Here is a 52,466-nt window from a genome sequence, read left to right on the forward strand (position 1 = left end):
GTGTTGTGCGGGTGGTTATTCCGCTTGTGTTGCTGTGTTGACTATTCCAGTTTAGCGCAGTTATTCATTAAATACAAATTATTCAGTGTTTTTTGGTGCAGAAAACCCCGGCCGTTTGGCCGGGGTTCAGGTGCCTAGTCTTCAGCTAGGTGTGATGTCCAGGGACGTTGTTGAGTCGGTCGAAGGGTACGCCGCCAATCGCAGAGTGGTGTCGGTGGTGGTTGTAGAAGTGGAGCCAGCCGGGCAGCGCCAGGCGTCGTTCGGCCTCTGAACCGTAAAACCTGGCATAGGCCCAGCCGTCCCCGAGCGTGCGGTGGAATCGCTCGATCTTCCCGTTCGTCTGCGGCCGGTAGGGGCGTGTCCGCTTGTGTCGGATGCCGAGCCGAGCGCAGAAGTCCCTCCATGCGTGGGATCTGTATGCCGACCCGTTGTCGGATAGGACTCGCTCGACGGTCACGCCTCGTTCGGCGAACCAGGCCACGGCGCGTTCGAGAACTCCCACCGCTGTGCTCGCCTGCTCATCCGACCAGATTTCTGCGTATGCGACGCGGGAGTGGTCGTCGATGACTGTGTGAACGAACGCCGTCCCGGTGCGCGGCTTGTGATCTTTTCCTCGTGGTAATCCCGGAGTCGCGAGCTTGTTCCGTGCGCCTTGCTGCCGACCTACGTAACGATGTCCACCGCCGTCGGGGATGTTGCCGAACTTCGTGACATCGACATGAATCAACGATCCCGGATGAGGATGCTCATATCGCCGCAATGGCTCGCCAGTGACACGATCGATATGCGAGAGGCGGTTCACGCGGCAACGGACGAGGACCGCGTGAACAGTCGACGTCGAGAGACCAAGTCGCGCAGCGATCTGGGCTGGCCCCAGTCGAAGCCGCCAGCGCAGGTTGATGATCTTCTTCTTGACATGCTCGGGCGTCCTGCCTGGGATCCGGTGCGGCTTGCTGGAGCGATCCTGCATCCCAAACTCACCCTCTTCCCGGTAGCGGCCTGCCCATTTCCGGGCAGTGATCGGGGAGACCATGAACATCTTTGCGGCGATCGTGGCCGGATAGCCGTCTTCGACAATCAGCCGGGCTAACCGGAGACGGGCACGAGGAGTGAGAAGAGCGTTCGGATGGGTCATCAATTGGCCTCCGCCGCGGTCTTCGTAAGCGCGCGTCTGGTGAGAAGCATGATGACGAGAGCGATCGCTGTCAGCACCGAAGCGACCCAAACCGGCGCGAGCAGCCCCAGCCCGGTCGCGAGCCCGAGCGCACCAAGCACGGGCCCCGCTGCAGCTCCGATATTCAATGCTGCGGTTGCGTACGAACCGCCCATCGTTGGCGCACCCGATGCTGCATACAGCACACGCGTGATCAGAGTACTGCCGACGCCGAACGACAGGAATCCCTGAACGAGGACGAGGACGATAAGCGCAACGGGATGAGATGCGACCACTGCCAACACGATCCAGCCTGTCAGCAATAGCGGTCCGCCGACTGCGAGCACGAGGCCAGGTCGTTGATCTGATAGTCGTCCTGCGATCGTGACGCCAAGGAACGATCCGATGCCGAACATCACCAGCGCGACGGACACCCACGCTTCGGCCAAGCCCGCGGTCTCGGTCACGATGGGTGCCAGGAAGGTGAATGCCGCAAAGGTCCCTCCGTTGATCAGCGCTCCGAGTGCCATGGCCAGGATGAGCCGCGGCGTCGCCAACTGGCTGAGCTCGACACGGAGCCTTGGTGAGGTCGCGCTAGTCTCGCTCCGACCAACATTGTTCGTGACGCCACGAATGACTCCAACGGCCGCGGGAATACAGAGGATGGCGATCGCCCAGAACGTCGTTCGCCAGCCCAGCGCTGTGCCGAGCAGTGCCCCGGCGGGGACGCCCACGACGGTTGCGATCGTCGTGCCGGAGAGCAGGATCGACAGTGCACGCCCCTTCTGGTTCGCTGGCACGAGGGTAGTGGCCGTGCTCAGTGCTACGGCGAGGAATCCTGCGTTTGCGAGAGCGCTGAGCACCCGGGTGATGAGCAGGAGAGAGAACACTGGTGTCATCGCTCCGATGACGTGGCTTCCCGCGAACACGAGAAGGCAAACGATCAATGTGAGCCGCGGTGGCCAACGGCGAGCGAATGCCGCCATCACTGGCGCGCCGACGACCATACCGACTGCGAATGCGGAGGTCAGCAGGCCCGCAGTGCCGACCGAGACGTCAAGTTCGGTCGCGATCGCGGGGAGCAATCCCGCGAGCATGAATTCTGAAGTGCCCATGACGAAGACCGCCAGGGCAAGCATGTAGAGGGCAAAAGGCATCGAGTACTCCGAGGTGTGAGATCAAGAAATGGTTCTTCTTGTCACCACGGCCAGCGCCCCGGGTACGCCAGACATACGCCCACACAGATCGTGGGCGTCGTAACTAGTGGTTCAAGGGGCTGGCGGTGTGACCGACAACCCCTGACCTGTCTGATTCGGGACTCGACATGCCCCAAACTCTAACATGCCTTCAATGGCAAGCGGTCTGGACAGATACTTCTTGAATCGGCACGGTGTCATTACGGGCGGGGGCCAGAACAACGTCCCTGGACATCACAGCTAGGGCGTATCGCTTCTCGGTGGCGATGTTCTGCATGATCTCGATGATCCGGCCTGCATCTTCTTGGGCATCCACGATGTCGCGTTGATCTAGCTCAATCATCGTTTCTTCCAAGAGATCCGCGCGATGCTCCTTGCGGATTCCGTAGTAGGTCAGCTGGGCCACGTCCACAACTGCCGCTCTGGTGAGTAGCTTGATCGGCAGGTGGTGGGTGTCTGCGAGTGCGTAGATTGCATCAGCGATGTGGCTTTCGCAGATGTGCTCCAAGTCCAGCCCGAGATCACTGAGTTCTATCGTTTCGTATCGGCAGCTCATTTGTGCTCCTTGTGTTGCGCGGTTGGTTATTCCACTTTTGTTGCTGTGTTGACTATTTCAGTTTATCGCGTTTATTCATTAAATACAACTCAGATACCGCTAATTTGCTTGTATTTTCGCTAGTTGTGATTATTCTTTTTATGCTGAAAAGTTGCGTTAGTTGCTGAATGTTGGCGCGGGTTGGTGGCTCGTTCCTGATAAGCGGAGCAGTGCCGGTGAAGGTATGCAGCGTCAACCCGTAGGGCGGCGGTGGAGAAAAATTTTTGCCAGGAGCTTGCGACGCAGCCAAAAAATTTTCGGGGGAGCCGGGGCTTTAGCCCTTGCGCGGAGTACCGTTCCGGCAATGATGGAGCATCAGGGGCGTGGCACTAGTGGAGTAGGCCGGCCACGGCCGGCCCCGGTCTTGTCGGTGCCCACTGATAGTCTCAGCTGGTTATGTCCTCTGATCTTGTTGATGTCCTTTTCACGCCGGCCGGTACGCCGTGGAAGATTCGTCGCGGCGGCCGTGTCTGGCAAGTCGTAGTTGAGCCGACACGCCATTTTGAGCGGGTCAACTGGTGGGAAGATCTGACCTTCAAGGTCAGGAAGGGCGCTGCAGACAGAATTGACTATGCCGTATGGCTGGTACAGGTGAGGTTAGGGGCTAATCCGAGGTCGGATATTTTGACCTGGGAGCTGGTGGAGCATCCACGCACTGAGTCCTGGTCTATTCGAGATATCGCCTAGATACAGAAAAAGGCCGGCTATGTGGCCGGCCCTTTTGTGTGAGCTGTTTAGATGAAGATGTTGAGTACGAGCGCAATCAGCACTATAGGAACTGCGCTGTACGCCAGGATTGTGAGCGATCGGTTCTCGGTGGTGTTTTTGTAGTCCTGGAAGTGTGCTGTTTGCCAGATGATGCGCATCAAGCTGGCTACAGCCAAGGTCAGTGCTGCTAGTGCGATTCCGAAAAGTACTGTGAGCGATCCTGAGATGATCACGCCGAGGATCATCAGGACGGGAATAAGCGGCGCTGCGAAAAAGAGGGGGCGCTGCTCGCGCATTTTTAGCGCGGCTTCGTCTGCTGCGTAGGGTGTCATTGCTTCTCCTTCGGGCATACGGCAAGTCTAGGTGTATAGTCCGACAGTTTGGGCTTCGCTGTTTTTTGGTGAGTGGTGCCTGGTCAGAGATCCGTGCACAACCCAAGATCGCATCAGGTGAGAGAACTCAGGTACCGCAACTTTTGGGCTGTGTGCGGTCGGTCGATTGGTTCCTGCTGTCCACCATGTGTGCGAAAAAAGCAGCGGAGCGGGAGGGCTTTTTTCGTGCCCATGTGGGCAGGAGGCTAGGAACATGATCCGGCTCGGCGTGCAGCCGCTAGGGCGGCTCGCGCGGCCGCCGCACCTCGGGAAGCGGTGGTGCGCAGTTGTGGGCGCTGCGCGGCCTGCTGGGCGTGGCGTTCGGCTGCGGCTCGTGCTGCTGCGCGTGCCTGGTTGCTGGCTGCGGCCGCGCGCTGGGATCGGCTGAGCATGATTTCGCCGGTGGCGGTACGCCACTGGTTGAGCCGGTGCAGGATTGCTGCGCGCAGGATGCGGCAGTAGTCGATGTAGGACTGAGTGTCATGGTTGTGCTGGGGGAGTGCTCCCCAGGATTCCTTGCCGTGCAGGCCTGGTGTGGTTCGCCATTCCAAGGCGTGCTGGAAATCTGAGATTGTCCATCCGGCATCGAAGAATGGCTTGGCGATGTTCAGGATATTTTTCTTGGAAAAACGGGCAAAATCTGGCATCCGACGTAAGATTTCAGCGGCAGCCGATAGCCCCTGTCCTCTAGAGCCGATCGTTCTGTGAGCTGGCCACAGCTCAACTGGGCGATGACCAGCTTGGCGAGTTCGCACGGCGGAGCCGTGCCCAAAAAGTTTTTCAGTGCCGCGCAGCGGCTCATTTTGAGTGTTTTCTTCGCGCGTGCGCGTGTAGGAACTTACTTCGTAAGTGGTTAACCCCCCTACGGGGAGGGGTTCTAAGTTATTTCCACAGGCCGCGCGGTTGGGGGTTTGCTGGGTTGGGCGGGTGGTGGTATCTTCGGCGTCTTGGGGGCGCAGGCCTAGCCCGATGGGGCGGCACACGACGTATACCGGGGCTTCATTCTGTGCTTGCTGGCCAGCTTTGGCCGCGTATTCGGCGCTGCGGCCGGAGGCGACGATGCCGAGGATTCCGTGAGTGCGTAGGAAGCGCAGCGCGTTGCCTACGGTGGCGCGGGATACGCGTGCTTTGGTGGCCACGGTATCCCAGGTGATGCGCACGGTCATGCTGTCGTGCTCGGTGTAGCGGAGGAGGACCCAGAGCACGGCCAGGATGTTTCGTTTGCAGTCCGCGCGGCGGCATAGCAGTTCGTCCAGGGATCGGGCGGCACGCCAGGCTTGGGCGGTGTGGTCGATTTTCTTGCTGCCGTGGGGGATTGCCCAGGCAATGGCTCGGTCGGAGGTTTCCTGGGCACGTGAGACACGCCGGATATGTACCGGGGCGGGGGTGTGGGCGTGTTTGGTGGCGAGGGCTTCTTTGGCCGCGTTGAACTGTGTTTTGCCCTTGACGCTGAAGTTTTGGGGGGTTTGTGCCTTAGTGAAAGGGCGGTGCCCCTGGGCTGTATGGGCGAGGATTGCGGCTATGCGACCGTCGGTGGGGCGGGTGCACCAGCGTGGTTTTGTGGTGTGGATCGCGGTGTTTTGCGGCGTTTCTTTGGTGCTGGTGCTTGATTGGGCGCGCGAAGACGCTACTATAGACACATAAGTCCTTTTCTCTTTGGAGGGTAAAGGAAGGGGAGCGTCCGGCTTGGTAACCGGAAGCTTCGTGGTAAATCCCGATCTGCTGTACTCGGCAAAGTGTTCAGATCGGATTCAGAATTTCAGTCCCGCGCTTTGCGCGGGCTTTTCTGTTTAAGGCTTGTCGATAGGCAGGTGGCCTTCCGCATCTTCACGAAGCACCCAGTTAGGGAGACCTCGTTCGTCAAGTTCAAGAGTTTCGACCATCATGTCGAATAGGGCTGCGCCCGAGATACCAGCTTTTGCAGCTAGTTCGGTGAACTTATCCCTGTTTTCGCGCTCGACACGCCATCCCAATGGGATGGGATCTTTCATTGACCCCTTGGGGCGCCGTGGTGAACTCATATGACCACAATATTGGATAGCGCTGTTATTAAGAGGTTTACGACACGCCTTAATTTTTAAAGATTCTGCTTATTTCTTCTCAGCCCCTCTCGGTCAGGCTGTAAGTGAGTCAACCACGACCCACCACTGACCCTTGGGAGCATGTTTGGCAGGTGCGGCAGCAGGCATTGGAGGATTATTATCGGTTGCATCCGGCACGTTTTCATTACCGTCCGGTGACGCCTGCGCCTGCAGGGGTCGTGGGGAGTAATCTGCCGTCAGAAGAGGCGGGTGTTGCGTTGCAGGCAGCTTAGTGACTCCACACAGCTTGACATTTTTCGGTTCCTAAGAGGCTGACTCACGATGAGACGATTTTCGGCAATCTTCCCTGGCTCACTTGAAGATGGGCTCCTTTTAAAAACGACGTTGCCGTCCCATAAAGAGAGGAACGGCAACGGCTTGCATCAGCAATGACACCGATTACTTAGCAGAGGAGATAACTCCTAATGAATCAACCAATTCGGCCATTGAGGTTGCACTATAGACTGCTTGCCGAGCACGTACCAAAGCGCGCGGCCAGTTAACGATTACAGCTCCACTGACCGAACTTCCATCCGCAGAATAGATGACCGCAAACTTATCTGCGGTGATTTCTCCGACGAGTTGAAACTTCTCAGCACCGGTATTACCGACAACTTGGATCTTCCAGTCGAATTGATCACTCCATACATATTCCTTAGGAATGTATTCCTTAGGTTCCCGCGGGTTTACGATATTGTGAGCAACTACGAGGGCTTGTTCTGCGGCACTGGTCCAGTGCTCCAGCCGTGTGGTTTCGTTTTCTGCAGATTGGTATCGGCAAACATCGCCTAAAACATAGATGTCTTCCGCGGAAAGTGCGCGCAACGATTTATCACACACGATTCCGTTGTCGAGGTGTAAGGCCGATCCTTCAAGCCACTCAGTGTTAACTTGGGCGCCAATACCTACCAGAATTGCGTCCGCTTCCAATACCGTTCCATCGGATAATACGACGGATTTCTTCATATCATCCCGGCCGATGCCTTCAATGCTGTCTACACCGCACTCAAAGAACATTTCGATCCCCTCCGACGCGTGCTTGTCAAAGAAAATCTTGCCGACCTCCTCATTAAGTACACGTGACATCGGTGCTGGTAGTGGATCGACAATGCTTACACGCAAACCGGCTTTTTTGGCTGTAGAAGCAGTCTCTGCGCCTATGAAGCCGCCTCCAATTACCACCAAATGACTCCCGGGAATTAAGTCCTTCCGCAATCGCGTGGCATCATCCGCAGTACGTAGTACGTGTATGTTAGCGTCTTCACCCCATGGAGATCTGCGAGCACGGGCCCCGGTGGCGATGACCAAGGTATCGTATGAGACGGCTGAACCGTCTTCTAAAAGAAGTTTCTTTGTATCAATCTCGACACCTGATGCAGCAACGCCAAAACGCCATTCAGCTCGTAAGTCCCGAAACGAATCCTCATCCAGCAGCGGAATCGCTTCGACGCCCTGGTCTGTGGATAAATGCGCCTTTGAGAGTGGTGGTTTATCGTAGGGACGTTCTAACTTCTCCGCTTCAACATATATAAGTTGACCATCAAAGCCCTCATTCCGTAGTGCTTGGCCCGCCTTGACGCCACCGACAGAAGCACCGACTATGACTACTTTGCTCATGATCACTCGTCCACAACGGTCAGTGCAGATACTGGACAGCTTCGCGCGGCATCAACGATCCGTTTGCGGTCCGCCGCATCGACGGTTTCCTTAAGGATCACAACAAGTCCGTCATCATCCAGGTCGAAGTAGTCTTCAGTACCGACCATACAGTTGGCATAGCCTTGGCATGCTTTTAGGTCCGCTTTTACAATTGCCATTTTAGATTCTCCATTCTGTTGACTCTGGAGTGTCGGGATACATCGGTTCGTAGGGCCGAGCGATCATTTCGCTGAAAGTCTGCGTGGTCTGCCAAGTTAGTGCTTCCAGTTCCATTGGATCGAGGGCAATCCACTGTCCAGACTTGGGGGATTCGATTAGCAGACGAGCACCGTTACGAGTCTCGACGTGGGAAACTCGGATTTCGCTAAATTCATTGGCGATCGTTAGTGACTCACCGATTTTGCGTTCTCGGAGAGTGATCAACTCTTCAAGTGCGCGGCGGGCCGCGGCTCGGTCGATATCTTCGCCTTCCCACTCAAGACTAGTCATAGGAAGATCGCCAAGTTCTGCGTGCGAAGTACTGATTCATCGACCATGATCACCCGACGGGCAAGCTTGTACCCTTCGTCGGTCTTGCGCAGTACATCCTCACGCATTGCAGAGATGTATGCCGCAGGATTCGTGTCCCCTCTGCTGCGGAAAAGCAACACCGCAGATTCGACGATCAATTCATCCTCGACATCCGTCTCGAAAGTACGAACGTTGGTGATGTAGTGCCGCAGGCGTGATGGTGGGTCTTCCGTCCAAGCGTGCTCTGTCAGGAAGCGCGCCACACGCCGAGAAAGCGAATATTTATTTTCGTCCCAATGGGCCATGCCCGGACTGGTTGTGTAGCCTGCCCCAAGAGCCGTAGTAACACGCACGGGCATGATGTAGTGAACATCATCGGCAATAGTTTCCAGCCAGTCTTCGTAGCGCTGGTCATCAAGGGTGTAAGCCTCTTCTACCAACCAATGCCAAAGGTCCATGTGCCGTGGATCGTCGAATTTTAATGACGGGCCGATTTTGCGAGCCTTAGTTGAATCACGTACTAGTGGAGACTGCTGAGAAATAAGTGCACCTTGTTCGACACTCATATTTATGCATCCGCCTTTGCTGCAGTTTCTGAAGAAGTGCATGTTCCGTTCGTGCTGCAGTCCATACCTTCAACACCTCCTAGTGATATTGGGCGTGTTGCGACCGGTTCGTCATTTTCAACCATGTCAGCCCAACGTTCAAGCAGATGTCGCTGGTTATACTCGCCATAACCCACGAAAGCTTCCCCCGGGGCAGACCACTGCTCGTTGGTTAGAGCAGGCACGACATTCTGGCCGTTTTTCAACAAGCCCATCCGACCATTCAGTAGCAGACGCCGTGCCATCGATCCCTTAGCTGTATTGGTCAGCGAAACCCAGTTCTCGACATCATCTTGCTCGAACATACCGGTCGAACCAAAGCACATTAGGTAGGCTTTATAGGAAAGCTCTTTGAACTCGTCCGGAGCAGCGGCATCAACAGCAAACCACGAGTAGACTTCGGTCTCGTTTTCTGAAATTGGTACCCAGGTTCGCAATGAGATAAACGGGAGAACTTCCTCGCCGTCTTCAACCTTGGGCCAGTTATGAACCAGTGACATATTTGGGAAGACAGAGGCCGCGGAAATCATAAAGCCATTCTTTCCAACGACATCAAGCTGTGCCTGGGACCAAGTTTCTTTCATACGGTCAATCATCACGTCAGGGTAGCCCACATAGCGAAGGCGTTCTTCTAGGCTGCCTTCGGGCAATTTATAAGTGGTTCCACCCCCGTTTCCAGCCCAGTAAGTGTTCCCATCCTTACGTTTTTCAGCCTTAGGTTCACGGAATAACCCGATCTCGACGACGGAAGTGTGGGTCTGAGGAGTGTGGTACATGTCCCCAGCAAAGTTTTCTGCCCCAATCTTCCAGTTGGCATTGACACGCCACCGCTGCGGACCGCGAACTTCTAGACCCTCACTTGACTGCTTGGTGTAGAAATCAAGGAAGAATTTGAAATCTCCAAGAAACTCGTCGAGGGTCGGCGCGTCCGGATCCATTGAGATGAAGATCAGACCGTTGTAGGTATCCAAGTTTGGTGCTGGGAGCAATCGGGCGCCCTTTTTGCTGAATCCTTCTTCTCCTCCGTATGCCTCTTTATGGAAAGGGAGGCCAACAATACGGCCGTCATTTCGGTAGGACCAGCCATGGTAGGGGCATCGGAAATGCGATGCGTTGCCCATCTCGGCGCGGCACACTTGCATACCACGATGGAGACACATGTTGAAGTGGGCGTGGATTTCACCCTTTTCATCGCGTACAAGGATGAATGAATCATCAATGACCTTGCGCAGAACGTAATCACCTGGCTGAGGAATCTCTGATTCATGGCCAACAAATATCCAAGCGCGGCTAAAGAGGTTCTTTTTCTCCGCCTCGAATACATCGGCATCGTTATAGATGTGCGCCGGGAGCATACCGCTACGAACATCACTGAACACTGTTGGATCAACCATCACGCAAGCCTTCTTCTAGAAAGAAACTGATTCTGATGTACAGAATGCTAACCCAATTTCAGTCTCGGCGCTACCCGGTTAGTGATTTGAAACACCAAAAGGAACGCCCCCTTCCCTTCGAGGCAGAAATCTTCCCAGACGGCGTGTCAGGCGACAAGCGGCGATGCACCGCAAGAAATATGGTTGACATCACAATCTGTGATGCAGAATAATCTTCTGCATTACAGAAAATCACCACTCGTAGTTGGGTTATGCTCAGATCACCGTTGGAAAGGAGAAAACTCAATGTCAATCCACGTACTGGGCGTAATCGTCTTAGCGCTGGTATTCATTCTTGGAACACTGCGTCCAGTCAACATTGGGATCTACGCGCTCATTGGGGCGTTCGTCCTCGGCGTTGGATTCATGGGGGAGTCTTCCAAGGAACTTTTAACGGGATTCCCCGGGGACGTTTTCGTACTGCTTGTAGGGGTTACCTACTTATTTGGACTCGCAGCTACAAACGGGACACTAGAATGGATCGTCGATCGTGCCGCCGACCGCATCGGTGATCGACGTGCGCTAATCCCCTGGCTCTTATTCGTATTTTCCTCAATCCCCACGCTCGCGGGGGCATTGGGTCCAGCGGGTATCGCTATGCTTGCACCGCCGTGTCTTAAATTAGCGGAAAAATACAGAATCAATCGCAAATTGGCTGCCCTAGTAGTGATGCATGGCTCTTGCGCGGGTAATTTTTCCCCATTGAATGGCTTGGCCGTCGTGGCACAAGCGGCAGCCGAGCAAAATGACATCGTCATTTCTGGTATGGCACTATTCCTGGGAAACTACGGTTACAATCTTGCCCTCGCCGTCGTGATTTACATTATTTTCGGTGGCCTAACACTGCTCCGTGAAGGAGCCGAAACGCGTGCCGAGGTTCGCATGTCGGCTGGGACCAGGTCTTTAGCGCGCTCAAGTGTCATGGTTGGCGCTGGCGCTAGTGCTCCTGCAGTGCGAACTCCCATCTCCGTGCCGGACAGGACAGGGGAATTAGCCGATAATCTTCCTAAACGAATTCGGATGGACCAAGTTTTTACCATCCTCGCCATTGCCGGCGTGGTCATCGTTGCCCTCGGATTCAAGCAAGATCTAGGCTTTACCTCGTTGATCGCAGCAGCAACATTGCACAGCATCTTTGTAAATCGATTCAAGGGCGCTGATAAGAAGATCGTATGGTCTGTCGTCCTTTTGATCACTGGCATTATGACACTCGTGGCTGCAATGCAGCGTTTCGGTACCATCGACTGGGTGGGTTCAGGTATCGCAGGACTCAACGCCCCTCTTCTAACGGCCTACTTACTTTGCCTAGTTGGTGCTGTTACAAGTGCTTTCGGTTCCTCCGCTGGTTTGATCGGAGTATTGGTTCCTTTGGCGGTTCCGTTTATCGTACAAGGCGACATCGATCCAACATGGGTCATCGTTGCGCTTGCTGTCTCTGCGACAGTAGTTGACGCCATGCCTTTTTCCTCTGTAGGCGCCCTAACTCTTTCCAACACCCCCGAGACGGAACGACCCAAAATGCTCAAATTCATGTTGGTTTGGGGAACGGCCATGGTCATTACAGCCCCGGCCTTTACCTGGCTAGCGTTCGTTCTACCAACTTCTCTCTAGCTTAAAAAGACAGTCTCCTTTTAGACAAATGTTCTTCGGCGGCAAGGCCACGACACGCCTGCATGACCCATTATGTACGTCAACTTCGCTAGCAAAGAAGACATCACTGAACAGCTGACCCGTCGCGTATCTCACTCCCAATGAGTCGTTCTCCGGCTCATTGGGAGTGGGAAGAGATGGGCCCGTCTGTTCTAGGGGCCCATTCAAATACGTCAAATCATAGAAAAACTTCAAGATTACCGCCGTTCTCCCGATCGAAATTGATACTATGTTGAACACTTAGGAGTGTTAAGGAATACGATGCTAAAGAAAAGATGGTTAGAAGGAAAACGAGCACTGATCGTCGGTGCTGGTTCGGGTATAGGACGAGCTGTGCTCGATGCATTTCTAGCAGAAGGAGCTCAAGTTGCCGCACTGGAACGCGATACCAGCAAAGTCGCGTTACTGAAAGACCAGCTACCTGATATCCCGGTCATATTAGGTGATGCTTCCACCCGAGAATCGAACCAAAAGGCAGTTGATGCTACCCTAAAAGCCTTCGGAGGATTAGACACGCTCGTAAATTGTGTCGGAATATTTGATTTCTATCAGGGCATCGGCGAACTCAATCCGGATCAGATTGATTCGAGTTTTAACGAAATTTATAGTGTCAATGTGAAAAGTCACATACATTCAGTAAAGGCCGCGTTGCCTGCCCTTCGTATGTCCGGCGGTTCGGTGATCCTAACCGAATCCACCTCAGCGTATTATGCTGGCCGTGGGGGCATCATGTATGTTTCCAGCAAATTTGCAGTGCGTGGGCTCGTTACCGCACTCGCACACGAACTCGCCCCAGAGATCCGAGTGAATAGTGTGGCTCCTGGCGGAACAATCGGCACGGATCTCCGCGGAGCAGATTCGCTCGGGCTTAGAGACCGCAGCTTGGGTAATACTCCAAATCGTGAAGCCGACATAGCAGCGCGGGTCCCACTTCAAGTTGCCTTGTCCGGAGAAGACCATGCCTGGAGTTACGTATTTCTCGCTTCCGATAGGTCTCGCGGAATTTCGGGCGATGTGATCCATTCAGACGGGGGAATGGGGGTTAAAGGATGACTACTTATCCTTATGCTGAAGAAAGACAATTAATTTCGGATGCCTGTCGAGTGTTGGCTAGCCGCGGGTTAGCGGATGGGCTATTAGGGCACATTAGCCTTCGCGTATCGGACGAACACATCTTAGTACGCTGCCGAGGATCCAACGAGCGGGGTTTAGGCTACTCAGAGCCCAGCGATATTCGTCTGGTTCACTTTGATGGCAGCCCCGGTGCTCCGGGTGAACTTGACGGATGGAGTGTACCTAACGAACTTCCCTTGCACACCGAGGTCCTGCGCACAAACCATGGAGTAAACGCAGTAGTCCACGCGCATCCTCCGAAGGTCGTTGCTTGTGACTTAGCTGGAATTCCAATTCGCCCGATCATCGGAGCCTATGACATGCCGGGCTGCAAACTTGCTGCAGCAGGTGTTCCCGTGTATCCGCGCGCAGTTCTAGTAAGAAATCAAGAGCTAGCCGCAGAAATGGTTCAAGCAATGCAGCAACGACCGGTAGTGTTGCTACGGGGCCATGGCCTTACTAGCGCCGCTTCCTCAGTCGAGCAAGCGGTACTACAGGCTATCAGTGTGAATACGATTGCAGAGCTTTCGTTGCAAGTAGTTTCGGCTGGAGGCGTGTTAGTTGATCTTTCCGAAGAAGATTTCAATGAATTACCTGATTTGGGTTCAGAGTTTAACAATTCCATAGCGTGGCGCCATGAAGTATCACGACTTGGCGGTGTATTAAGCTCCACAAGTGATATTAAGCTTGCTTCACAATAGCGATACCGGCGAGTGAGCCAATTCGTGCCAAACGAAACTTAGATTACCCTTGAAATATATAGTTATCGAGGCCCAAGATACGGCTATATGTCGTTCTCAGGCTTCGATAGCTTTAAGTGCTACAAGGAGTGAGTCTGAGTTCATGGTTACAAAACGAGAAGATAGGCAGACTGTTCCCCCTCCCTCTGCGCACGTACGCGTCGTGGCCACATGGCTCGCGATCTTCCCCATGGTCTCTCTGGGACTCTATGCAGTTGCTCCATGGAGCAAAAACTGGCCCCCAATTCTCAGCGCTTTTTTGCTGACAATCGTAATTGTTCCATTATCTGTTTATTTTATCGTGCCGAAAATAATCCAGATTTATGGAATATTTTTCACCCGCCGAAAGAACGTTTCGAAACAGGGCGGAGGAAAGCTCGATAAAAATCCTTGAGCAACCCCGGGGGATGAATTTAAAATAGCAAAAAAGCGGGTCGAATATGTAGATTCTTAATTTGCTCCGGAGGATCCAACAGAGTAGCTTTTATCCCAGCTCCTGCAGTCCGTCTTCCGCATCAGCTACAAAACGTTTTCATCCCCAGATAATTCACTCATTTGCAAGTTCGTCACGACTTCCACCGTGAGCCGAATTGATTAAAATATTGATCTTTATGAACTATCGCCTTTAGATCTAATGTGCTCTTTCGTCTGAATGGTTATTTGACTAGAGCGCTAGCAACCATGGCATGAAGTTTACGCCCCATCTTCTCAATATCTTGTTTGCTGATTCGCCCCGATGGGAACGATAAGCTCACCGCTAAGTGCATTGGATTAGATGCTTGCGGCAGCACAGTTGCCACCGAAGTAACACCATCTTCGCTCTCTTCCAAACTTAATCCATATCCACATTTGCGGATCACCTCAAGTTCAGTTTCCAACTCTTTAAGAGTACTGATTGATCGCTCGTTTACAGTCTCCAGGGATGCACTTCGAAATAACCCATGCAACTCTGATATATCCAGCTCCGCAAGCAATGCTTTTCCTGATGAACTGCAGTTTGCTGGCAATAATTGTCCAACACGACTCACAACACGAACAGTTTGAGGGCTTTCCAATCCATCAATATAGCGAACGTTTGTTCCCTCGCGTACCGCGAGATGAACGGTCTCTCTGAACTCCCGCTGAATCTGTATCAATAGCGGACGGACCTCGGTACGAACATCGAAACGTTGAAGTATCGAATACGAGATTTGAGAAAGAGCAGGACCGGGCTTATAGGTCTTATTCAGAGGGTTCTGTATAGAAAAACCCCTGTACTGCAATGCAGCTAGGAGGCGATGCGCGGTTGATGACGCTACACCTAACAATTCGGCTACCTCAGATAGACGCACTTCATCGTGGTTGCCTAGTAGGTACACAACTTTGAGAGCGTTGTCCACGGACTCCAAAGGATACTGCGGGAGTGATCCAAAGGTTGGCGCGCCTCCTAGGTCTCTTTTTTCCATAAGCTTATTCTACTCTCCAGAACATCTTGGTTGGGTCCCTTTAAGCAGTCCAGCAGCTATGCGATAGCTAACTGATTCTCTCTAACCCACTCATCCCAAAACCGGGACGGCGTCAACCCATCCAAAGACCCATGGGGACGCTCATGATTGTAAATGTCTTTCCATTCATCAGCCAAATACTTCGCTTCCACCATAGTGTCCATAATTTCCCCGGAAAGCTGTTCACGCCGGAACTGCGCATTGAACGACTCGATAAAACCGTTCTGCCAAGGTGAGCCCGGATCGATAAACGCAGTGGACACCCCCACAGTGTTGCACCAATCCACCAGCGCGTCAGCAGTGAACTCAGGCCCGTTATCACACCGCACAAACGTTGGCTGGATCCCAGTTTCAGCAATGATGTCCTCCAAAACAGCCACCACATCAGCAGCTTTAAAAGACCTGCGGGGAATGATCGCCAAAGCGGTCCGCGTGTACTCATCAATGACATTGAAGAACCGGATATGACGGCCACAAGAAGTGACATCCGACTGGAAATCAAAGCTCAGTACATGCATCGGGTACTCGGCGGTCAACCGCTTCTGTTCCCCAGCGTCTGGGCCGGTGCGCCGCTTCTTTCGACGCTTGGGCTTACAGACCAAGCCTTCTTCTCGCCATAATCGTCGGATGCGCTTGCTGTTCAAGACAGTGTCATTCCATCGTTCGGTGGCCAGCAAGTGCCAGCGGGCTTTGCGCCACCCCCACGTTGGATGCTTAGACGCGACAGCCCTCAAGTCGGCTCGTAGCTGCGCTTCGTCAAAGCTCATCGGTGTTTTTTTCTTACGTAGTGCCGAGCGGTTCTGGCCCAGAACGTGGCAAGCGAAGCGTTCGGACGCCCCGAATTTTTCCATCGCCATCCGTACAGCACGGCGGCGTGGTTCGGGGCTTAGAATTTTCCCTTGGCAACCTCAGTAAGGATGTCGTTGGCGAGCATCTGATCAGCGAGCAGCTTCTTGAGGCGCGCGTTTTCCTTCTCTAGCTCCTTGGTACGTTTGCTGGCTTCAGCGTTTTTCTCGGACCCGTACTGGTTGATCCAGCGGTACCAAGTAGCTTCGGTGATCTGAAGTTCCTTGATGACCTCGATCATCGGGTGTCCGTCGTTGAGCATCTTTTGTCCTTGACGGACTTTAGCGATGACCTGGTCTGGTGTGTGTCTGCGTGCCATTGTTTCTGTGATTCCTCCTGTGTCCATTGTCGGACACGAGTACTCGCATAGTCACTGGACTACTTTCCGGGGACCCAACCAATCGGAGCCGTGGCCTTACTCCTCGTCTATGTGTCGGTGATGGACAGTCTCGGCTACATCACATCCACCGTGTTGTTCCTGGCACTGGCCCTCCTACTCATGGGTATCCGAAAAATCCCACTACTCGTGGTCATACCCGTGGGATTCAGCACGGTGCTGTTCCTGATGTTCTACAACGTTTTCGGAGTATCTCTCCCCCGTGGATTCCTGGAAAGGCTGATCTCATGAACGATCTGCTGATTGGACTCGAAGCAGTCCTATCATGGCAGCCCTTGCTGTTCATGCTCGTAGGGGTGGTCGGCGGCATTGCGGTAGGAGCCATCCCTGGTCTCACGGCAACGATGACCATCGCAGTCCTCCTGCCTTTCACCTTTGCGCTGGATCCGCTTCCCGGGGTGTGCTTCCTCTTGGGGATCTACTCAGGTGCTGTGTATGCCGGCTCCATTCCGGCGATTCTGCTGCGTATCCCCGGTACACCATCCTCAGCAGCGACCCTGCTGGACGGCTACCCAATGGCGCTTAAGGGAAAAGCCGGTCAAGCCTTGACGATATCCCTGCTGGCCTCCGGATTCGGCGGCCTCATCGGCGGAGTCCTGCTGCTGGCACTCGCCCCGGTGTTGGCAGGATTTGCTCTCAGCTTCGGGCCAGCCGAGGTTCTGCAAACGCACTCGCCTGTGAACATGCGCGTGCGCGCGGTTTCAGTCTACTCCCATCTGTGGACGGTGACCTTGCCGACTGTGCGGCCGTTCTCGACCAACTCGTGCGCCTCGCGGAGTGTGGTCGGTGAGATCGGCGCGAGTGTCGTTGTGGCCGTGGTGCGGATGCGGCCCTGATCTACAAGGTCAGCGACAGTGTTCAGGAGCTGGTGCTGTTCAATCATGTCCGGGGTCTGCCTGAGCGGGCGGGTGAACATCAGTTCCCAGTGCCAAGCGATGCTCTTGCCCTTGAGCGGGAACACGTCGCGCGGACCGTCGTCAATGGCGACAATATGCCCGAACGCTCGAACGATCCGCGCATAGGTTTCGATCTGCCCCGCGGAATGCGCGGTGAACAGCCAGTCCACGCCATCCTGCGCGACGGCGAGCACCTGCTCAGCCAGGTCGTCGCGGTGGTTCACCACATGCTCCGCGCCCAGGTTGCGCACCCAGGCGGAGCGTTCATCGTCGGAGGCGGTGGCGATCACGGTGACGTTCGGCAGGAGCGCGTCGGCCAGTGCCAGCATGATCGATCCGACTCCGCCGGTCGCGCCGATCACCAGCAGGGTGCCGGTCGAGTCCTCGGTAAGGGCGAGCCGCTCGAACAGGGTCTCCCAGGCGGTGATCGCCGTCAGCGGCAGCGCAGCAGCGTCGGCAAACGACAGCACCTGCGGCTTGCGCCCCGTAATCCGCTCATCCACAACATGCAGGCGCTGGTTCGTACCTGGCCGGTCGATGCTGCCCGCGTAGTACACCTCGTCACCCGGAGCGAACAGCGTCACCGCTGAGCCGACCTCGCGCACCGTACCGGCGGCGTCGAAGCCGAGCACCTTGAACCCGTTCGCAGGAGCGCCTTCCCGCAGTTTCACATCGACCGGGTTCACCGAGACCGCCTCGACCTCGACCAACAAGTCATGCGGTCCAAGTTCGGGCACCTCGACCTCGCGGGCGGTCAGCGCCTCGGGGTCGGTGGCGGGGAGGTTCTTCTCGTATCCGATCGCAGTCGTAGCCGTCATGCCAATTATGGTTCCCCAGACCTACTGGTTACCGTCAAGGCAACCTAGTACCCATCGGATACCATGAACGTATGAGTCAGACCGTGGATGAGTGCGACCGGAACGACGTGTACGCGGCCATGTGTCCGTGCCGCGACATGCTCGACCTGCTCGCCAACAAGTGGAGCGCCCTGGCCATCGGTGCGCTCGAAGACGGGCCGCAACGCAACGGGCAACTCAAACGACGCTTGGAAGGCGTCAGCCCCAAGGTGCTGTCCCAGACCCTCAAGCGTCTCGAAGACCACGGCCTGCTCACTCGCACCGTCTACCCCGAGGTTCCCGCTCGCGTGGAGTACGAACTTACTGACCTCGGACACAGCGCAGCCGCCCCGTTGAAGCATCTGCGCGACTGGGTTGAACACAACGTCGGAACCGACCAGTAGCGACCCCCTCGGCGCTACATCGAGCCAGGAGTCCCGGCCTCCGCGTAATACCGCGTCAACACAGACGAGGCGTCGCGGTCGCCGTCACCGGACACGACAGAGTTCAGCAGGTACCGGTACCCGTCACCGGTCGTCATCACCCTAATTGATAACGTCACACCTAGAAGGTGCGAAGTAACCGACGCGCGAGCACAGGAGCGCTTCTGTCATTTCGAAGGCGAGACTTCGCGCGATTGGGATTCGCCGGGCCATCCTTCTTCTCTTTCGTCGAACGTCACCGCAACACCGTGTCGCTGGGGTTCGTGAAATCTTCTTCCGGAAGCGAAACCCAGGTACTGCGCCATGAGGAACTCGCCGCAGCGATGCACAGGCGTTCGACAGTTCGGTCGCACGAACCGATCGTTTGTTAACGGACGGCACTGTACGTCGATCGAAAGTCGCGCCGACACCCCCTGCGAATTCGCGTCGCGGGATAGTTTGCCAGGATCCGGCGATCAGCGTGGTGCGCATCAAGGAGGTGCGCAGCGGCCTCAGCACGAGGAGCCTGCCCGCGAGGCCGACCACCCCGCCCCTAGGAACGGTAGGAGTGCGACGTCGGGGCGAGCTGGGGGCCACCCCCCGAGACCGAAAGTAGCACCGCAGCGACGATAAGCGCCACGCCAACCAGGGTGGTCGTCAGCTCCCCGACCAACGAACCGATCCATCCGCGTTCCTGGAGGTCTCGGAACATCCTTATGCTCAGCCCGAACGTTCCGTTCGAGCTGCGAACCGATCGTCTCGATGCGTCGTGGCAGACGCCTCAGCTGTCCACCGATGACCTGGAGTTGCACGCGGCCGTCGGCGAACATCTCCCTTGAGTCCATCGCCAGACGTATGAAATGAGGAGTTCGAGCAAGGGCCCGATCGACCAAGTCGTAGTCGGCAACGAGCTGGCACAGCGTTCCCTCGAGTGACACGAAGGAAACGACTGGCGTTCTCCTCCGCTGTTGGGGACGTCGGGTCGGCTGAAATAATGGCCGGGACGATACGGTGGCGAGTCAGAGCGCCGTGATCCACCGCGCGATCTCGTCAGCGATCTCGTCGCTATTGTCTTCGACCATCAGCGAGTGGCCGTTCCCAGCGAGAAGAGGCAGTTCGGACGACCAGAAGGTGACGGCGGCGCCCTGATCGGTGAGCCAGGCCACGATGTCCTGATCCAGCTGCGAGGGGTGGTCGGTATCGGCTCCACCCGTGAAGACGAGAATCGGCTTGTTCGTGAACGCGTCGGTCGGCCCGATCCTCATTTGGCTCCCACCGATGTTCTGACGCTGATAAAGCATCCGGGCCGGGATCGGCCGAAGGGTGCGGCGGAACACCTCGATGCACTCGCGGGGGAACCGCCGGCTGGGTCCGATGGCCTTGTCGTTCACGAAGGCGCTTGTGGGTTCCCAGAAACCCATCTTCGGGATGGTCCAGTCGATGGCCGCTCCACGGATGGAGACCTCCTGGTCGGACTCCCTCACGATCTCGGGCACCGCCTGTATATTTCCAGGCGGGCCCGGAGCGACGGCTACGAGCCCGTCGATGAGATCGCCATGCGTCTCTAGGAGGCGGAAGCCAATCGGACCTGCCATCGAGTGCACGACCAGCACGACGTTCCGGCCGAGACCAGAGAGGAACACGCCCATCCCTCGGCACACGCTCTCATAGTCCAGCCGCGCAGACGCCGCACGATCATCGACGTGTTGGGCCGCCTCATAGGACAACCCCAGCCAGTCCACCACCAGCACACCGTAGCCAAGCGATACCAATCGTGCCGCCCAGCCCTGTCGGCCGTCGGGCGTCTCGAGATAGTACTCGTTCGAGGCACCACCCCCGTGCACGAGGACGATCCACCGAGCAGGCGCACCCGACGGCGCCAGTTCGGTGTACGAGATCGGCGCGACGTCGTCTGGGCGTGAAATCGAATCCATAGCTTCCCCAGTCCTGTTAGGCAATGACGGCGTCGAGGGCCCGTGCGAGCCTCTCCGGATGCGTGAGCATCACCAAATGGCTTCCGTCGATCTCGATCGTGCGCGGACTATCAAGCCGCCCGGCCGCGGCCTGGTAGATCTCAGCGGGAACGGCCTGGTCCTGAGCGAGGAACACATAACTTGACGGGATGCTGCTCGCCCAGAACCGGTCGAGGCGGATCGGCTCATCGGACCAGCCTGCCGGCGATGGGACGAGCCTCGGCTCGAGCGCGGCGAGCTGCTGCTGCTCGAACGGGGACATGTCCTGCATAGACGCGGCCCAGAGCTCAGGCGGCATGACGATGGTGTTGTCGTCGGACTGACTCGCAAGCGCCTTCGTCGCTGCGACCAACGGATCGGGGAGCACGTCGTTAATGGTCTCGCCGTCGCGCAGCACCCAGGCGTCGACGAAGACGACCCGGCCGATGCGCTCGGGCATCGCCTCAGCGACGAGTTGGATGAGCGGACCTCCGCCGCTATGACCGACGAGCACGATGTCGAGCTGGGTGAGCTCTCTTACCTGATCGATCAGATCGCGCGCCATCATGCTCATCGTGACGCCGGAGCGGTCCACGTCACCGTCTTCGAGACCGCGCAGCGTCGGCGCGATCACCTCGTGCCCCATTCTGCGCAATTCGTCGGCGACGCCGTCCCACACCCAGCCGCCTACCCATCCGCCGTGCACCAGTACGATCTCCATTGATCATCCTCTTCGCATATTTATCTGCTGAGCAGAACTTGTTCCTAACTAGAAGAAACAATAGCATGCGCGGCGCCAACAGTCCAGCATGGCTCGAGCTCTCTTCAGAACGCGCCGAACGACCCCTGCACCAGGTCGCAGGGGAAAGAGACGACGAGCCTTCAGGAGGTCAGGTCGGCCAGACGTACGGCTGCCTCATCGAGGAGTGCGACGAGGGTCTTCACCTTGCGGGGAGGCAAGCGGAACACCGGGGCAGATGCGTTGATCGCCAACCGCAGCCCGCTCGCCGAGGGAACGGCCACGGCCACCGAGGCCACGCCCTCCTCGCTCTCCTCCCGGTTCGTTGCATAGCCCTGCTTCGCGACAAGATCCAGTTGTGCGAGGAGCTCGGTCTTGGTACGGATCGACTGCGGAGTCACCTGTGAGAGTTGCTCGTCGGGGTAGAGACGGTCCAATTGTTCTCGCGGGAGCTGCGCCAGGAGAACCTTTCCCGTGGAGGTGCAATGGGCCGGCATCTCCTTGCCCAACCGTGAAGCGACTCGCACCGCCGTCGTCGGTTCCGAGACTGCGAGAAAGCGAGTGGAGTTGCCGTCGAGCGTGCCGAGGTGAACCGTCTCGCCGGCTTGGTGGCTGAGTTCCTCGAGGATCGGTTGCACGATCTGCGGGATGTCCATCTTTCTCAGCACCGAGAAGGCGATCGTGGTCAACGACGGCCCTGGCCCGTATGTCTTCGTTCGCGGGTCTTGCCGCACGAATCCTCGCCATTGAAGCATCGCGAGGATGCGATGCGCCGTTGAGGTCGCGACACCCAGGTGCTTGCTGGCGTCCGTCAGTCGAAGTTCGTTCTTCTCACCGAGCAGGAGCAGGAGTTTCAGGGCATTGTCGACCGACTCGATCGGGTATTGCGGAGCCGCATCGACTCCGTCGGCTGCTCTATTTCTCTGCACAACAGAAACTGTATCATTCCTGCCGGCCCTCAGGGCCGCCATCAAGGGCAAGGCGATCCCGTCCAGGTCTATCCGGACGCCGATTCGAGCAGCCGGCCCAGTCGTACACGAACGTCGGAAAGCGACGATCCCGCTGCGATGGACCGGCGGACTTCGACGAGAGCGCGGGGCCAATTCAGTACCACTGCCCCGTCGAATGACAGACCATTCTGAGAGTACAGAGACGCGATCCGGTCGGGTGTTCGAGGGTCCGTCACCATCTCGGGGTTGACTGCCGTCGTGCGACCGACGATGTGCAGCTTCCAGTTGAACTGGTCACTCCAGACATACTCGACAGGCAGATATGAGCGTCGGTCGTCGGGATGAGCGATGTTGTGCGCGACACAGCGCGCCTGGTCGACCGCATTCGTCCAGTGCTCAAGACGGGTGAGATCGCCGCGAACCGGATGCCGCCACCGCGCAACATCGCCGATCGCATGGATTTCCGGGGCGCCGAGTGCCGTGAGGAATTCGTCGCAGACGAGACCGTCGTCGATCTCGAGCCCTGAGTCCTCGAGCCATTCGACGTTCGGCACTGCCCCGATGCCGATGACGACGACATCACCGTGGAGCTCGGAACCGTCATCCAGGAGCACGCGGAAGTCTCCCTTCGCACCGTCGATCTGCGCGACCGTCCGTCCGAGAACCGCATGTACGCCATGCCGGGAGTGCTTCTGCGAGAAGAGGGCGCCAATCTCGTCACCGAGCCGGCGTGACATCAGGTCGCGTGTCGCCGAGACCAGGGTGACATCGACTCCGAGCCCAAGAGCGGTCGCGGCGACCTCGGCGCCGATGAAGCCCGCTCCGATGACGATGATCCTGCGATCGGGAACTAGCTCGGCGCGCAGCCGGTCTGCGTCGTCGAGTGTCCGCAGCACATGGATTCCCTCGCCTTCACCCCACGGCGACGGCCGCGCGCGGACGCCGGTCGCCACCACGAGGTCATCGAAGCCGACCCGCCGTCCATTCGCCAGCCGGAGCTCCGACAACGCACGGTCCAGACCTACCGCCGGCACACCGAGACGAAGGTCGATGTTAAGCTCGAGCGCCTCCGCCGCCGTGAGGAGCGTGACCTCGGCTGCACCTGCACCGACGAGGTATCCCTTCGACAGCGGCGGCTTGTCGTAGGGCAGCACGGGCTCGGAGCCGATGAGCACAACGTCTCCGCGATACCCCTCTGCCCGAAGCGCCTGCGCGGCCCGTACCCCCGCGATCGACGCACCGACAATCGCTGTCGTCATTCGTCTTCCACCCGGAGCGCGGAAACCGGGCAGCTGTTCGCCGCCTCGGTGACCCGTTTCCGGTCGGCCTCGTCGACCTCTGTTCTGAGCAGGATCACGACGCCGTCGTCATCGAGATCGAAATAGTCTCCCGCGGCCATGATGCAGTTGGCGTAGCCCTGACAGAGCCCGAGATCCGCTTTCACGACAGGCATGTGTCACTCCTCTCCTGCTTCTTCAGGCGTTATCTCAGGGAACATCGGTGCGAACGGTTGGGCGATCATGGCGGAGAACGTCGCCGTAGTCTGCCAGGTCAGCGCCTCGAGCTCGAGCGGATCGAGAGCGACCCACTGCCCGGATCGCGGCGACTCGATCAGGAGCCGGGAGCCGTTGCGTGTCTCCACGCGAGATACCCGGATCTCCGAGAACTCATTGGCGATCGAGATCGGAGCCCCTACCCGCTGGTCTTCGAGCCGCTGACGTTCGTCTGCTGCTGCGATGGCCGCGATGCGGTCGTCCTCTTCGCCTTCCCATTCGAGTTTCATAGGAAGATCGCCAGATTCTGTGTGCGCAAGACCGACTCGTCGACCGTGATGGTTCGGCGTGCGAGCTGCAACCCGCCGCCGACACGTCGCAGAACGTCTTCGCGGCCGGCCGAGATCACCGCGGGCTCGTGCACGTCGCCGCGACTGCGGAAAAGAAGCACCGCAGAATCGACGACGACCTCGCCCGGGACGTCGCTCTCGAAGGTGCGCACGTTCGTGACGAAGTGACGGAGCCGGGAGGGCGGATCCTCTGTCCAGGCGTGTTCCGTGAGGAAGCGGGCGACCCGCCGGCTCAGGGAGTACTTGTTCTCGTCCCAATGCGCCATGCCCGGAGACGTCGAGTACCCGGCGCCGAGCGCGGTAGTGACCTGCACGGGCATGATATCGAGCCTGGTTGATGCCATGGTAACTGTGGGAGCGGGCGTTCTGGGCTACTTCATGATCAAGGGCGGCTTCCCTCAAGCCCCGCTGGTCATCGGCCTGATCGTCGGCCCGCTTGCTGAGACCGGATTCCGACGCGCGACGATCATCAACGGAGGAAATTACGACTGGGTCCTCCACCCAGTGCCGATGATATTGCTGATCATGAGCCTGCTCACCTTGGGCGTTCCGCTGCTACGGTCCTGGAAGGGCAGGAAGGGTAAGTCCCCGGCGGACCACTCGATCAATGACGGCGGAACTGGCAGCAGCCTCAGCGGCGCCGATGATCCGAAAGGCACCGACAATATGACTGACACCGGTGATGGCGTCATGACCGATTCCAACAAATTTTCGAAGGACGATGGCAGGGACGGTGGGACAGAGAACGCCCAGAAAAGCCGAGTCGAACGAGCCACGGAGAGGTGAGGAAGTAATGTCTAAAAACGTCGAGGTTCTTCCCTCCGTTGGCGTCATCGGTTTAGGAAATCTGGGTTTGCCGGTCGCCCGCCGACTGCAGACCTGTGGATTCCGGGTGGTCGGGTACGACGCCCGGTCGAGTGTCCGCGGCTCTGCCTTGGATCTTGACGTCGTGGAGTCGGTCCAGGAGGTGGTGGAGTCGTCGGACGCGGTCCTGATTCTGGTAGGGAGCGCGGGGCAGTGTGCCGACGTCATAGCCCACATTGTCGCCACCCCACCTAGTGGCAGTAGCCCAAAGGCTGGTGTCGCCCGTCTCCGGACAGTCGTGCTGATGTCGACAGTCGGCCCCGACGCGGTAGCCCGATTGGCTGATCCGCTCCTGAATCGCGGTATCGAGATGCTGGACGTTCCGGTGAGCGGGGGTGCCGACGCCGCCCGGGAGGGTCAACTGGCCCTCATGGCCGGAGGGCCGACAGCATCCATGGAACGTGTCCTGCCCTGGCTGGCACTCCTGGGAACAGTCACTCCGGTCGGGCCGCTGGGCGCAGGACAACTCGTGAAACTCGCCAACCAGATCGTCTTCTTCGGCACCCAGGCAGTGCTCCAGGAGGCACTGGACCTGGCCAGTACGGCAAGTATCGAGCGTGAGGCATTAATGGAGGTCCTCTCAGGCGGCACCGCAGACTGCTGGTCTGTCCGGAATCCCGATTTCCTACTCGAGACGGCCCGCGCTTACGAGAAGGCCGATGTGGCGCCCCAGCTACGGCCTTGGCACAAGGACTTGGCGCAAGCCCGTCAGGTAGCCCAGGATCGGTCCGTGGACGTCCCCGTGGTGCAAGCCGTCACCGAAGTATTCGGAGACCGTTTGGATGCACGAGCTCGAGCCTAGCTGCCGGCAGTGCCGCGTGGATGCTCAAGAACTTCAATCTCCCACGACGAGGCTGGTCAGGTCGGGGCGGTGGTCGAAGCGTGGACTGCCTTTGATCATCTCGCCTTTCGACTCCGGTGGCATACAGGTGGCTCTGAAAGGCAATAACGTGTGGCTCTCAGGACCTCAAATACTCAACTGCCCGAGGCCACCGCGGTGATGGATCCGTTCCAGGTAGTCCGCCTCGCCGGAGACGCCTTCGAGCGTTGCCGAGACCAGAAGGACGCCCCTCAACAAGGCGAGAAGGAGTCTGCTGACCGGGGCTGACCTGCTCACCAATCGGGAGCACTCTCTCATCCAGGACGTCTTTAACGGGAGTGAACATGTGGAGGTCGAGGCTACCTGGGCGTTCTCTCAGCCCCATGGTCGCCTCCTACCGGAAACCGAACTCGCCGCCCTGGGCCGGACGCTGAAGAAGCGGGCAGCGGATATCTTGGCCTACTTTCGACCGCCCCGGCAGTTCCAACGGCCCCACCGAAGCCATCAACGGCCGGCTCGAGCACCTGGGCGGCTCCGCCCTGGGCTTCCGAAACCTGACCAACTACATCGCCCGGTACCTACTGGAATCCGGTGGATTCAACCCCTCCTACACCCCGGATTATGAAGAGCCAGTTTTCGTACTTGGTTTGAGTCACCGCTTGCGGAACAGAGCATGATCTCAAAACCTGTCAGGTCACAAACGGTCGTTTTTGGCACAGTAGTTTTCGAACTTCAAGGAAAAATTTTAGTTAGGTGAAAATTCAACAAATTTATCGACAACATAGTCGCAAAACCCAGTGCCACAAACTATGCATCGAAACATCATGCGCCACATGAGTATTGAAAGATCCATGCGCGCAGCATCTCTGCAGTACCGCGCACCATGCCTCCGCTGGTGACGAAAAACTACGCGTTCAATTGACCCTATCGCCAGCGGCGTCTATTTCCCCTGCTGATAGACATCCGGAATCCCATCCGCATCATCATCGATACTCTCCGCTGCAAGCAGCTTCCGATATTGACGATTGCGGATGCCCAGAAGAATGGATGCCAGAACCGCAGCCAGGATAGAGGCAGCCAGAATCGCTACCTTGGCATGATCGTTAGCTGGGTCCCCTAAGCCGAAACTGAGTTCAGCCACAAGCAACGAAACGGTAAAACCGATTCCTGCCAGCAGGCTCACTCCCAAGAGGTCCACCCACTTCAGCTCCGGGTCCAGAGTGGCCTTCGTGAACTTAGAGGTCAACCAGGTTGCCAGCAAAATCCCGATCGGCTTTCCCACTACCAAAGCAATCATGATGCCTATCGCCACCGGATCAGTTAATGCCGAAAGCAGCCCTTCCATCCCGCCTACGGCCACGCCGGCTGAGAAGAACGCAAAGACCGGCACTGCGAATCCAGCCGACAACGGACGGAAACGATGCTCGAAGATCTCCGCTAGCCCCGGACCACTTTCATGTTTGTCCTTTTTGGCCTGATGCAGAACCGGAATGGTAAAGGCCAGGGCAACCCCGGCGACCGTGGCATGAATGCCTGAAGCATGTAGCAAAGCCCAAGCTGCGAAGCCGATCGGTAGCAAGATGAACCAGGCAGCCGATGATTTGAGCCCGAAGAACCTTCGGTATTTCTGCGCCAAGAAGCCATACAGCGCTAGGGGAATGAGCGCCAGCAGCAACGACGTGGAATTGATTTCGTCCGTGTAGAAGAAAGCGATGATGGTGATGGCCATCAGGTCATCAACCACCGCCAATGTCAACAAGAAGATACGCAGCGGGGTAGGCAAATGCGAGCCGATCACCGCCAGAACCGCTACGGCAAAGGCAATGTCAGTGGCAGTAGGGATAGCCCAGCCAGAGATCGACTCCGGGTCAGACCAGTTAACGGCTGCATAGATCAGCGCCGGCACAACCACGCCGCCCACCGCTGCAGCGACAGGGACAATGGCCTTGCTGATCTGGCGTAAATCACCTGCGACAATCTCCCGTTTGAGCTCTAAGCCGACGAGGAAGAAGAAGACAGCCAATAGCCCATCGGCTGCCCAAGCACCTAAGGTCAGCTCAAGATGCCAAGGTTCGTAACCGATCTTGAAATCGCGCAACGCGAAGTAGCTGTCCGACGCTGGCGAATTCGCCCAAATGAGTGCGAGAACCGCGGCGACGACGAGCAGAACACCGCCAATGGTTTCCTTGCGGAGAATTTCTCCGATCCTCAGGGCTTCAAGGTAACTGCCGCGACCGATCAACGATCGTTTGAGAAGAGGAGGGGCGCCCATAAAATGGAGTCCTTACTGTGGGTTCGACAATCTTATTGCCGACCAGACTTCCCGGCGCACCTGCATTCAACCCTACGGTATATCCCAGTGGATCCCCTATCGGATGACTGATGAACGCGTCAGATTCCCACGGGCACCCAATGCCTTCCTTCCCGCAGCAGTTCTTTTTCAAGAGACGCAAGCGCTATGCACGGAATACTTCACCGCGCTTTACCGGGAACCTTGGTTAGGAACAGATTAAAGTTCGATTCCGCTCAATTACTGACGCCAGCATGTAGCGACGGACCTGCTAATGGGTCTTACAACTCATAGGTTGCAAGACGTCTCGTCGGCCGCCACTCGCCCAGTGAAAAATCCGCAGAAACTCCATGGAGCGAAATTCTCGCAACTATGTGTCGCAACTAATGACGTAGAATCGTGTCTACACCATTAGTTGCGAGACACTTTCGAAGGACCGATGACCAAACTGATTGGCTACGCCCGCGTTTCCACCAAAGCCCAAGACGCCGACCGGCAAATCCAAGACCTCCTCGACGCCGGCATCCGCCGCGATGATCTCTACATCGACCACGGCCAATCCGGAGCACTCGCTAAGCGCCCCGGGTTAGATAAAGCGCTGACCGCGCTGCATCCGGATGACACCCTCGTTATCACCACCCTGGACAGACTCGGTCGATCCACCCAGAAAATGCTCGAACTGGCCGAAGATCTACGCGAACGCAATATCGGGTTACGGGTACTCAACCTCGGCGGCGGCGACGTGGACACCAAAACGCCCATGGGTGCCATGGTTTTCACCGTCATGGCCGCCCTCGCGCAGATGGAGCTGGAGATCAAACGCGAACGCATCAACGACTCCGTCACCAAACGCCGCACCACCGGCGGCGATCTCGGCGGCCGGCGCCCGACCTTTACCGAGTCCCAGATCCGTACCGCGGAGAAACTCCTTCAGGCCGGCGAACCAGCAACACAAGTTGCCAAAGATATGGGTATGTCCCGCGCAACACTGTACCGACGGATCAAGGAGCTTCCATAACCAACCGGTGATCGACAAGGGTTATAGCGTTTCTTCCCCTTTGCATACTGTTCTAGAGTCCAGGTCACTCGTCGGTGCAATAGACTACGCTGAGCAGCATACGACACAACCTTTCCACGACTGGAGCTGGATCTTGGCCAGAACAAGAAAGACCGCCGCCGAAATTGCAGACCTCCTACGCAACGGCAAGGGAATACCCACTGTCTCAGAGGTCGAGAACCACGCTATCCGGTTCTACCCTCGACACTGGTTGAACCGGTGGGACGAAAACATGCCGGGCATTCCTTCCATCCTCCAAAGCGGAGAAAAGGACAGCAAAGGGCGACTTGCCCTCAGCCGAGGCGACCTATTCACTCTGGGTACCAAGGTGGAAACTGCACAAGATGCGGTCAACTTCTACGTCGCGGTCTGTTCATGGGGCGCCGGCGCCAAAGCCCGGGATATCTACCGTCGAATTCCAACATTGAGCGAACCGGACGTTGGAGGAAAACTCCTCGGCGGAATCATGCTCGCCAAAGACTCGAACGTCGAATCGGAAGAGGCCTACCGATCCTTCTGGACACGTGAGCAATACAGACTCAAAGGTCTAGGTCCAGCCTTCTTCACCAAGCTTTTGTACTTCGCAGCTGGCCCCACGGATAGCAAGAAAATGCGCCATCTCATTCTAGACAGGAAGGTCGCTGCTTCTATTGGCTGGCCTGACAAAGCCTGGTGGACTCCATCGGAGTACCGAGAATACTTAGAACTGATCAACAATGTCGTGGAACACCTGCCCGAAGCAGAACGCTCCGACTGCCTCGAAATGCGACTATTCAATCCCTAGTGCAACTCAAGGAATCTTCCCGAAACGCTATGATCCCCGTTCTGGGCCACGAGCTTTCGGTTCAGAGTTTCGGGAAACCGAAAACGTTGAGAAACTCCCTGTGACTGTTAGTTTAGTTTGGCGGTTATTTGCAGCAAAGATGGCGGTCTATGCGTGGCCAATGACAAGGGTTGAACGAGCGGCCTCTACGACTTCATCAGTGATCGTCGTGAGCTCATTGATCTTCATAACCCGTTCTATCTGAGCGAAGAGCCGGATGATCAACCGGAAATTCCCACGAGTCAGTCGGAGAATAGCCCCTACCGCTTGCGCATCAGTGAAATCATCCATGTTGAGCGTCAGCCCAAGTTTGGTCCACCATCGTTGCAAGACGAAAACTATTTCATCTTGCCCAAGTGCCTTATACTCATGGGCGAACCCGATGCGACTATATAGTTGCGGATAGCGGCTGAACTGCTTTTCCATCCCAGGCATACCAATAAGAATCAGCGCGATTTGGGTCCGGTCATGAAAGTCTCTCAGATACTCCACAGCAACAGCATTCAAACGTTCGCACTCGTCAACGATAACCAACTGAACGTTCCCAGGTCGGTCATGGGGTGGCGAGCTACGGTTGTTTTGGCTGATCAAATGTTCATCAACGCAAATGCTAAATCTCGTGGATACGAGCCGTAATTCGGATTTGAGCAGTTTGGCTGTGGTCATGACCTGAGGGTTATAGAACACGGTACGTTTTCGATTACACGCCGCATACATACGCTCATCGTTGTCGCTACGCGGCCCCCATGCTTGAAGAAATGGCTCCAGCTTGTCCCAGCTCGCATAAACCCGAGCTGAGTTTGTTTTTCCAACACCGGCCTGGCCGAAGCATATACCGATGGTTTTCTGTCTCCTGACCGCATCCGCAAACTCTATGAAGCGACGATGTTCTTTGGTGACGATGAGTTTCGAGCTCACTATTGGCTTCCCTCCTGATACGTGCGCAGCTTCTTTCTGGCTGATGGTGCAGCACTCGTCAGTGGCGCTTGTTCCAAATCTGTGTTCGCCTGGGTTGGGGATCCGAGTGACAGTTTGAGATTGATTTGATTCCGCAGTTCGCGCTTGCGCGCATTGCGTGCGGCTTGAATATCTTTGAGCGTCACCGTACTTGATTCATGTTCAGGATCGATCGCTTTGCAAATAAAGGAGTCTCGGTAGAACACTCGGATTTCCGAAATATCTCTGGGGTCATACCTAATAGTGACTTGTTCCCGCACGTATGCTGCTAGCAAAGGTGAAATGTAGCGAAGCCCTTGAAAGTGCACTCCATCGCGGTGCACCATTCGAGATTTGGCGACGGTGAGCAACAGCAGATTAAGATCATCAATGGACTCGGGGATGCGCGGGAGCCAGCCTTGACTGAGCCATGCTGCTGTGGGCGCCACTTTAGTCTCCGGGTGTGTTCGCTGGTGATAGTTCTCAGTAATGAAAGACTCGATTTTGCTGTCGAGCTCTTTAAGGGTGAGCTTCGGTGAAGAGGATGACTTACCACGAATGAGGTGGCCAGGTAGTGTCGGTAGCAGCTCAGTATTGATCGTTCCGAAGATCCGTTCAATCTTTCCTCGTCCTTGTGGACGTGCAACCGCTGAATAGACGATCTCGAAGTTCAGATCTTTAGCAACCTGAGATAAATGCAAGCTGGTGAAGTCAGTGCCGTGATCAACGTAGAGACGATCAGGTATCCCGCACATCGGCCATGCTGGGTCTTCAGAAGGCCAAATAGCATCTCGAAGGGCCAGCGCTGTAATGATGGCAGAAGGCGCACCGAGGAAAACCATGTATCCACAGACCGCGCGCGAGTAGTCATCCAGAATCACTGTCAGCCATGGCCTGGCTGGCTTCTGATTCGCATCAAGTATGAGAATGTCCAGTTCGGTGTGATCAGCTTGCCAGACTACATTTGGTGCTTCTGCACGGTGCCGCCACACCAACTCATATTTATCTCGATAGGCGACTGGACCTTGAAGTGCTAGCGTTCGCATTGCTGGATCTAGGTTTTGCACGATTGAACGGACGCTGCCATAGGAAACTGTTGGCCACCCATGCTTTTCAGCTGCGCTGAGGGAATCTCGATAAATTTGAGCGATGCTCAGTACCGGTGTCTGCAGCGCGCATCTCTCGATGAAAGCTACCAACTGCGGGTGAATTTTCGAACCTCGTCGGGCCGGCCTGGCAGGCAGTAATCCGGCGATCCCATCGTGGGTGTACGCATTTTTCCATCGCTGCAATGTGCGCAGCCCTACGCCGCTTTCATTCGCTAGCTCAACGAGAGTTTGTCCACCGTTGATATGTCGGGCAAGGATGTCCTGGTTGGGTCCCCGGAAAGTAGTCCAGTGACTATGCGAGTACTCGTGTCCGACAATGGACACAGGAGGAATCACAGAAACAATGGCACGCAGACACACACCAGACCAGGTCATCGCTAAAGTCCGTCAAGGACAAAAGATGCTCAACGACGGACACCCGATGATCGAGGTCATCAAGGAACTTCAGATCACCGAAGCTACTTGGTACCGCTGGATCAACCAGTACGGGTCCGAGAAAAACGCTGAAGCCAGCAAACGTACCAAGGAGCTAGAGAAGGAAAACGCGCGCCTCAAGAAGCTGCTCGCTGATCAGATGCTCGCCAACGACATCCTTACTGAGGTTGCCAAGGGAAAATTCTAAGCCCCGAACCACGCCGCCGTGCTGTACGGATGGCGATGGAAAAATTCGGGGCGTCCGAACGCTTCGCTTGCCACGTTCTGGGCCAGAACCGCTCGGCACTACGTAAGAAAAAAACACCGATGAGCTTTGACGAAGCGCAGCTACGAGCCGACTTGAGGGCTGTCGCGTCTAAGCATCCAACGTGGGGGTGGCGCAAAGCCCGCTGGCACTTGCTGGCCACCGAACGATGGAATGACACTGTCTTGAACAGCAAGCGCATCCGACGATTATGGCGAGAAGAAGGCTTGGTCTGTAAGCCCAAGCGTCGAAAGAAGCGGCGCACCGGCCCAGACGCTGGGGAACAGAAGCGGTTGACCGCCGAGTACCCGATGCATGTACTGAGCTTTGATTTCCAGTCGGATGTCACTTCTTGTGGCCGTCATATCCGGTTCTTCAATGTCATTGATGAGTACACGCGGACCGCTTTGGCGATCATTCCCCGCAGGTCTTTTAAAGCTGCTGATGTGGTGGCTGTTTTGGAGGACATCATTGCTGAAACTGGGATCCAGCCAACGTTTGTGCGGTGTGATAACGGGCCTGAGTTCACTGCTGACGCGCTGGTGGATTGGTGCAACACTGTGGGGGTGTCCACTGCGTTTATCGATCCGGGCTCACCTTGGCAGAACGGTTTTATCGAGTCGTTCAATGCGCAGTTCCGGCGTGAACAGCTTTCCGGGGAAATTATGGACACTATGGTGGAAGCGAAGTATTTGGCTGATGAATGGAAAGACATTTACAATCATGAGCGTCCCCATGGGTCTTTGGATGGGTTGACGCCGTCCCGGTTTTGGGATGAGTGGGTTAGAGAGAATCAGTTAGCTATCGCATAGCTGCTGGACTGCTTAAAGGGACCCAACCAGTCCCATCGGCTTGCGGCTGTTTCATCGCGTGCCTGATGACTTGCTGGTTCAGGCCGTGCACCGTTCGAAGGCATGGCTACATTTTGAACCTTGGCATGGTCTGAGGTCGAGGGTTTTAGTCTTGCGCTGTTTTCGACAATGCACGATAGACGGTGCTTCGACTCACTCCGAGTACTTCACCAATTTGAGTGAGGGTCATTTCCTGCTGCTCATAGAGTTGTCGGGCGGTGCGCAGCTTATCGGCAGTGAGCAAGGCGGGACGGCCGCCGACTTTGCCACGAGCACGGGCAGCCTGTAGACCGGCTTTCGTGCGCTCTCTGATCAGGTCCCGTTCGAATTCGGCCAAGGAAGCGAAAATGTTGAAGACCAATCGCCCTCCCGAGGAACTGGTGTCAATATTTTCCTGCAACGAACGAAACTCAATACCCCGTTGTTGCAAAGTATCAAGGTAGTCGATCAAGTGCCGGATGGATCGGCCTAAGCGATCGAGCCTCCACACCACCAACGTATCGCCTGGGCGCAGCTGGTCTAATACTGAGTCCAGTTCGGGGCGAGACTCTAATGCTCCCGACGCGGTATCGGTGAAGATTCGATAGCACCCGGCAGCAGTGAGCGCATCGTGTTGCAACCGGGCGTCTTGATCACCAGTTGACACTCGCGCGTATCCAAGAAGATGTCCCATGCCTTGAAATGTATCAAAACTCGTCAACCATCAATAGAACTGACCCATAGATTGTGAAACTGGGTTTTGAACCTCTGCGCGAAAAATTGACCCTTGAATTTTCAACTGAAATGGCGTGATGCAAATTCTTCAATTTCAGGATGTCAAAAACGAATGTTTGTGACACATGACCATATATACATCACATACTGTATAGTACAGTACATGATGAATATTGAGTCGCGGATCGAAGCGATGAACCGGCTCGGCCGCGCCATGGCCGACCCCACGCGTTCGCGGATCTTGCTGTCTTTGCTGCATGAACCGGGATACCCTGCACAGTTAGCTGAGGACTTGGGGTTGAGTCGAGCGAACGTCTCGAATCACCTGACCTGCTTGCGGGGGTGCGGGATTGTCGTGGCGAAACTCGAGGGACGTAAAACCCGCTACGAAATCACCGACCCGCATCTGACCACGGCACTGAGCGCACTCGTTGATGTGACCTTAGCCGTCGATGACCAAGTACCGTGTGTAGATTCTTCCTGCCCGGACTGCACTACCGATATGCCACGAACAGTCGAGGATAAAGTATGAGTTCCGCTTGCGGTTGCGAATCACCGGAAACCACCGCCGAAAACGAGGAAGAACTGCCCTGGTACCGGGATTGGCATGTGCTCATTCCTATCATTTCCGGTGTTTTCTTCCTCGCTGGCCTCGTCCTTGAATGGACTACTTCAAGTGACACCGCTGAAGTTATAGCCCTGGTCTTGTTCTGGGTCGGCCTACTGCTTGGCGCATACACCTTTGTTCCTAGCGCTGTGCGGAATCTGTTCTCGAAACGGAAAATCGGTATTGGGCTACTGATGACCATTAGCGCAACCGGCGCGGTCATCCTGGGCTACGTTGAAGAAGCAGCCGCGCTGGCGTTCTTGTATTCCATCGCTGAAGCCCTTGAAGATAAGGCCATGGATCGTGCACGCTCAGGACTGCGCTCCTTACTGAAACTGGTCCCAGAAACAGCGACGGTGATCCGTGGCGGTGCGCCAACCGTGGTCAGCGCATCAGAGATTCGGGTTGGTGATGTCCTACGTGTGAAGCCAGGTGAACGCCTCGCTACCGATGGGGTGGTCAGTCGGGGGTCTAGCAGTCTAGACACCTCAGCGATTACCGGTGAATCCATTCCCGTGGATGTGTCTGTCGGGGATCAGGTCGCCGCAGGTTCAATCAACACATCAGGATCCATTGAAGTGACCGCTTCAGCCAACGGCACTGATAACTCGTTGACTACGCTGGTGGGCCTAGTCGAGCAAGCCCAGGCAGAACGCGGTGACCGTGCTCGTCTAGCCGATCGTATTGCTCGCCCGCTGGTTCCTGGGGTGATTATCCTAGCCGTCCTGGTGGCCATCGTCGGTTCTCTTTTGGGTGATCCTGAAACGTGGATCACCCGCGCCCTGGTGGTGTTGGTTGCCGCCTCACCGTGTGCGATGGCGATTGCTGTTCCGGTAACCGTTGTTTCCGCGATCGGCGCTGCCAGTAAATTCGGGGTCATCATCAAAAGTGGTGCAGCGTTCGAACGGTTAGGTTCACTACGCCGTATCGCAGTCGATAAGACAGGAACACTGACCCGCAATCAACCAGCGGTAACCCGGGTTCACGCTGTTGACGGTGTGAACCAGGAGGAAGTACTCAACGTGGCCGCTGCCCTGGAACAACACAGCAGCCACCCCTTGGCCACGGCCATTAGCTCAGCGGTATCGGCGATTCCTGAAGCAACCGTCGTTGTTGAAGAACCTGGACATGGCATTAGCGGTGCACTCAACGGTGTGCCAGTCGCAGTGGGTAGCCCTCGTTGGATCACCCCGGGAACGCTGACACCTGCCGTTGAAAGCATGGAAGCGTCAGGTCAAACCTGTGTAATGGTGACCCGTGCAGGGCAGGTCATTGGTGTGATTGGCGTGCGCGATGAACTGCGCACTGAAGCACCTGAAGCGGTTCGTCTCCTGCGTGATCAGGGAATCGACGTGCTCATGCTGACTGGTGATAACGCACGTACTGCCCACGCGCTGGCTACTATCGCAGGCATCGACACTGTTCATGCCGAGCTGCGTCCTGAGGATAAAGCTCGTGAAGTCGCCGCGTCGGTGCAGCAGGTTCCAACAGGGATGATCGGTGATGGGATCAACGATGCCCCCGCCTTGGCTACTGCCACAGTGGGTATTGCGATGGGAGCGACCGGTGCTGATGCGGCCATTGAATCGGCTGATGTTGCTTTTACCGGCCATGATTTGAGGCTGATCCCGCAGGCTTTGTCCCATGCGCGACGGGGTCGAACCATTATGAATCAGAACATCGTTCTGTCCTTAGCCATCATCATTGTTCTGCTACCGCTGGCTATCACTGGTGCGCTGGGGCTAGCAGCCGTAGTGCTCGTTCATGAGGTAGCCGAGGTCATAGTGATTGCTAACGGATTACGCGCAGCTCGCGTTCACCGGGCACAACTAACCCGACAACCCGATACTGTTCTGGCCTAAAGATATCGTTAGATCTGTTGATGGCGGTGCACTGTTCCTATGTGGCAGAGTGCACCGCCATCAGTTTGAGAAGCCTAGGTCATGGGTACTGCTCGATACGCCATTTCTTGGTGTGAAAAACCGCCATTCGAGACTAACAGTCACACGTGACACGCCGAGACGATTGGGGCCTAAACCTATGGCCTAAACTCGCTTAGCCGTCGGGCGAGCGAGATACGTTAATGGCCATGAACGAACAAGCGAGAACGCGCATAGGATACGCCCGAGTAGGTATTGTTCTCGTTCGCCCTTGGAACCCTGGCAATGGTGGTGCCAATATTGGCCATTGCCGTGGGGTATAGCACGGTCGAAGTCGGGATGATGGTTGCACTTGCAGCAGTCTCGCAGTTAGTGACTCGGATCTTCTTGGGAGCACTGATGCGCAGGGTCCCAGACAAAGCCCTCCTCGTGGGAGCAGCGCTCATGATTGCCGTCTCGTGCGCTTTGATCGCAGTCTCAGATGCATTGGCAATTTTCGTAGTATCCCAGCTGGTCCAGGGCTCGGCTCGAGCCTTGTTCTGGACCAGCAGCCAGACGCACGCCGTCCGCATGTCGACCTCGTCTGTCAAGGGACTGACTGACGTGAATCTCGCCGCAGGGGTCGGAGCGCTGCTGGGACCTGCACTTGCCGGTTATCTCTGGGAACTTTCGACACCGCTGCCGCTGATCGTGGCGGCAGCGGCAGGATCGGCGGCCGTCATCCCTGCTGCCCTTCTGACCAGGCTTCCTGTGTTCGCTCCGGAGCATGCTACAGGTGGAATAATGGCGCGAGGCCTCTGGCGGCGCCCTGGCGTCGGTGCCGCCTGCTGGATGAACGCTGGAGCGGGAACCTGGAAGAGCCTCTTGGACTCCTACGTTCCCATCGTGCTTTCCCTTGCCGGGCAACCCGTCGCCGTCATCGGAATCCTGGTAGCCATACCCAACGCTGCCGTCCTGGCCGGAAGTGCATCTGCGAGCTGGCTGCGCAGGCGGGGAAACAGGACGTCCCTTCTCACGGGCCTCCTGGCCACGGGGACGGGCTTGGCCGCGGCGGGGCCACTGGCCGGCACCGCAGTTGCGGCCGCCGCCGCCCTCGCTGTTTCCGGCGTCGGTGCCGGGATCCTCCAGACTGTCGGACCGGCCATAGCTGCCGATGAAGTGCACCCGGAAGAACGCGGGGATGCTCTCTCCCTGACTGGTACGGTACGGGCTTCAGCGCTCTTCCTAACACCGTTTGTGATGGCACTGCTGGTCAGCGTGGTCCCTGTTGCCGCAGCGCTGGTCTCGGTCGGCGTCCTCATGACCCTTCCAGCAGCTGGAAGTATCCGCAGAAAAGACCTTCCAGCGCAGATCGCGCCAACAGAATCAGGTCCAGGCAGACCGCTCCAACAAACTCAGCTTGAAGCTCCCGAGAAAAAGGTGCCCGATGACAACTGAAACGACTGACACCACTGCTTCGGACATTCCCCGGCTGAAATTGCCGCACGGACATACCATTCCCCGGCTTGGTCTCGGAACCTGGCCGATGCGGGAAGACGAGTGTGAAACTGCTGTGCGTTTCGCGCTGCAGAGCGGTTACCGCCTGGTCGACACCGCGTTCCAGTACAGAAACGAAGAAGCAGTCGGCCGGGGCATCCGCACCGCCGGCGTCGCCCGATCCGAATTATTTATTTCCAGCAAGTTCAACAAAGAGTCCCACAGCATCGATGGAGTGCAGCGCGCCTACGACGAGAGCCTGCGCAAACTCGGCCTTGACCATCTGGACATGTTCATGTGTCACTGGCCGGTTCCGGCCTTGGGCAAGTACGTGGACGCCTGGAAGGGCCTTGTGAAGTTGCTGGAGGAGGGCCGTGTAAAGGCCATTGGAGTTTCAAATTTCAAACCAGCCCACCTGAAGGACATTATCGATGCAACCGGAGTAGTTCCGGACGTAAACCAGATCCAACTGAGCCCCGACCTTGCCCGGACTGAGCCGCGCGCTGTCCACAGGTTATTGGGAATAGTCACCGAAGCCTGGAGTCCTATCGGTCGGTCCTCCGGTCTGCGGGCGAATCCGCTGATCATCGAGATCGCTCAGCGCTTGAACAAATCTCCAGCCCAAGTCCTGCTGCGGTGGCATGTCCAACAGGACATCGTCCCCATCCCGCAAGCATCCGACCCTCTGTGGCTCAAAGAAAACTTATCCGTTTTCGACTTCTCGCTCACCGCGGGAGAGATGGCCTCGATTCGGAAGTTGGACAGGGGCGAAGAGGCCGCCCGTGATTCTGACTCACCCGAAAATGGCCATTGACTCGGCCTATGCTCCTCTCTCTGAAGTGAGTTTCTCAGGGGCGCTTTCGCTCCGCCGTGGGGGCCGAAAATGTACTGCTGTGGGGAACCTTTGCGGTGTCGGGGCTGCCGGAGCAGACTGAAGAGTGTGTTCCGGTCGACCCCGGTCTCTCTTTAGTGCCGGTGAGCCTGTAAGTGAGTTTGGTGGTGGAGGGCGCAGCTTTTGTCCGCGGGACCGTGGAATGTTGCCGTTGAGCACGAATGTCAGATTTGTTGTTTATCCGCCTTCCCCGGGACACAGACGCCATCTGTTGGACTGTTCGAGGAAGGGTGAGCTCTCATGGAGGTCATTCACCCGCGCTGCGCGGGTGTCGATATTTCAAAGAAGGACGCGAAGGTCTGTGTCCGCATCCAGGGCCGCGGCGGCCGGTCCACCACATCCACCATCACGACCTGGGGTTCGATGACGGGGCAGATCCTGGGGCTAAAGGAACACCTCCTGGACGAGCACGTGGATCTGGTGGTCATGGAGGCCACCGGTGATTACTGGCGCCCCTTCTACTACCTGCTTGAAGACGACGGACTGAACATCATCCTGGTCAATGCCCATGACGCCAGGAACGTCCCGGGCCGCAAAACCGACGTTTCCGACGCTGCCTGGCTTGCCGACCTGGGCGCCCACGGGCTGGTCCGGGCCTCCTTCGTGCCCCCGCCTCCGATCCGTGAACTGCGGGACCTGACCCGGGCCCGGACCATCATCACTCAGGAACGGACCCGGGAAATCCAGCGCCTGGAGAAACTCCTCGAGGACGCCTGCATCAAACTATCCTCGGTAGCTTCGAACATCACCGGGGTCTCCGGACGACTGATCCTCCAAGCACTCATCGACGGGCAGACCGACCCCGCGGCCCTGGCAGAGATGGCCCAACGCCGGCTGCGGTCCAAAATCCCTGAACTCACCCAAGCCCTCAACGGCCGGTTCACCGAACACCACCGCTACATGACCGGACTCTATCTGCACCGGATTGATGCCCACACCGCCGATATCAACGACCTCAGCGCCAGGATCGAGGCGGCGATGGAGCCCTTTCGTTTCGCCCGGGAGCTCCTCGTGAGCATCCCGGGGTTCAGCACCACCATCGCGGAAATCTTCATCGCCGAAACCGGCGCCGACATGAGCGCATTCGCCACCGCAGGGCAGCTGGCATCCTGGGCCGGTACTTCCCCGGGATCCAACGAATCCGCCGGACGGGTCAAATCCACCAAAACACGGCCCGGCAACCGGTACCTCAAAGGTGCCCTGGGCATCGCTGCTCTGTCCTGCGCGAAATCGAAGAACACCTACCTCGGTGCCAGATACCGGCGCATTGCCTCCCGGCGCGGACCCGCCAAAGCCCTCGTCGCCGTCGAACACTCCATCCTCACCGCAGCGTGGCACATGCTCACCACCGGCGAACTCTACAACGACCCCGGCGCCGACTACTTCACCCGGCAGACACCCGTTAAAACCATGGCCCGGGCCGTCAGACAACTAGAATCCCTCGGCTATCAAGTCATTCTCGAACCCCTGCAACAGACCGGATAACACCGCTCACCCCACGCACCCCACCGCACTCACCTAATTTTCATGTCAGAGGGGCGAGGGGACTCATTTAAATATGCCCGCGAAACAGCCCCGGTGACTCACGAAGGAATGCCCGCGTAATCCCTGAGTTTAGCTGGCTTGTTTCTTCCTTGTTCGGGCGGGTTTGACCCCGGCGGTCGGGTCGGGCTGCTTCGCAAGTTCGGCGGCTTCGAGTTTGCGGGTCTTGTCGGCGGCGAGCCAGGTGAGGCGCTGCTGGATCCGGTCGATCTCACGGGCGATATGCGCGGGATTCAAACTGTCCCGGTACGCGGTGAGCTCTGCAGTTCTCTCGCTGGTGAGGACACCGGAACGTAAGAGCCGGTCGAACGGGGTCGCAAGCGTGTCATAGACACGTCTGCGTCGGCCTTTGCCGTCGGTGTCCCAGCCGATGGGTTTCTTCGTCGGGGTGAGGAAGTTATGCCGGTCGTTTACCAGCGGCCAGAGCTCGCCCAGAAGCCGCAACTGTGCGGGAGTGTCGTACCGCCAGTAGAAGCCATACCTGCGTACGATCTGGTTGTTCTTGGACTCGACCGTGGCCTGATCATTCTTCTTGTAGGGGCGTGATCTGGTGAAGTAGATGTCGAGTTCGGCGGCCCACCCGATGACGTCGTAGTTGATGAATTCGCTCCCGTTATCAAAGTCCACCCCGGTGACCTCGAACGGGGTGTCGGCGATAAACCGGTCGAGCGCGTCACGCAGGTGTAGGTGCGCGTTGTTTCTGATCGACCGGGTGTAGGTCCACCCGGTGTGCATGTCTGTCATGTCCAGGGTCCTCGCGAACTCGCCCTTGAGCACAGGCCCGCAGTGAGCGACGGTGTCGCCCTCGAAAAACCCGGGCACGGCTTCGATCTCGTCCCCAGCTTTCCGGACGGTGATCGAGTTGCGTAGCAAAGGTCCTGGTGTGGTCGTGGTGATGCCGCGCAGCGGGTCCTTCGCGCGGGCGGGTGCGAGATAGCGGTCGATCGTGGCGGGGCTCATCGCCAGCAACTCGTCACGCACTCCGTCGGAGTAGCCGCCCTTGCCGGGGACTAACTCCCCGTGTGTTTCGAGGAGCATCAGCTGCAGTTCCATCGTGGCGGCGAGGTACTTCCCGCTGATTCCACCCGCGAACGCCCACACCCGATGCAACACCGCGATCGCCGTATCGGTGTACTTCAGCGCGCGTGGCTTGCGTTTCTTCGCGTTGACCCGGCGCGGCTGCAATGCGAGCTTCAACTGTCTGCGTGCGTTATCTCTGGACCAGCCCGTGATCGCGCACACCTCGTCGAGTAGTTTGCTCTTGGTGCCTTTTTCTGCGGCCGAGTATTGCCGCGCGAACTTCCTGGTTATCTCGTGTTTGGCTCGCATTGATAGCCCACTTCCCATGAAATAGATGATTCCGTTTCGCGGGCATATTTATGTGAGTCACCGGAACTGTTTCGCGGGCATATTAGGTGAGGCACGTCGAGGGGTTGACGAACGTCACATTTGCAGTCATTCTCTTGAATACAGAAATATTCTCTGCAAATTATGAAAGGTCGGTTCCATGCTCAACCCGGTGCTAACTCAAACAGGTCCAGTCCAAGGCCGTGAAGATGACGGGGTGCGCAGTTGGCTCGGGATCCCCTACGCCGCGCCGCCCTGGGGCCGGCACCGATTCGCACCGCCCCAGGCCCCTACTCCATGGAGCTCTGTTCGCGATGCCTCCTCGTACGGGCCCCCGGCGCCCCAGGGCCTGCAACTGCCTGGCTCGGAGATCCCGCCGTCAACCGATCCGGCACCTGACTGTCTGACCCTCAACATCTGGGCCCCGAGTGCAGCTCCAGAGGCATTGCCGGTCATGGTGTGGTTCCACGGCGGAGCCTACCTCGCCGGGGCAGGTTCAGAACGGGCGTACAACGGGACCGCACTGGTCCGCGAGGGCGTCCTGGTTGTCACCGTGAACTACCGGATGGGTGTGGACGGCTTCGGACAGATCGACGGCGCCGTTTCCAACCGCGGGATCCTCGACCAGATCGCGGCACTGGAATGGGTGCGGGACAACATTGCCGGCTTCGGAGGTGACCCGCAAAAGGTCACAATCTTCGGAGAATCCGCAGGCGCCGGATGTGTCCTGGCCCTGCTAACCATGCCACGCGCCCGCAATCTGTTCCATCGGGCCATCGCCCAGAGTATTCCTCGGATGTTCGTCTCCCCACCACTCGCGCACTCGGTCACCCAGGCCGTCGCCGCCGCAGCCGGCATCGAAGGAACAGCAGATGCACGCACCCTTGCGACGTTGACTCCTCAGACGCTGGCCGACGCAACGCGGCTGGTCATCAGCACCATGGGAAACCGCGCCGACGAATGGGGTACCCTCGCCTACACTCCCTCGCCGTTTGGGCCGATCGTGGACGGAGACACGATGCCGGAGGACCCATGGACGGCGCTTCGAAATGGCGCCGCCCGCGAAATACCCATAATCACCGGCCATACCCGCGACGAATACCGTCTTTTCACCGCCCAACAAAAGCGGTTTAGCATCACCACGGAAGAAGCGGACACCGCCCTGCACATCTTCGCACCCAACGGAGACGCCGACGGCTACCGCGCCATTATGCCGCAAGCAGAACCCGGGGAGCTCTACGAAAAGGTCAATACCGACTACCTGTTCCTCGCCCCTACACTGCAGGCTGCCATGGCCGGCGCCGACGCCGGGGGACACGTGTTCGTCTACGAGCTGTGCATCGACCCGGTAGGGGGCATGGGCTCCCCGCACGCCATTGACTTGCCCTTGACCTTCAACACCCTGGACACCGGAATGGGAGCGCTGATCCCGGAGCCAACTGACTCAGTGATCGAATCCGGCATCCGGATGCGCAGCGCATGGACCCGCTTCGCCGCAACCGGAAACCCGGGATGGCCGCAGTGGGGCCCAGACCAGTCGGTACAGATATGGGGCGGCGAGAACCCTGTGGTGCGCTACCCCGAATCGGAACGGCTTGAACTGTCCCTGACGGATAGTTGCGGCGCCCTCGAGCTATTGCAACATCAAGAGCTGGGCCGGTGAACGCCCAACCAGGACGCCGCCACCGCTTTCATCCTTACCCGGCCCCGTGATTCACACGATCGAACGCTGCGCAGGAATTCTTCCTCGTTCGCTAGGGCGTGTCTCCTAAAGCTGTCAGCCAGATGATGATTGCCCGGAGAACTGCTCCGCCGCGGTAAGTCAGGGCGAGCTTGTCATAGCGGGTCGCCAGGGCCCGCCATTGCTTGAAGATGTTGAAGTTTCGTTCGACGACATTTCGGCCCTTGTAGTCCTCTTTGTCGAAGGCAGGCGGCCTGCCACCGGTGGAACCTCGTCGCTTTCGGTGGCCAATCTGGTCGGACGGTTGCGGGATGACTGCGGTAATACCGCGGTCGCGGAGGTGGGTTCGGATCGCTCTCGAGGAGTAGGCCTTGTCACCGCGGACGCGGTCCGGGCGGGTTCTGGGTCTGCCCTGACCCGCCCGGTTGATCTTCAGCTGGTTCATGAGGTGGGCGAACATCGGCGCGTCCCCGCCCTGGCCCGGAGCGACTAGCAGAACCAAGGGCCTGCCTTTGCCATCAACCAAGGCGTGAATCTTGGTGCTCAATCCGCCCCGGGACCGTCCAACCGCATGATCGTCCGGCTCAGCAAACAGATTCATGTAATTCGAACCGGCCCCCTGTGGTGCGCGGCAGGTTGGTGCCGTGCTGGTGGGCACGGTTCACCGTCGAATCGACCGAGACCGACCAATCCACTTCACCCTGAGAGTCCGCGACCGTCAGCAATGCAGCCAGGATGCTGTCCCACGTTCCGTCACCGCTATAGCGACGGTGACGCTTCCAAATGGTCTGCCACGGACCGAACTCGGCAGGCACATCCCGCCACGCGATCCCGCACCGATACCGGTAAATGATGCCCTCGACCACGCGCCGGTCATCCCGGAAAGGACGACCCTGACGACCATCAGAGGACGGCAACAACGGCTGGATGCGGGCCCACTGCCCATCGGTCAAAACAGAAGTACGCGACACCCATCAAGCATCCCGGCTAAACCAACTTGAATTTAGGAGACACGCCCTAGTCGAGAACGGTGCGGATGTGGCTCCGACCGCAAATGTGCCACAAGCTGTGGCACTTGCTACGTTGTCGCAATGATTCCCAGGCGCGCACGATCGCCGTCATGTACTTCAGGTTGCGGGCAGAGATCCATTTCATGTGGCAAACCGGAAAACCGCATGTTTCAGATTGATTCATCTGGTGGTATTCGCAGAGTACTAGACGACATATGGTTCTTATCGGCCAGTTCCGACTCATCGGTTTAAACAGAGGGCCTATCCATTATGCCTGTTTTGGCCACGCTGTTGTCAACAACGGCTAGTTACATCTCCTACTGCAGTTCTTGCGCTACGCGGTCCTTCAGAACTCCGATCAGACTGAACTACACCCCAACCTGACGTCAGATTGTCCCCCGCTAAGGCAGTCAGAATAGGGTCTAAAGCATCGGTTTCCGACAGATTAGTAAGAGGGTCATAGAACCCAGCTGTACATTTGGCGCTTGTCGGACTGTGTTACGCGGTTCAAGGCAAAGGGGCCGGCAAAGGAATGTCGCTGATGTCGACTGACACCCGGAGGACGTGGGAGACCACAACCTCAGAGCCATGGGCAAGGTCGGGTTCGAACAGCGCCAGATTAATTCCGTCGCTAACGGAACTGCTGTAGACAACGCCCTGGAAGCCGCGCTTCTTGATGAACTCGCATAGGTACTGGCTAGGGATGTATTCGAATGCGGCGCTGCGCGGTTGAACTGGCTTGGTGAGTTCCTCGCCGAGGCGTTCTAGCAGCGGAAGGCCTCCCCTGACACGAGATATTTGTTCTGCGCTTTCCAAGATGAACGGGGAGATCCTCGCCCGCGGATCCCGTAAATCGACAGCGCGGATCGGGGGCAACGTGAACTTTGCCACGCTTGCTTTCTCCCCTGTATGCGGACGAACCTCAGCAACCGCCGTGCCAGGTTCCGAACCTAAGTAAAGGTATCTAATACCCGCCGGGTTTGCACGCCCGTGTCCCGCCAAATGTCGAGGCGGAGCGCCCATATCTTTGAGAGAATATGGAACCTCATCAGACAGAAGTCGGGCACGGAACCACACAGGAGGAAGCTCATCATTGGGTACGATGAGCTGATCCAACAGCTCCCCCAATCGATCCAAATCAATCGGGTCCTTTAGGAACCATCGATTTCGGTGCATCATCTCATCGCGAAGGTCATCCCAGCGTTGAGGACTCTCATTGCTCGATATCTCAATCGGACTGAAATTCCGGCGTACTATCTCACCGTCATTGAGAATGTCGGCGAGAAGCTCCTTAGCGTGGGCGTCATCCATGATCGGGTGCCCAAACAGGCGCCAATCTTGTCTCAGCCAACTAACTAAGGGATAACCGGTGTCATCCTCTACGTAGCAATCAATCACCATCTCGAACCATTGACTCAAGGCGCACGGATCAACGAGAAGGCTCGCCTGAGTATTGCAGTAGCTGCATCTCTCCTCGTGCGGTTGATTATTGCGATCGGCCGCAACTTTCGGAATGATGCTCCTTGTCAGGCCCGGGTCACCAAAGCACGCCGCACAGCAATACTTGTCAGGCATTTGCCCCTCGCTGGTGGAAGTCAGCCAACGTCTCAAGGTGATGCTTTATGGACAGCTTCTTGATATACCCAAGTCCGGGGAAGTGCCCCCGCGAATACAAGTCACGGGGCTCTGTTGCAAAAATCGTGAAGCTTGAGCATGCTTGGCGGAGATTGGACGGACGGAACGATGACGGATTTCAAGTGGCGCCATTTCCAGGGTGATGTGATCCTGTGGGCGGTGCGCTGGTATTGTCGCTATCCGATCAGCTATCGCGACCTTGAGGAAATGCTGGCGGAACGCGGCATTTCGGTCGACCATACGACGATCTATCGCTGGGTCCAGTGCTACGCCCCGGAGATGGAGAAGCGGCTGCGCTGGTTCTGGCGGCGTGGCTTTGATCCGAGCTGGCGCCTGGATGAAACCTACGTCAAGGTGCGGGGCAAGTGGACCTACCTGTACCGGGCAGTCGACAAGCGGGGCGACACGATCGATTTCTACCTGTCGCCGACCCGCAGCGCCAAGGCAGCGAAGCGGTTCCTGGGCAAGGCCCTGCGAGGCCTGAAGCACTGGGAAAAGCCTGCCACGCTCAATACCGACAAAGCGCCGAGCTATGGTGCAGCGATCACCGAATTGAAGCGCGAAGGAAAGCTGGACCGGGAGACGGCCCACCGGCAGGTGAAGTATCTCAATAACGTGATCGAGGCCGATCACGGAAAGCTCAAGATACTGATCAAGCCGGTGCGCGGTTTCAAATCGATCCCCACGGCCTATGCCACGATCAAGGGATTCGAAGTCATGCGAGCCCTGCGCAAAGGACAGGCTCGCCCCTGGTGCCTGCAGCCCGGCATCAGGGGCGAGGTGCGCCTTGTGGAGAGAGCTTTTGGCATTGGGCCCTCGGCGCTGACGGAGGCCATGGGCATGCTCAACCACCATTTCGCAGCAGCCGCCTGATCGGCGCAGAGCGACAGCCTACCTCTGACTGCCGCCAATCTTTGCAACAGAGCCAATTTTCGATTGGCGCTGACTGATAATCGCGATTGAGCTTTTTCGTGCCCATGTGGGCAGGAGGCTTAAGAACGTTTGGCGGCCGTTGGATCTGCTGAAGGTAGGGTTTCCATCCAGCGCGTGCTATCTATCGCTACTTGTAGGGCGCTGAGTGCCTGGGCTACGGCTGGCTTGGTATCGCGGTAGTCCTGGTTCCAGTCATCAGTGCTCATGGTGATGCGGCCGGCATTGGCGAAGTCTTCGAGTTCGTTGGATAGGTTGATCAGGTCTTGATAAATATCTGACACGTTGCGGGTCATGGCTGCTGTCCTTACTCGTTGGTGCTCGGCGGTAGACTATCGAATTTGACCGACAGCCTAGGCAGCCAGGTTCCGAAGGTTTCACCTTTTTCGTCTTCCCAGATCACGTGCACTAGGTGCGGGGTGCGCGCTGTAGCGCGCGCCTGGACTTGTACTGTCCCGCTCAGCGTATAGACCTTGGCCGTGGCTGTTTGGTGAGGTTGGATTGATTCGCCTGGGTAGTCCCCCGGCAGCATCCGCACAAGCCGATATGGCTTGCCCTGGTGAGTGAAGTGGTGCCAGGGCTTTTGCGCCTGGGGTGAGGTTTGATCGCGGCGGCCGGGGGAGCTTGCGGCGGAGGCCGCCGCGACCGGTTTCTGCAGCCGGCCGGTGTGGTCTTGGCTCTGGTTGCACGATTCCCAAATGCTTAGTGAGCTGTCCATGTTTCTTATTGTCCTCTTGGTTGATATGCCTGTGCCGGGGTGCGGGGGAAATTGTGGATTTCCCCCGCACCCCGGCTAGGTTGGCTTACTTACCGTAGGCCGATTTCGGGATGCCTAGGTTTAGCATCAGTGTCCGTAGGCCGGTTGCTAGGCTGTGCTGTGGCTCTTCTTCAAGTGCCAAGTCCAGCATGGCGAATGCCTGTGTCATATTGCCGGTGACCCAGTGGCTCCATCCAAGTGCGCAAAGGATTCCAGCTCGGGGTTTCGTTCCGGCTATGAGCGTTAGTGACTCGTGGAGCATGTTTGCTCCTGCTTCGAAGATCTCGCGGTCTTCGATTGCTCGCTGTCCTAGGTAGATCTCGCGGAGATCTTCGGTGCCGTTGGCGACTCCTGCGAGTCCTGCAACGGCCAAGTCACGACCTACGGCGCTCATGAAAGTTCCGGCGATCCATCCTGCGATTTCTTCCGTGACCTTGCCGTTTTCCGCGTAGTCGGCAATGGTCGTTGCGAGCTCGTGGGACAGCTCGGCCGATGCATCGGCGACGTTCTCGTGCTCTCGGTTTTCCAACTCTGCCATGCGTGCCACTGCGGTGGACATGACGGCCATGCTGGACTCTTCGCAGGGGTTGACATCCTGCGCGCGTCGGCGGTTCTTCACCGTGAGCATGTCCTCTAGGGCAATGTCAGTTTTGAGAACTTCGGCGTAGTCCACTGCGTCGGAGCGATCTCCGAAGTAATCCATAACCTTGCCGTCTGCGACGAGTACGGCGTGGTTTACGGGGATGCCGTGGCGCGAGAGCAGAATTGATGCTTCGCGGTAGGCTTCGCCCCGGAAAACGTCGTTCTCGTCGAAAATGACGAGGAAAGATCCGTCCAACTCGTCCGCGTCGGTTACTTCGATGACGATCTGTTCCAGGATTGCCAGCCACTTAGTCCAGTCCCCCGTCTGGACCAGTTCAGCGCTGACGGTGCCGAGGATGTTGTGGCCCTTGCGGAACGCCAGCACTACGGCTTCCGCTGGGTCGATTCCCAGTGAGGAGCGGACCAGGGCGACTAGTCCGGTGTTGAGTGAGGTAGCCATTTGACTGCCTTTCTGTTGGTTGGAAGCAAGAGCCCTTTTCGAGACTTTCTCTCAAGGTTTCCCTCCCTTGCTTCTATATCCAGTTTAGTCGAGTTATTCATTAAATGCAAGTTGTGAGCCTGATTTTCTGAACCTTTTCACGTCTAGAGCTGGCTGATTTTGTCCGGCCTGAAGCCTGACCATAGATCAGATTCGACCACGACAACAGGCGCTTGCATGTGCCCCTGACTCCTAAACTTGGTCGCCATGTCCTCATGTTCAGTTAGGTCAAGCTTTATATAGTTAATGCCTTTAGCGTCTAGCGCGCGATAGGTGGCGTTGCATTGCACGCAGTTAGGCCTGCCGTAGACGGTGATTTTCTCGCTCATGGCCCTAGCCTTTCTTGTAGTGTTGTTGCTTATTTTCATTTTACTCTTGTTATGGTTCTTTTCCAATAGATTCTTTTTATTCATTTAATCTTTTGCTTGCCTGCTGTAGTTGCACACTTCGCAAGTTTTCGACGCATATTGCATGGGTTCCCCTTGCCCCGATAAATGCCGAAATGCAGTTCTGGAAGTGCTGTCAAGGGTGGGCTTTAGCCCATCGGCGCAGCCGACGCGCAGCGCCCTTTACAGTGATTCCAGAACTGCGATGATGAGGCATCGGGGCAAGGAGAACCGCAACACCAGGTGAACGCGCCGCTAGGCGCGTTGTGTGGGGCATAGAAATAGCCCCTGCCGTAAGGGAAATACAGCAGGGGCCGGATGTCTCCAACAGAAAGGAGGACGGTTCTATTTTGGCACAGGTACGGGTTTAGCGAACCAGCTTGTTCGGGAGTCGCGCCGGCGGCTCTGGCAGCTCTCCCCCGTTGCGCTCTGTAGCTTTCTCGATGGCTTCTTCCAGGGCTTCGACGCACCACTGGCTTACGCTTGGCCAGCGGCCGGCTTTCTGGTCTTCAGCGATTCCTTGGCGCATGGCCATGATGTCGGACTCTCGCACCACGAAGGATCTTGCCTTGCCCTGCTGCGCGTCGGCGCGTGGCTCTCGTGCCTCGGCGGCTGCTTTGCGCTGCTTGGCTGTCTGGCGGGAATAGAGAGACAGTGCTTCACCTAGCCAGCGGCTAAAGGTGTTGGCCTCTCCCCCGTTGAGCCAGTCCGCCAGGTAGGCTGCCTTTGCGTCGTGGAAGTGGCTAGGTGCCAGGTATACGCCGACTCGCTCAACGTCCACCGTGCGAGGTGGACGGCCAGCGGATCTTGCTGCTTTGGGAGACTCGGCCTTGGCCGCAGTCGAAGTGGGCTTGTCCGCAGCGGCCGCTTCGGATGCGTTGGGTACTTCCAGCTCGCCGCCGACTGCTTCTAGGTCGCGCTCACGCTTGGTCTTGGCCTGCCGCTCCTTGTTCTGCTCCGTGCGCTTACTCAGCGAGGCCCTGGACGATGCTGCCATGATGTCTCCTTAGTCATCCCGGCTTCTCTTCCGGGGTTATGCATTTAATTCTTTAATGTGCTTTTTGTCTAGCTCGTCTGCTTTTCCAGACTTGCTGATAAAACGGCTTCAAGCGCTTTCTTGTAGTCCTGAGCCACGGGGGAATCTGGCGCATACACCGATGGCGGCATCATGGCCACGTAGGATTCTTTGACCTTGACCGATTGACGCACCATTCCTGTAACGCGCTCCCCGTACTCGTCTTGGAGATTCTGCAAGATTTCACGGTCTAGGACTTGGCGCGTATCAAAGCCGGTTGGCATGATCCAATTGACCTTGGCTTCTGGTCGGCGCATCATGCGCGCAATACGCTTTTCAACAAACGCTTCGAGAATGGGGATCTGGTCGAATGCTTCGACCTGGGCGGCCATTGGCGCAACGATCACGTCAGCTGCGGCTAGCGCTGCATGGGTGAGGATGCCCAGCCCTGGCGGGGTGTCGATGACTACTGCATCCCAGTGGTCGGCCAGTGTCGGCAGGTGGTGTTGCAGCGAACCAACGATCTCGGGGTGGCGCTCGGCATCCATCAGCGCGCGAGTTCCAACAAGAACATCAACGCCCGGAACGGTGGGTGATGGCACGGCTGCTTCTGCGGCCGTCGCCTCCCCCGTGAGAACGTCCATTGCTACCGCTTCGATTTCCATATAGTCATCGATGCCTAGGCGCGTGCTGAGGTTGCCCTGCGGCTCTAAGTCGATGGCCAGCACGCGCAGGCCGGCTGCGGCCAGCTGGGCGGCTGCTTCGGAAGATGAAGTTGTCTTGGTCGAGCCGCCCTTGGGGAGGGTGAAAGTGTAAATAATCATGATTACCTAACTATTCTCGTTTGTGCTGGTGGTGGTTTATGTTGACTATCTCAGCATATGCGAGTTATTCAATAAATGCAATAGTTTCGAGTGGTGCGATATGCTGATTATGTGCTCCGGGGTGGTTCCCGGTTGCTATGTTGACGTGACCCCCACGGCGCTCTAGCGCCGTGGGGGTCATTTTCTTTAGGCCAGTGGGCCGCGCCAGCGGCTTAGGGTTGTGCAGCCTTGCTTGCTGTCCAGGGCCATGCAAACACGCTTGCCGTTGTAGTGGCCTTTGAAATCTTCGTGAATCTCGCCCCAGGGGCGGAAGATGGCAGATTGCAGGCCGTAGCGCTCGATCTCGTCGCGCACGGTGCCCGTGTGGGCGTTTGCATCGCGGTAATCCGCTTCGGCGCGGTCGCGGGTGCTGCGCTCGGGACCGATTGCGCCATCATCATACATGGCGATGTATGCAGGGTTTCCGGTGAAGGCGCGGATGATCCGGCTGTGAACTCCCGGCATGGTGGGCTTGTCCATTTTGCGCTCCTTGTGTTGTGCGGGTGGTTATTCCGCTTGTGTTGCTGTGTTGACTATTCCAGTTTAGCGCAGTTATTCATTAAATACAACTGACTTGTCTGATTTTGCCTTGTAATTTCAGCGATTCTCTCTAGTCCCGCTTATCATTCATGACAATAAAATAAGCCCCATCCGCAGGGATGGGGCTTATTCGCTCTGGCTTAGATCAGCCGGGGATTTAGTACCTGGTCGCCGTCATAGTCGAGTGCGAGCATGAGCGTTGAAATCTGTTCCGCTCCGACGTTTACCGCCTCATAGTGGGTGACAGGCTTTCGGCGCGCGATGTAGGTTACTTCCACGTCGTAGAGATCGTTTCCATTGAGGGTGACACTGACACGCATGATGCGTGGGCTAGTGCCGCGTCGTCCGCTCTTGGTGATCGGCAGGATTCGGGCTAGGAAAGTAAATCCCACTTCCTCGTTGTCTGCGGTCAGGGCTGCCGGCTGCTGCATCCCCAGGCTCATGAGTGAGCCTAGGCTGATCTGCTGGCGAATGGTGGTTGCAATGCTCATTTGTGCTCCTT

Annotated in this window: 53 protein-coding genes and 4 pseudogenes; 20 read left to right on the forward strand and 37 right to left on the reverse strand. The window is 57.2% G+C overall.

What is annotated here, in order from left to right:
- Positions 1-145: 145 nt before the first annotated feature.
- The 4 genes from F0M17_RS17025 to F0M17_RS17625 all read right to left on the reverse strand — a co-directional run bounded on the left by F0M17_RS17025 (position 146) and on the right by F0M17_RS17625 (position 2,905).
- Complete coding sequence (locus F0M17_RS17025; RefSeq protein WP_011113072.1) at positions 146-1,135, reverse strand: IS481-like element IS5564 family transposase; 990 nt, start codon at positions 1,133-1,135, stop codon at positions 146-148.
- Positions 1,135-2,310, reverse strand: coding sequence for a chloramphenicol efflux MFS transporter Cmx (gene cmx, locus F0M17_RS17030; RefSeq protein ID WP_005297378.1), 1,176 nt, complete (start codon positions 2,308-2,310; stop codon positions 1,135-1,137). Before cmx ends, F0M17_RS17025 begins: the two co-directional genes overlap by 1 nt.
- 21 nt (positions 2,311-2,331) lie before the next feature.
- Positions 2,332-2,385: a chloramphenicol resistance leader peptide gene (locus tag F0M17_RS17880; RefSeq protein WP_011113070.1), complete on the reverse strand. Its 54-nt coding sequence runs from the start codon at positions 2,383-2,385 to the stop codon at positions 2,332-2,334.
- A 115-nt stretch (positions 2,386-2,500) separates the two neighbouring features.
- Positions 2,501-2,905, reverse strand: a complete 405-nt coding sequence (locus F0M17_RS17625; RefSeq protein ID WP_210416729.1) for a hypothetical protein — start codon at positions 2,903-2,905, stop codon at positions 2,501-2,503.
- A 435-nt stretch (positions 2,906-3,340) separates the two neighbouring features.
- Between F0M17_RS17625 and F0M17_RS17045 the strand changes: the two genes are divergently transcribed.
- Entirely contained in the window at positions 3,341-3,631 is a 291-nt protein-coding gene (locus tag F0M17_RS17045; protein WP_149597792.1) for a hypothetical protein, read from the forward strand.
- Positions 3,632-3,678: 47 nt separating this feature from the next.
- Here F0M17_RS17045 and F0M17_RS17050 read toward each other — a convergent pair whose 3' ends face one another.
- From F0M17_RS17050 to F0M17_RS17085, 8 genes are all read right to left on the reverse strand, one after another.
- Positions 3,679-3,984: a hypothetical protein gene (locus F0M17_RS17050; RefSeq protein WP_149597793.1), complete on the reverse strand. Its 306-nt coding sequence runs from the start codon at positions 3,982-3,984 to the stop codon at positions 3,679-3,681.
- Positions 3,985-4,229: 245 nt separating this feature from the next.
- Positions 4,230-5,663 (reverse strand): hypothetical protein, encoded by a 1,434-nt coding sequence (locus F0M17_RS17055; protein WP_149597794.1) that lies wholly within the window; start codon positions 5,661-5,663, stop codon positions 4,230-4,232.
- A 150-nt stretch (positions 5,664-5,813) separates the two neighbouring features.
- The gene (locus tag F0M17_RS17060; RefSeq protein WP_149597795.1) at positions 5,814-6,014 is read right to left on the reverse strand and encodes a hypothetical protein; all 201 of its coding nucleotides are present in this window, start codon (positions 6,012-6,014) and stop codon (positions 5,814-5,816) included.
- A 489-nt stretch (positions 6,015-6,503) separates the two neighbouring features.
- The gene (locus tag F0M17_RS17065; protein ID WP_149597796.1) at positions 6,504-7,721 is read right to left on the reverse strand and encodes an NAD(P)/FAD-dependent oxidoreductase; all 1,218 of its coding nucleotides are present in this window, start codon (positions 7,719-7,721) and stop codon (positions 6,504-6,506) included.
- Positions 7,722-7,723: 2 nt separating this feature from the next.
- Positions 7,724-7,921 carry a ferredoxin gene (locus F0M17_RS17070; protein ID WP_149597797.1) on the reverse strand — a complete coding sequence of 66 codons (198 nt, stop codon included), beginning with the start codon at positions 7,919-7,921 and terminating at the stop codon, positions 7,724-7,726.
- A gap of 1 nt (position 7,922) precedes the next feature.
- Entirely contained in the window at positions 7,923-8,252 is a 330-nt protein-coding gene (locus F0M17_RS17075) for a hypothetical protein (protein ID WP_149597798.1), read from the reverse strand.
- Positions 8,249-8,839, reverse strand: coding sequence for a 3-phenylpropionate/cinnamic acid dioxygenase subunit beta (locus F0M17_RS17080; RefSeq protein WP_149597799.1), 591 nt, complete (start codon positions 8,837-8,839; stop codon positions 8,249-8,251). The genes F0M17_RS17075 and F0M17_RS17080 overlap by 4 nt, the downstream gene beginning before the upstream one ends.
- Positions 8,840-8,841: 2 nt before the next feature.
- A complete protein-coding gene (locus F0M17_RS17085; RefSeq protein ID WP_149597831.1) occupies positions 8,842-10,272 on the reverse strand; it encodes a Rieske 2Fe-2S domain-containing protein in 1,431 nt (476 codons plus the stop codon).
- 285 nt (positions 10,273-10,557) lie between these two features.
- On the opposite strand from F0M17_RS17085, the gene F0M17_RS17090 reads away from it, so the two are divergent.
- The 3 genes from F0M17_RS17090 to F0M17_RS17100 all read left to right on the forward strand — a co-directional run bounded on the left by F0M17_RS17090 (position 10,558) and on the right by F0M17_RS17100 (position 13,775).
- Positions 10,558-11,922 carry an SLC13 family permease gene (locus F0M17_RS17090; protein ID WP_149597800.1) on the forward strand — a complete coding sequence of 455 codons (1,365 nt, stop codon included), beginning with the start codon at positions 10,558-10,560 and terminating at the stop codon, positions 11,920-11,922.
- A gap of 300 nt (positions 11,923-12,222) precedes the next feature.
- Entirely contained in the window at positions 12,223-13,014 is a 792-nt protein-coding gene (gene hcaB, locus F0M17_RS17095) for a 3-(cis-5,6-dihydroxycyclohexa-1,3-dien-1-yl)propanoate dehydrogenase (protein ID WP_149597801.1), read from the forward strand.
- Positions 13,011-13,775 (forward strand): class II aldolase/adducin family protein, encoded by a 765-nt coding sequence (locus F0M17_RS17100; protein ID WP_149597802.1) that lies wholly within the window; start codon positions 13,011-13,013, stop codon positions 13,773-13,775. The genes hcaB and F0M17_RS17100 overlap by 4 nt, the downstream gene beginning before the upstream one ends.
- 695 nt (positions 13,776-14,470) lie before the next feature.
- Here the strand turns inward: F0M17_RS17100 and F0M17_RS17110 are convergent.
- Positions 14,471-15,259 carry an IclR family transcriptional regulator gene (locus F0M17_RS17110; protein WP_149597803.1) on the reverse strand — a complete coding sequence of 263 codons (789 nt, stop codon included), beginning with the start codon at positions 15,257-15,259 and terminating at the stop codon, positions 14,471-14,473.
- Between the two features lie 56 nt (positions 15,260-15,315).
- Positions 15,316-16,463, reverse strand: a protein-coding gene (locus F0M17_RS17115; protein WP_149597804.1) for an IS3-like element ISAar3 family transposase whose coding sequence is annotated in 2 segments (ribosomal slippage) — positions 15,316-16,190 and positions 16,190-16,463 — 1,149 coding nt in all. Because the reading frame shifts where the segments join, the coding sequence is not laid out codon by codon here.
- A 90-nt stretch (positions 16,464-16,553) separates the two neighbouring features.
- On the opposite strand from F0M17_RS17115, the gene F0M17_RS17120 reads away from it, so the two are divergent.
- The gene (locus F0M17_RS17120; protein WP_149597805.1) at positions 16,554-16,772 is read left to right on the forward strand and encodes a tripartite tricarboxylate transporter TctB family protein; all 219 of its coding nucleotides are present in this window, start codon (positions 16,554-16,556) and stop codon (positions 16,770-16,772) included.
- Between the two features lie 53 nt (positions 16,773-16,825).
- Positions 16,826-17,191, forward strand: a pseudogene (locus tag F0M17_RS17125) (tripartite tricarboxylate transporter permease); the annotation flags it as partial.
- A gap of 56 nt (positions 17,192-17,247) precedes the next feature.
- On the opposite strand, the gene F0M17_RS17130 reads toward F0M17_RS17125, so the two are convergent.
- The gene (locus tag F0M17_RS17130; protein WP_024476678.1) at positions 17,248-18,255 is read right to left on the reverse strand and encodes a zinc-binding alcohol dehydrogenase family protein; all 1,008 of its coding nucleotides are present in this window, start codon (positions 18,253-18,255) and stop codon (positions 17,248-17,250) included.
- A gap of 71 nt (positions 18,256-18,326) precedes the next feature.
- Here F0M17_RS17130 and F0M17_RS17135 point away from each other — a divergent pair, with 71 nt between their 5' ends.
- Positions 18,327-18,677, forward strand: coding sequence for a helix-turn-helix domain-containing protein (locus tag F0M17_RS17135; RefSeq protein ID WP_024476679.1), 351 nt, complete (start codon positions 18,327-18,329; stop codon positions 18,675-18,677).
- Between the two features lie 1,037 nt (positions 18,678-19,714).
- On the opposite strand, the gene F0M17_RS17140 is transcribed toward F0M17_RS17135, so the two are convergent.
- The 7 genes and pseudogenes from F0M17_RS17140 to F0M17_RS17170 form a co-directional block, all read right to left on the reverse strand.
- Positions 19,715-20,629, reverse strand: a complete 915-nt coding sequence (locus F0M17_RS17140; protein ID WP_149597806.1) for an alpha/beta fold hydrolase — start codon at positions 20,627-20,629, stop codon at positions 19,715-19,717.
- Between the two features lie 16 nt (positions 20,630-20,645).
- A complete protein-coding gene (locus tag F0M17_RS17145) occupies positions 20,646-21,368 on the reverse strand; it encodes an alpha/beta fold hydrolase (protein WP_149597807.1) in 723 nt (240 codons plus the stop codon).
- Positions 21,369-21,529: 161 nt separating this feature from the next.
- Positions 21,530-22,357 carry an IclR family transcriptional regulator gene (locus tag F0M17_RS17150; protein ID WP_060958823.1) on the reverse strand — a complete coding sequence of 276 codons (828 nt, stop codon included), beginning with the start codon at positions 22,355-22,357 and terminating at the stop codon, positions 21,530-21,532.
- A 26-nt stretch (positions 22,358-22,383) separates the two neighbouring features.
- The gene (locus F0M17_RS17155) at positions 22,384-23,595 is read right to left on the reverse strand and encodes an NAD(P)/FAD-dependent oxidoreductase (RefSeq protein WP_005054949.1); all 1,212 of its coding nucleotides are present in this window, start codon (positions 23,593-23,595) and stop codon (positions 22,384-22,386) included.
- A complete protein-coding gene (locus F0M17_RS17160; protein ID WP_005054951.1) occupies positions 23,592-23,789 on the reverse strand; it encodes a ferredoxin in 198 nt (65 codons plus the stop codon). Before F0M17_RS17160 ends, F0M17_RS17155 begins: the two co-directional genes overlap by 4 nt.
- A gap of 3 nt (positions 23,790-23,792) precedes the next feature.
- Complete coding sequence (locus tag F0M17_RS17165; RefSeq protein ID WP_005054953.1) at positions 23,793-24,119, reverse strand: hypothetical protein; 327 nt, start codon at positions 24,117-24,119, stop codon at positions 23,793-23,795.
- Positions 24,116-24,502: pseudogene (locus F0M17_RS17170) on the reverse strand (3-phenylpropionate/cinnamic acid dioxygenase subunit beta); the annotation flags it as partial. The pseudogene F0M17_RS17170 and the gene F0M17_RS17165, both read right to left, overlap by 4 nt.
- 19 nt (positions 24,503-24,521) lie before the next feature.
- Here F0M17_RS17170 and F0M17_RS17175 point away from each other — a divergent pair.
- From F0M17_RS17175 to F0M17_RS17185, 3 genes and pseudogenes are all read left to right on the forward strand, one after another.
- A complete protein-coding gene (locus tag F0M17_RS17175) occupies positions 24,522-24,965 on the forward strand; it encodes a hypothetical protein (protein ID WP_149597809.1) in 444 nt (147 codons plus the stop codon).
- 7 nt (positions 24,966-24,972) lie between these two features.
- Entirely contained in the window at positions 24,973-25,845 is an 873-nt protein-coding gene (locus F0M17_RS17180) for an NAD(P)-dependent oxidoreductase (RefSeq protein WP_168202084.1), read from the forward strand.
- A 174-nt stretch (positions 25,846-26,019) separates the two neighbouring features.
- A pseudogene (locus F0M17_RS17185) lies at positions 26,020-26,540 on the forward strand (transposase); the annotation flags it as partial.
- 263 nt (positions 26,541-26,803) lie between these two features.
- Here the strand turns inward: F0M17_RS17185 and nhaA are convergent.
- Positions 26,804-28,135, reverse strand: coding sequence for a Na+/H+ antiporter NhaA (nhaA, locus tag F0M17_RS17190; protein WP_149597811.1), 1,332 nt, complete (start codon positions 28,133-28,135; stop codon positions 26,804-26,806).
- A gap of 457 nt (positions 28,136-28,592) precedes the next feature.
- Between nhaA and F0M17_RS17195 the strand changes: the two genes are divergently transcribed.
- Complete coding sequence (locus F0M17_RS17195) at positions 28,593-29,171, forward strand: recombinase family protein (RefSeq protein ID WP_149597812.1); 579 nt, start codon at positions 28,593-28,595, stop codon at positions 29,169-29,171.
- A 133-nt stretch (positions 29,172-29,304) separates the two neighbouring features.
- Positions 29,305-29,994, forward strand: coding sequence for a hypothetical protein (locus F0M17_RS17200; RefSeq protein WP_149597813.1), 690 nt, complete (start codon positions 29,305-29,307; stop codon positions 29,992-29,994).
- Between the two features lie 147 nt (positions 29,995-30,141).
- Here the strand turns inward: F0M17_RS17200 and F0M17_RS17205 are convergent, their stop codons facing one another.
- Both F0M17_RS17205 and F0M17_RS17210 read right to left on the reverse strand, forming a co-directional pair.
- The gene (locus F0M17_RS17205; protein ID WP_149597814.1) at positions 30,142-30,951 is read right to left on the reverse strand and encodes an AAA family ATPase; all 810 of its coding nucleotides are present in this window, start codon (positions 30,949-30,951) and stop codon (positions 30,142-30,144) included.
- Positions 30,951-32,453: a Mu transposase C-terminal domain-containing protein gene (locus F0M17_RS17210; RefSeq protein WP_246857201.1), complete on the reverse strand. Its 1,503-nt coding sequence runs from the start codon at positions 32,451-32,453 to the stop codon at positions 30,951-30,953. The genes F0M17_RS17205 and F0M17_RS17210 overlap by 1 nt, the downstream gene beginning before the upstream one ends.
- Between F0M17_RS17210 and F0M17_RS17215 the strand changes: the two genes are divergently transcribed.
- Positions 32,422-33,569 (forward strand): IS3-like element ISAar3 family transposase gene (locus F0M17_RS17215; protein ID WP_149597804.1). Its coding sequence is split into 2 segments (ribosomal slippage): positions 32,422-32,695 and positions 32,695-33,569, totalling 1,149 coding nucleotides; the frame shifts between segments, so codons are not numbered across the junction. The genes F0M17_RS17210 and F0M17_RS17215 overlap by 32 nt on opposite strands.
- 145 nt (positions 33,570-33,714) lie before the next feature.
- Here F0M17_RS17215 and F0M17_RS17220 read toward each other — a convergent pair.
- Positions 33,715-34,281, reverse strand: coding sequence for a recombinase family protein (locus tag F0M17_RS17220; RefSeq protein ID WP_149597815.1), 567 nt, complete (start codon positions 34,279-34,281; stop codon positions 33,715-33,717).
- A gap of 204 nt (positions 34,282-34,485) precedes the next feature.
- Here F0M17_RS17220 and F0M17_RS17225 point away from each other — a divergent pair, with 204 nt between their 5' ends.
- The 5 genes from F0M17_RS17225 (at position 34,486) to F0M17_RS17250 (ending at position 40,662) form a co-directional block, all read left to right on the forward strand.
- Complete coding sequence (locus tag F0M17_RS17225; protein WP_149597816.1) at positions 34,486-34,854, forward strand: helix-turn-helix transcriptional regulator; 369 nt, start codon at positions 34,486-34,488, stop codon at positions 34,852-34,854.
- Positions 34,851-36,791 (forward strand): cation-translocating P-type ATPase, encoded by a 1,941-nt coding sequence (locus tag F0M17_RS17230; protein ID WP_149597817.1) that lies wholly within the window; start codon positions 34,851-34,853, stop codon positions 36,789-36,791. Before F0M17_RS17225 ends, F0M17_RS17230 begins: the two co-directional genes overlap by 4 nt.
- A 273-nt stretch (positions 36,792-37,064) precedes the next feature.
- A complete protein-coding gene (locus tag F0M17_RS17235) occupies positions 37,065-38,246 on the forward strand; it encodes an MFS transporter (protein WP_149597818.1) in 1,182 nt (393 codons plus the stop codon).
- Positions 38,236-39,099 (forward strand): aldo/keto reductase, encoded by an 864-nt coding sequence (locus F0M17_RS17240; RefSeq protein WP_149597819.1) that lies wholly within the window; start codon positions 38,236-38,238, stop codon positions 39,097-39,099. The genes F0M17_RS17235 and F0M17_RS17240 overlap by 11 nt, the downstream gene beginning before the upstream one ends.
- A gap of 318 nt (positions 39,100-39,417) precedes the next feature.
- Complete coding sequence (locus F0M17_RS17250; protein ID WP_011689782.1) at positions 39,418-40,662, forward strand: IS110-like element ISArsp3 family transposase; 1,245 nt, start codon at positions 39,418-39,420, stop codon at positions 40,660-40,662.
- Between the two features lie 129 nt (positions 40,663-40,791).
- Here the strand turns inward: F0M17_RS17250 and F0M17_RS17255 are convergent, their stop codons facing one another.
- On the reverse strand, positions 40,792-42,048 hold the full coding sequence (locus F0M17_RS17255) for a DDE-type integrase/transposase/recombinase (RefSeq protein ID WP_014317774.1): 1,257 nt from the start codon (positions 42,046-42,048) through the stop codon (positions 40,792-40,794).
- A gap of 178 nt (positions 42,049-42,226) precedes the next feature.
- Here F0M17_RS17255 and F0M17_RS17260 point away from each other — a divergent pair, with 178 nt between their 5' ends.
- Complete coding sequence (locus F0M17_RS17260) at positions 42,227-43,729, forward strand: carboxylesterase/lipase family protein (RefSeq protein ID WP_149597820.1); 1,503 nt, start codon at positions 42,227-42,229, stop codon at positions 43,727-43,729.
- 91 nt (positions 43,730-43,820) lie between these two features.
- Here the strand turns inward: F0M17_RS17260 and F0M17_RS17265 are convergent.
- The 3 genes and pseudogenes from F0M17_RS17265 to F0M17_RS17740 form a co-directional block, all read right to left on the reverse strand.
- A protein-coding gene (locus tag F0M17_RS17265) for an IS5 family transposase (RefSeq protein WP_149597821.1) occupies positions 43,821-44,718 on the reverse strand; the annotation gives its coding sequence in 2 pieces (ribosomal slippage) (positions 43,821-44,366 and positions 44,368-44,718; 897 coding nt in all).
- 546 nt (positions 44,719-45,264) lie between these two features.
- Entirely contained in the window at positions 45,265-46,332 is a 1,068-nt protein-coding gene (locus F0M17_RS17270; RefSeq protein ID WP_149597822.1) for an RES family NAD+ phosphorylase, read from the reverse strand.
- Positions 46,325-46,444 (reverse strand): annotated as a pseudogene (locus F0M17_RS17740) (ATP-binding protein); the annotation flags it as partial. The pseudogene F0M17_RS17740 and the gene F0M17_RS17270, both read right to left, overlap by 8 nt.
- 56 nt (positions 46,445-46,500) lie before the next feature.
- Here F0M17_RS17740 and F0M17_RS17285 point away from each other — a divergent pair.
- Positions 46,501-47,265 (forward strand): IS6-like element IS6100 family transposase, encoded by a 765-nt coding sequence (locus F0M17_RS17285; protein WP_001389365.1) that lies wholly within the window; start codon positions 46,501-46,503, stop codon positions 47,263-47,265.
- A gap of 119 nt (positions 47,266-47,384) precedes the next feature.
- Here the strand turns inward: F0M17_RS17285 and F0M17_RS17290 are convergent, their stop codons facing one another.
- The 7 genes from F0M17_RS17290 to F0M17_RS17325 form a co-directional block, all read right to left on the reverse strand.
- A complete protein-coding gene (locus F0M17_RS17290) occupies positions 47,385-47,618 on the reverse strand; it encodes a hypothetical protein (RefSeq protein ID WP_149597823.1) in 234 nt (77 codons plus the stop codon).
- Between the two features lie 507 nt (positions 47,619-48,125).
- Complete coding sequence (locus F0M17_RS17300) at positions 48,126-49,121, reverse strand: DUF4192 family protein (RefSeq protein ID WP_149597825.1); 996 nt, start codon at positions 49,119-49,121, stop codon at positions 48,126-48,128.
- Between the two features lie 143 nt (positions 49,122-49,264).
- On the reverse strand, positions 49,265-49,489 hold the full coding sequence (gene nrdH / locus F0M17_RS17305; RefSeq protein WP_149597826.1) for a glutaredoxin-like protein NrdH: 225 nt from the start codon (positions 49,487-49,489) through the stop codon (positions 49,265-49,267).
- Between the two features lie 424 nt (positions 49,490-49,913).
- Positions 49,914-50,543 (reverse strand): hypothetical protein, encoded by a 630-nt coding sequence (locus tag F0M17_RS17310; RefSeq protein ID WP_149597827.1) that lies wholly within the window; start codon positions 50,541-50,543, stop codon positions 49,914-49,916.
- A 68-nt stretch (positions 50,544-50,611) separates the two neighbouring features.
- Entirely contained in the window at positions 50,612-51,385 is a 774-nt protein-coding gene (locus F0M17_RS17315) for a ParA family protein (protein ID WP_149597828.1), read from the reverse strand.
- Between the two features lie 186 nt (positions 51,386-51,571).
- The gene (locus tag F0M17_RS17320; protein WP_149597829.1) at positions 51,572-51,904 is read right to left on the reverse strand and encodes a hypothetical protein; all 333 of its coding nucleotides are present in this window, start codon (positions 51,902-51,904) and stop codon (positions 51,572-51,574) included.
- A gap of 200 nt (positions 51,905-52,104) precedes the next feature.
- Positions 52,105-52,455 (reverse strand): hypothetical protein, encoded by a 351-nt coding sequence (locus tag F0M17_RS17325; RefSeq protein ID WP_149597830.1) that lies wholly within the window; start codon positions 52,453-52,455, stop codon positions 52,105-52,107.
- Positions 52,456-52,466 lie beyond the last annotated feature (11 nt).

It is taken from the genome of Glutamicibacter sp. ZJUTW (assembly GCF_008370855.1).
Classification (GTDB): Bacteria; Actinomycetota; Actinomycetes; order Actinomycetales; family Micrococcaceae; genus Glutamicibacter; species Glutamicibacter nicotianae.

Bases quoted from the DNA above. Each gene is read 5' to 3' on its own strand.
- F0M17_RS17025 (WP_011113072.1), bottom strand. From the start codon at position 1,135: ATGACCCATCCGAACGCTCTTCTCACTCCTCGTGCCCGTCTCCGGTTA.
- cmx (WP_005297378.1), bottom strand. From the start codon at position 2,310: ATGCCTTTTGCCCTCTACATGCTTGCCCTGGCGGTCTTCGTCATGGGC.
- F0M17_RS17625 (WP_210416729.1), bottom strand. From the start codon at position 2,905: ATGAGCTGCCGATACGAAACGATAGAACTCAGTGATCTCGGGCTGGAC.
- F0M17_RS17045 (WP_149597792.1), top strand. From the start codon at position 3,341: ATGTCCTCTGATCTTGTTGATGTCCTTTTCACGCCGGCCGGTACGCCG.
- F0M17_RS17050 (WP_149597793.1), bottom strand. From the start codon at position 3,984: ATGACACCCTACGCAGCAGACGAAGCCGCGCTAAAAATGCGCGAGCAG.
- F0M17_RS17060 (WP_149597795.1), bottom strand. From the start codon at position 6,014: ATGAAAGATCCCATCCCATTGGGATGGCGTGTCGAGCGCGAAAACAGG.
- F0M17_RS17065 (WP_149597796.1), bottom strand. From the start codon at position 7,721: ATGAGCAAAGTAGTCATAGTCGGTGCTTCTGTCGGTGGCGTCAAGGCG.
- F0M17_RS17070 (WP_149597797.1), bottom strand. From the start codon at position 7,921: ATGGCAATTGTAAAAGCGGACCTAAAAGCATGCCAAGGCTATGCCAAC.
- F0M17_RS17075 (WP_149597798.1), bottom strand. From the start codon at position 8,252: ATGACTAGTCTTGAGTGGGAAGGCGAAGATATCGACCGAGCCGCGGCC.
- F0M17_RS17080 (WP_149597799.1), bottom strand. From the start codon at position 8,839: ATGAGTGTCGAACAAGGTGCACTTATTTCTCAGCAGTCTCCACTAGTA.
- F0M17_RS17085 (WP_149597831.1), bottom strand. From the start codon at position 10,272: ATGGTTGATCCAACAGTGTTCAGTGATGTTCGTAGCGGTATGCTCCCG.
- F0M17_RS17090 (WP_149597800.1), top strand. From the start codon at position 10,558: ATGTCAATCCACGTACTGGGCGTAATCGTCTTAGCGCTGGTATTCATT.
- hcaB (WP_149597801.1), top strand. From the start codon at position 12,223: ATGCTAAAGAAAAGATGGTTAGAAGGAAAACGAGCACTGATCGTCGGT.
- F0M17_RS17100 (WP_149597802.1), top strand. From the start codon at position 13,011: ATGACTACTTATCCTTATGCTGAAGAAAGACAATTAATTTCGGATGCC.
- F0M17_RS17110 (WP_149597803.1), bottom strand. From the start codon at position 15,259: ATGGAAAAAAGAGACCTAGGAGGCGCGCCAACCTTTGGATCACTCCCG.
- F0M17_RS17130 (WP_024476678.1), bottom strand. From the start codon at position 18,255: ATGACGGCTACGACTGCGATCGGATACGAGAAGAACCTCCCCGCCACC.
- F0M17_RS17135 (WP_024476679.1), top strand. From the start codon at position 18,327: ATGAGTCAGACCGTGGATGAGTGCGACCGGAACGACGTGTACGCGGCC.
- F0M17_RS17140 (WP_149597806.1), bottom strand. From the start codon at position 20,629: ATGGATTCGATTTCACGCCCAGACGACGTCGCGCCGATCTCGTACACC.
- F0M17_RS17145 (WP_149597807.1), bottom strand. From the start codon at position 21,368: ATGGAGATCGTACTGGTGCACGGCGGATGGGTAGGCGGCTGGGTGTGG.
- F0M17_RS17150 (WP_060958823.1), bottom strand. From the start codon at position 22,357: ATGGCGGCCCTGAGGGCCGGCAGGAATGATACAGTTTCTGTTGTGCAG.
- F0M17_RS17155 (WP_005054949.1), bottom strand. From the start codon at position 23,595: ATGACGACAGCGATTGTCGGTGCGTCGATCGCGGGGGTACGGGCCGCG.
- F0M17_RS17160 (WP_005054951.1), bottom strand. From the start codon at position 23,789: ATGCCTGTCGTGAAAGCGGATCTCGGGCTCTGTCAGGGCTACGCCAAC.
- F0M17_RS17165 (WP_005054953.1), bottom strand. From the start codon at position 24,119: ATGAAACTCGAATGGGAAGGCGAAGAGGACGACCGCATCGCGGCCATC.
- F0M17_RS17175 (WP_149597809.1), top strand. From the start codon at position 24,522: ATGGTAACTGTGGGAGCGGGCGTTCTGGGCTACTTCATGATCAAGGGC.
- F0M17_RS17180 (WP_168202084.1), top strand. From the start codon at position 24,973: ATGTCTAAAAACGTCGAGGTTCTTCCCTCCGTTGGCGTCATCGGTTTA.
- nhaA (WP_149597811.1), bottom strand. From the start codon at position 28,135: ATGGGCGCCCCTCCTCTTCTCAAACGATCGTTGATCGGTCGCGGCAGT.
- F0M17_RS17195 (WP_149597812.1), top strand. From the start codon at position 28,593: ATGACCAAACTGATTGGCTACGCCCGCGTTTCCACCAAAGCCCAAGAC.
- F0M17_RS17210 (WP_246857201.1), bottom strand. From the start codon at position 32,453: ATGACCTGGTCTGGTGTGTGTCTGCGTGCCATTGTTTCTGTGATTCCT.
- F0M17_RS17220 (WP_149597815.1), bottom strand. From the start codon at position 34,281: ATGGGACATCTTCTTGGATACGCGCGAGTGTCAACTGGTGATCAAGAC.
- F0M17_RS17225 (WP_149597816.1), top strand. From the start codon at position 34,486: ATGATGAATATTGAGTCGCGGATCGAAGCGATGAACCGGCTCGGCCGC.
- F0M17_RS17230 (WP_149597817.1), top strand. From the start codon at position 34,851: ATGAGTTCCGCTTGCGGTTGCGAATCACCGGAAACCACCGCCGAAAAC.
- F0M17_RS17240 (WP_149597819.1), top strand. From the start codon at position 38,236: ATGACAACTGAAACGACTGACACCACTGCTTCGGACATTCCCCGGCTG.
- F0M17_RS17250 (WP_011689782.1), top strand. From the start codon at position 39,418: ATGGAGGTCATTCACCCGCGCTGCGCGGGTGTCGATATTTCAAAGAAG.
- F0M17_RS17255 (WP_014317774.1), bottom strand. From the start codon at position 42,048: ATGCGAGCCAAACACGAGATAACCAGGAAGTTCGCGCGGCAATACTCG.
- F0M17_RS17260 (WP_149597820.1), top strand. From the start codon at position 42,227: ATGCTCAACCCGGTGCTAACTCAAACAGGTCCAGTCCAAGGCCGTGAA.
- F0M17_RS17270 (WP_149597822.1), bottom strand. From the start codon at position 46,332: ATGCCTGACAAGTATTGCTGTGCGGCGTGCTTTGGTGACCCGGGCCTG.
- F0M17_RS17285 (WP_001389365.1), top strand. From the start codon at position 46,501: ATGACGGATTTCAAGTGGCGCCATTTCCAGGGTGATGTGATCCTGTGG.
- F0M17_RS17290 (WP_149597823.1), bottom strand. From the start codon at position 47,618: ATGACCCGCAACGTGTCAGATATTTATCAAGACCTGATCAACCTATCC.
- F0M17_RS17300 (WP_149597825.1), bottom strand. From the start codon at position 49,121: ATGGCTACCTCACTCAACACCGGACTAGTCGCCCTGGTCCGCTCCTCA.
- nrdH (WP_149597826.1), bottom strand. From the start codon at position 49,489: ATGAGCGAGAAAATCACCGTCTACGGCAGGCCTAACTGCGTGCAATGC.
- F0M17_RS17310 (WP_149597827.1), bottom strand. From the start codon at position 50,543: ATGGCAGCATCGTCCAGGGCCTCGCTGAGTAAGCGCACGGAGCAGAAC.
- F0M17_RS17315 (WP_149597828.1), bottom strand. From the start codon at position 51,385: ATGATTATTTACACTTTCACCCTCCCCAAGGGCGGCTCGACCAAGACA.
- F0M17_RS17320 (WP_149597829.1), bottom strand. From the start codon at position 51,904: ATGGACAAGCCCACCATGCCGGGAGTTCACAGCCGGATCATCCGCGCC.
- F0M17_RS17325 (WP_149597830.1), bottom strand. From the start codon at position 52,455: ATGAGCATTGCAACCACCATTCGCCAGCAGATCAGCCTAGGCTCACTC.